The 48,773-nt window shown below is 65.1% G+C and carries 48 protein-coding genes and 1 pseudogene; 19 read left to right on the top strand and 30 right to left on the bottom strand.

Features of this window, described 5'->3' with window-relative positions; all coding sequences use genetic code 11:
- Positions 1-749, top strand: a 749-nt coding sequence (locus tag NFX52_RS10565) for an MFS transporter (RefSeq protein ID WP_252635631.1), incomplete at its 5' end; no start/stop codon positions are given.
- Positions 750-760: 11 nt separating this feature from the next.
- Here the strand turns inward: NFX52_RS10565 and NFX52_RS10560 are convergent.
- The 7 genes from NFX52_RS10560 to NFX52_RS10530 all read right to left on the bottom strand — a co-directional run bounded on the left by NFX52_RS10560 (position 761) and on the right by NFX52_RS10530 (position 10,806).
- Positions 761-2,530, bottom strand: a complete 1,770-nt coding sequence (locus NFX52_RS10560) for an FG-GAP repeat protein (protein WP_055396378.1) — start codon at positions 2,528-2,530, stop codon at positions 761-763.
- Between the two features lie 145 nt (positions 2,531-2,675).
- Positions 2,676-3,416 carry a sulfite exporter TauE/SafE family protein gene (locus NFX52_RS10555; protein WP_207401910.1) on the bottom strand — a complete coding sequence of 247 codons (741 nt, stop codon included), beginning with the start codon at positions 3,414-3,416 and terminating at the stop codon, positions 2,676-2,678.
- A gap of 94 nt (positions 3,417-3,510) precedes the next feature.
- The gene (locus NFX52_RS10550) at positions 3,511-5,298 is read right to left on the bottom strand and encodes an FG-GAP repeat protein (RefSeq protein ID WP_055396382.1); all 1,788 of its coding nucleotides are present in this window, start codon (positions 5,296-5,298) and stop codon (positions 3,511-3,513) included.
- Positions 5,299-5,322: 24 nt separating this feature from the next.
- Positions 5,323-7,155 carry a hypothetical protein gene (locus NFX52_RS10545; protein ID WP_055396384.1) on the bottom strand — a complete coding sequence of 611 codons (1,833 nt, stop codon included), beginning with the start codon at positions 7,153-7,155 and terminating at the stop codon, positions 5,323-5,325.
- Between the two features lie 67 nt (positions 7,156-7,222).
- Positions 7,223-9,172 carry an FG-GAP repeat protein gene (locus NFX52_RS10540; RefSeq protein ID WP_055396386.1) on the bottom strand — a complete coding sequence of 650 codons (1,950 nt, stop codon included), beginning with the start codon at positions 9,170-9,172 and terminating at the stop codon, positions 7,223-7,225.
- A 149-nt stretch (positions 9,173-9,321) separates the two neighbouring features.
- Positions 9,322-9,786: an rRNA maturation RNase YbeY gene (gene ybeY, locus NFX52_RS10535; RefSeq protein ID WP_055396388.1), complete on the bottom strand. Its 465-nt coding sequence runs from the start codon at positions 9,784-9,786 to the stop codon at positions 9,322-9,324.
- A 63-nt stretch (positions 9,787-9,849) separates the two neighbouring features.
- On the bottom strand, positions 9,850-10,806 hold the full coding sequence (locus NFX52_RS10530; RefSeq protein ID WP_055396485.1) for a PhoH family protein: 957 nt from the start codon (positions 10,804-10,806) through the stop codon (positions 9,850-9,852).
- 47 nt (positions 10,807-10,853) lie between these two features.
- On the opposite strand from NFX52_RS10530, the gene ruvA reads away from it, so the two are divergent.
- The 6 genes from ruvA to NFX52_RS10500 all read left to right on the top strand — a co-directional run bounded on the left by ruvA (position 10,854) and on the right by NFX52_RS10500 (position 17,816).
- Positions 10,854-11,429 carry a Holliday junction branch migration protein RuvA gene (gene ruvA / locus NFX52_RS10525; RefSeq protein WP_055396390.1) on the top strand — a complete coding sequence of 192 codons (576 nt, stop codon included), beginning with the start codon at positions 10,854-10,856 and terminating at the stop codon, positions 11,427-11,429.
- Between the two features lie 71 nt (positions 11,430-11,500).
- Complete coding sequence (locus NFX52_RS10520) at positions 11,501-13,435, top strand: trypsin-like peptidase domain-containing protein (protein ID WP_238385535.1); 1,935 nt, start codon at positions 11,501-11,503, stop codon at positions 13,433-13,435.
- A gap of 9 nt (positions 13,436-13,444) precedes the next feature.
- The gene (ruvB, locus tag NFX52_RS10515) at positions 13,445-14,503 is read left to right on the top strand and encodes a Holliday junction branch migration DNA helicase RuvB (RefSeq protein ID WP_055396394.1); all 1,059 of its coding nucleotides are present in this window, start codon (positions 13,445-13,447) and stop codon (positions 14,501-14,503) included.
- A 59-nt stretch (positions 14,504-14,562) separates the two neighbouring features.
- Positions 14,563-15,834, top strand: a complete 1,272-nt coding sequence (locus NFX52_RS10510) for an efflux RND transporter periplasmic adaptor subunit (protein ID WP_238385536.1) — start codon at positions 14,563-14,565, stop codon at positions 15,832-15,834.
- A 6-nt stretch (positions 15,835-15,840) separates the two neighbouring features.
- The gene (locus NFX52_RS10505; RefSeq protein WP_055396396.1) at positions 15,841-17,079 is read left to right on the top strand and encodes an ABC transporter permease; all 1,239 of its coding nucleotides are present in this window, start codon (positions 15,841-15,843) and stop codon (positions 17,077-17,079) included.
- On the top strand, positions 17,079-17,816 hold the full coding sequence (locus NFX52_RS10500; protein ID WP_055396398.1) for an ABC transporter ATP-binding protein: 738 nt from the start codon (positions 17,079-17,081) through the stop codon (positions 17,814-17,816). Before NFX52_RS10505 ends, NFX52_RS10500 begins: the two co-directional genes overlap by 1 nt.
- 106 nt (positions 17,817-17,922) lie before the next feature.
- Here the strand turns inward: NFX52_RS10500 and NFX52_RS10495 are convergent, their stop codons facing one another.
- Positions 17,923-19,767 (bottom strand): lysoplasmalogenase family protein, encoded by a 1,845-nt coding sequence (locus NFX52_RS10495; RefSeq protein WP_055396400.1) that lies wholly within the window; start codon positions 19,765-19,767, stop codon positions 17,923-17,925.
- A gap of 337 nt (positions 19,768-20,104) precedes the next feature.
- On the opposite strand from NFX52_RS10495, the gene NFX52_RS10490 reads away from it, so the two are divergent.
- Positions 20,105-21,490, top strand: a complete 1,386-nt coding sequence (locus NFX52_RS10490) for a phosphatase domain-containing putative toxin (RefSeq protein WP_055396402.1) — start codon at positions 20,105-20,107, stop codon at positions 21,488-21,490.
- A gap of 26 nt (positions 21,491-21,516) precedes the next feature.
- The gene (locus NFX52_RS10485; protein WP_055396404.1) at positions 21,517-21,921 is read left to right on the top strand and encodes a hypothetical protein; all 405 of its coding nucleotides are present in this window, start codon (positions 21,517-21,519) and stop codon (positions 21,919-21,921) included.
- Positions 21,922-21,941: 20 nt separating this feature from the next.
- Here the strand turns inward: NFX52_RS10485 and NFX52_RS10480 are convergent, their stop codons facing one another.
- Genes NFX52_RS10480 through NFX52_RS10455 form a run of 6 tightly spaced genes read right to left on the bottom strand, consistent with a single transcriptional unit; the run spans position 21,942 to position 26,626 of the window.
- A complete protein-coding gene (locus NFX52_RS10480; protein ID WP_207401915.1) occupies positions 21,942-23,108 on the bottom strand; it encodes a DSD1 family PLP-dependent enzyme in 1,167 nt (388 codons plus the stop codon).
- On the bottom strand, positions 23,092-23,733 hold the full coding sequence (locus NFX52_RS10475; RefSeq protein ID WP_055396408.1) for a histidine phosphatase family protein: 642 nt from the start codon (positions 23,731-23,733) through the stop codon (positions 23,092-23,094). The genes NFX52_RS10480 and NFX52_RS10475 overlap by 17 nt, the downstream gene beginning before the upstream one ends.
- A 51-nt stretch (positions 23,734-23,784) precedes the next feature.
- Entirely contained in the window at positions 23,785-24,402 is a 618-nt protein-coding gene (locus tag NFX52_RS10470) for a DUF4136 domain-containing protein (RefSeq protein ID WP_055396410.1), read from the bottom strand.
- A gap of 55 nt (positions 24,403-24,457) precedes the next feature.
- Positions 24,458-25,438 carry a tRNA 2-thiocytidine(32) synthetase TtcA gene (gene ttcA, locus NFX52_RS10465; protein WP_055396412.1) on the bottom strand — a complete coding sequence of 327 codons (981 nt, stop codon included), beginning with the start codon at positions 25,436-25,438 and terminating at the stop codon, positions 24,458-24,460.
- Between the two features lie 4 nt (positions 25,439-25,442).
- Positions 25,443-25,814, bottom strand: a complete 372-nt coding sequence (locus NFX52_RS10460; RefSeq protein ID WP_055396414.1) for a dihydroneopterin aldolase — start codon at positions 25,812-25,814, stop codon at positions 25,443-25,445.
- Between the two features lie 26 nt (positions 25,815-25,840).
- Positions 25,841-26,626 carry an SDR family oxidoreductase gene (locus tag NFX52_RS10455; protein WP_055396416.1) on the bottom strand — a complete coding sequence of 262 codons (786 nt, stop codon included), beginning with the start codon at positions 26,624-26,626 and terminating at the stop codon, positions 25,841-25,843.
- Between the two features lie 15 nt (positions 26,627-26,641).
- On the opposite strand from NFX52_RS10455, the gene NFX52_RS10450 reads away from it, so the two are divergent.
- Positions 26,642-27,760, top strand: coding sequence for a class I SAM-dependent methyltransferase (locus NFX52_RS10450; protein WP_207401911.1), 1,119 nt, complete (start codon positions 26,642-26,644; stop codon positions 27,758-27,760).
- A gap of 21 nt (positions 27,761-27,781) precedes the next feature.
- A complete protein-coding gene (locus NFX52_RS10445; protein ID WP_055396419.1) occupies positions 27,782-27,976 on the top strand; it encodes a DUF2905 domain-containing protein in 195 nt (64 codons plus the stop codon).
- 18 nt (positions 27,977-27,994) lie between these two features.
- On the opposite strand, the gene otsA is transcribed toward NFX52_RS10445, so the two are convergent.
- From otsA to otsB, 3 genes are read right to left on the bottom strand one after another with little or no spacing between them, the layout of a single operon-like run.
- Positions 27,995-29,371 carry an alpha,alpha-trehalose-phosphate synthase (UDP-forming) gene (otsA, locus tag NFX52_RS10440; protein WP_055396421.1) on the bottom strand — a complete coding sequence of 459 codons (1,377 nt, stop codon included), beginning with the start codon at positions 29,369-29,371 and terminating at the stop codon, positions 27,995-27,997.
- A gap of 48 nt (positions 29,372-29,419) precedes the next feature.
- Complete coding sequence (locus tag NFX52_RS10435; RefSeq protein ID WP_252635630.1) at positions 29,420-31,225, bottom strand: glycoside hydrolase family 15 protein; 1,806 nt, start codon at positions 31,223-31,225, stop codon at positions 29,420-29,422.
- The gene (otsB, locus tag NFX52_RS10430; protein WP_055396426.1) at positions 31,222-31,959 is read right to left on the bottom strand and encodes a trehalose-phosphatase; all 738 of its coding nucleotides are present in this window, start codon (positions 31,957-31,959) and stop codon (positions 31,222-31,224) included. Before otsB ends, NFX52_RS10435 begins: the two co-directional genes overlap by 4 nt.
- Before the next feature lie 232 nt (positions 31,960-32,191).
- On the opposite strand from otsB, the gene trxC reads away from it, so the two are divergent.
- Complete coding sequence (trxC, locus tag NFX52_RS10425; protein ID WP_055396427.1) at positions 32,192-32,629, top strand: thioredoxin TrxC; 438 nt, start codon at positions 32,192-32,194, stop codon at positions 32,627-32,629.
- Positions 32,630-32,643: 14 nt separating this feature from the next.
- Here the strand turns inward: trxC and NFX52_RS10420 are convergent, their stop codons facing one another.
- The 4 genes from NFX52_RS10420 to NFX52_RS10405 are packed head-to-tail and all read right to left on the bottom strand — an operon-like array spanning position 32,644 to position 35,038.
- Entirely contained in the window at positions 32,644-33,117 is a 474-nt protein-coding gene (locus NFX52_RS10420) for a DoxX family protein (RefSeq protein ID WP_055396428.1), read from the bottom strand.
- Positions 33,117-33,899, bottom strand: coding sequence for an HvfC/BufC N-terminal domain-containing protein (locus NFX52_RS10415; protein ID WP_055396431.1), 783 nt, complete (start codon positions 33,897-33,899; stop codon positions 33,117-33,119). Before NFX52_RS10415 ends, NFX52_RS10420 begins: the two co-directional genes overlap by 1 nt.
- Positions 33,890-34,741, bottom strand: coding sequence for an MNIO family bufferin maturase (gene bufB, locus NFX52_RS10410; RefSeq protein WP_055396432.1), 852 nt, complete (start codon positions 34,739-34,741; stop codon positions 33,890-33,892). Before bufB ends, NFX52_RS10415 begins: the two co-directional genes overlap by 10 nt.
- 3 nt (positions 34,742-34,744) lie before the next feature.
- On the bottom strand, positions 34,745-35,038 hold the full coding sequence (locus NFX52_RS10405; protein ID WP_055396434.1) for a BufA1 family periplasmic bufferin-type metallophore: 294 nt from the start codon (positions 35,036-35,038) through the stop codon (positions 34,745-34,747).
- Between the two features lie 213 nt (positions 35,039-35,251).
- Here NFX52_RS10405 and NFX52_RS10400 point away from each other — a divergent pair, with 213 nt between their 5' ends.
- Positions 35,252-35,797: a sigma-70 family RNA polymerase sigma factor gene (locus tag NFX52_RS10400; RefSeq protein WP_055396436.1), complete on the top strand. Its 546-nt coding sequence runs from the start codon at positions 35,252-35,254 to the stop codon at positions 35,795-35,797.
- The gene (locus tag NFX52_RS10395) at positions 35,794-36,435 is read left to right on the top strand and encodes an NrsF family protein (RefSeq protein ID WP_252635629.1); all 642 of its coding nucleotides are present in this window, start codon (positions 35,794-35,796) and stop codon (positions 36,433-36,435) included. The genes NFX52_RS10400 and NFX52_RS10395 overlap by 4 nt, the downstream gene beginning before the upstream one ends.
- A 35-nt stretch (positions 36,436-36,470) precedes the next feature.
- Here NFX52_RS10395 and NFX52_RS10390 read toward each other — a convergent pair whose 3' ends face one another.
- Together NFX52_RS10390 and NFX52_RS10385 are read right to left on the bottom strand one after the other, a co-directional pair.
- The gene (locus NFX52_RS10390) at positions 36,471-36,929 is read right to left on the bottom strand and encodes a GNAT family N-acetyltransferase (protein ID WP_055396440.1); all 459 of its coding nucleotides are present in this window, start codon (positions 36,927-36,929) and stop codon (positions 36,471-36,473) included.
- 128 nt (positions 36,930-37,057) lie between these two features.
- Positions 37,058-38,311: a multifunctional CCA addition/repair protein gene (locus tag NFX52_RS10385; protein ID WP_055396442.1), complete on the bottom strand. Its 1,254-nt coding sequence runs from the start codon at positions 38,309-38,311 to the stop codon at positions 37,058-37,060.
- 45 nt (positions 38,312-38,356) lie between these two features.
- On the opposite strand from NFX52_RS10385, the gene NFX52_RS10380 reads away from it, so the two are divergent.
- Positions 38,357-38,812, top strand: a complete 456-nt coding sequence (locus NFX52_RS10380) for a hypothetical protein (RefSeq protein WP_055396444.1) — start codon at positions 38,357-38,359, stop codon at positions 38,810-38,812.
- A 24-nt stretch (positions 38,813-38,836) separates the two neighbouring features.
- Here NFX52_RS10380 and NFX52_RS10375 read toward each other — a convergent pair whose 3' ends face one another.
- From NFX52_RS10375 to NFX52_RS10365, 3 genes are all read right to left on the bottom strand, one after another.
- On the bottom strand, positions 38,837-39,145 hold the full coding sequence (locus tag NFX52_RS10375; RefSeq protein ID WP_055396446.1) for an NIPSNAP family protein: 309 nt from the start codon (positions 39,143-39,145) through the stop codon (positions 38,837-38,839).
- Between the two features lie 8 nt (positions 39,146-39,153).
- Positions 39,154-39,846, bottom strand: coding sequence for a glutathione S-transferase family protein (locus tag NFX52_RS10370; protein ID WP_055396448.1), 693 nt, complete (start codon positions 39,844-39,846; stop codon positions 39,154-39,156).
- A gap of 126 nt (positions 39,847-39,972) precedes the next feature.
- Positions 39,973-40,545, bottom strand: coding sequence for a 5-formyltetrahydrofolate cyclo-ligase (locus tag NFX52_RS10365; protein WP_055396450.1), 573 nt, complete (start codon positions 40,543-40,545; stop codon positions 39,973-39,975).
- 14 nt (positions 40,546-40,559) lie between these two features.
- On the opposite strand from NFX52_RS10365, the gene NFX52_RS10360 reads away from it, so the two are divergent.
- Positions 40,560-42,542: a lytic transglycosylase domain-containing protein gene (locus NFX52_RS10360; protein ID WP_207401912.1), complete on the top strand. Its 1,983-nt coding sequence runs from the start codon at positions 40,560-40,562 to the stop codon at positions 42,540-42,542.
- A 90-nt stretch (positions 42,543-42,632) separates the two neighbouring features.
- Positions 42,633-43,229, top strand: a complete 597-nt coding sequence (locus NFX52_RS10355) for a DUF4124 domain-containing protein (RefSeq protein WP_055396454.1) — start codon at positions 42,633-42,635, stop codon at positions 43,227-43,229.
- A gap of 157 nt (positions 43,230-43,386) precedes the next feature.
- Here NFX52_RS10355 and NFX52_RS10350 read toward each other — a convergent pair whose 3' ends face one another.
- Complete coding sequence (locus NFX52_RS10350; RefSeq protein ID WP_055396456.1) at positions 43,387-44,370, bottom strand: NAD-dependent epimerase/dehydratase family protein; 984 nt, start codon at positions 44,368-44,370, stop codon at positions 43,387-43,389.
- Between the two features lie 96 nt (positions 44,371-44,466).
- On the opposite strand from NFX52_RS10350, the gene NFX52_RS10345 reads away from it, so the two are divergent.
- On the top strand, positions 44,467-45,366 hold the full coding sequence (locus tag NFX52_RS10345) for a LysR family transcriptional regulator (RefSeq protein WP_055396457.1): 900 nt from the start codon (positions 44,467-44,469) through the stop codon (positions 45,364-45,366).
- A gap of 126 nt (positions 45,367-45,492) precedes the next feature.
- Here NFX52_RS10345 and NFX52_RS10340 read toward each other — a convergent pair whose 3' ends face one another.
- Positions 45,493-47,022 (bottom strand): catalase, encoded by a 1,530-nt coding sequence (locus tag NFX52_RS10340; protein WP_055396461.1) that lies wholly within the window; start codon positions 47,020-47,022, stop codon positions 45,493-45,495.
- 103 nt (positions 47,023-47,125) lie between these two features.
- Here NFX52_RS10340 and NFX52_RS10335 point away from each other — a divergent pair.
- Positions 47,126-47,316: pseudogene (locus tag NFX52_RS10335) on the top strand (IS481 family transposase); the annotation flags it as partial.
- 11 nt (positions 47,317-47,327) lie between these two features.
- On the opposite strand, the gene NFX52_RS10330 reads toward NFX52_RS10335, so the two are convergent.
- Positions 47,328-48,260 carry an MBL fold metallo-hydrolase gene (locus NFX52_RS10330; RefSeq protein ID WP_055396463.1) on the bottom strand — a complete coding sequence of 311 codons (933 nt, stop codon included), beginning with the start codon at positions 48,258-48,260 and terminating at the stop codon, positions 47,328-47,330.
- A 125-nt stretch (positions 48,261-48,385) separates the two neighbouring features.
- Positions 48,386-48,773, bottom strand: a 388-nt coding sequence (gene rbsD, locus NFX52_RS10325) for a D-ribose pyranase (protein WP_252635628.1), incomplete at its 5' end; no start/stop codon positions are given.

The following is a 48,773-nucleotide window of genomic DNA, read 5'->3' as shown; positions in this document are numbered from 1 at the left end:
ACGGGGGCTGGCGCGCGGGGTTCGCGGTGCTGGCGGTGTTTTCGCTTCTGTCGTGGCTGCTGATCTTTCTGCGTGTGCACGAGCCCGCACTGGCGCAAGCCGCCCAGGGTCCGCGCGAGTCGTGGGTGCAGGCGGCGGGGCGGTTTGGCAGCTTGCTCAAGGTGCCGCACACCTGGGGCATCCCGATCCTGGGCATGACCTGCTACGCCGCCTTCCTGACCCTGCGCGGCTTGTGGCTGGGGCCCCTGCTGATGGGGCGGTATGGGTTTTCGCTCATCGACAGCGGCAACGTGGCCCTGGTGCTGTCGATGCTCGCGCTGTTCGTGCCCGCCGCGTTTGGCCGCATGGACCCCGGGCCCACACGGCGGCGGCGCTGGATCACCCACTTTTCCCTGCTCATGGGCAGCCTGTTCCTGCTGCTGGCCTTCTGGCATCACGCCACTGCCAACGTGGCGCTGATCTTCCTCATGGGCCTGCTGTCGGGCTACGGCGTGCTGCAGTACGCGGACGTGCGTTCGTCCTACCCCGCTGAAATGACGGGCCGCGCGCTGTCGCTGTACACCATGTCCATGTTCCTGGGCGTGGCGCTGATGCAATCGCTCACGGGGCTGTTGGCCGCGTGGGCGCAGCGCCATGGCCACGAGCCCTACCAGGCGGTCATGGTCAGTATCGCGTGCATGCTGGCAGCGGCCTCGACCGCGTTTCGCTTCTTGCCGCGGTCGCCGTTGCTGGGGCGTGGTGCCGCCTGACTCCGTGGTGCCTACTGGCTCCAGGTGCCGGCGGTGCGGCTGAAGAAGTAAAGCGTAAATGCGGAGGCTTCGCTCCCCACATCCTGCGCCGCAGTGACCACGCTGTTTCCGTCCGCCGACACACCCACCGCCTCTCCGAATCGAATGACGTTGGGCCCGGCTGGGAACATGTGGGCCTGGGCTTGCCATGTGTTCTGGGTTCGTGCATAAACGAAAGCCATGCCCCGCACAGAGCCCACCGCCAGGGTTTCGCCATGGGCGGACAGGGCTGTGCGTCCGCCGAAGTAGCTCATTGGCTCGGTGCCGCCGACGACCGTGTTCACGGTGGCCTTCACATAAGCCTGCTGGCTCCAGCTGCCGCGGTCCTGGCTGAAGACATAGACGGCTCCAAAGGGCGATTGCGCGTTGTCTGATTGATTGCCACCGACGCCGGTGGCGCTGCTGCTCTCGAAGATGGCGCCGACGGCCAGGGTCGAGCCATCGGCCGAAAGGGACACCGACGTACCGAACCCGTCGCCAGCATCCGTGTTGCTGGCCTTGAGGTAAGCCTGCGGCGCCCAGGTGGAGCCGGTGCGGGCATAGGTGTGAACGGCGCCCGCAAAGACCGCCGAGGTGTCGTTCGCATGGCCGTTGACGCCAGTCGACTTGCTGTCGTCGCCGGTGGCGCCCACGGCCAGCAGATTTCCGTCGGCGGACAGGGCCACGTTGGCGCCGAAGTACTGCCCGTCGCAGGGCAGCGTGGCCCAATAAACAAGGTTGCACCAGGTGTTGTTGCGTGTCGGCGTGTTGCTGGCCTTGACATAGGCCTGCTGGCTCCAGTTTCCGCCGGTGCGGGCGAAGATATACACCGCGCCCGCGGCCAGGCTGTCGGTGTTGGCCTGATCGCCGTTGACGCCCCGGGCGTTGCTGGTCTCTCCGGTAGCGCTGACCGCCAGCGTGTTCCCATCGGCGGACAGCGCCAGCTGGGCGCCGAAGGAGGACGAGTGGCAGTAATCCTGGGCTGCGTTGTTGCAGGCTGGCGCACGCACATTGCTCGCCTGCAGTCGGGCCTGCGGCTGCCAGGCCTCGCCCACGGCGCTGCGCACGAAGACGTGGACGGCGCTGTCGTCAACGGCGGGCGTTGCTCGGGGCAAGGTGGTAGTGCTCACCGGGTCGGGCGCTCCGATCACCAGCGTCTTGAGGTCCGCTGAGACGAGCGCCGGGGTGCCAGCGGTGGGATCGAACGGCGCCAGCACGCTGCTGCCCTGGCGGTCAAAGAGGAAGTGCGCGCGCAGCGCGTCCGGTGCGAGCGTGGTGGCCCGGTAAGTGCAGATGGTGCCATCGCACACGCGCAGCCGGTAGGTAGCGTTCACCCGCTGGTGCAGCTGCTTGATTTCAAAGGTGTGCCGTGTGCCGGTGATCGCGGCGCCGGCCTGCGCCTCGGGCAGCGGACCCGGGCCGTCCGGGTCCTCCCAGAGCTCGTAGTGCGTGGCTGGGGCCGAGGGGCTCCAGACGAAGTCGTAGCGCTCCACCCCGTAGCGCAGGCTGAATTCCGCTGTGCCGATGGTGTCGAATGCTCCGTTGGGCGTCCCGGGAACCGGCACGGAGGTAGGTGTAGGGGCCAGCGGCGGTGGTTCGCTGACGTTGTCTCCATTGCCGCCGCCACAGGCGGAAAGAAGCAGCGACAACATCAGGCTGGTGCTTATGCCTGCCGCGCGCCAGCGTGGCGTGGCAAGGCCACCGAGGCTGTGCAGGGCCGCGTTGGCGGTGACGGAACTGAGCAAAGGTGTGATGTTAGACATGAGATCCCCTCAGTGGGCGGATAACTGCCTGGGCGGATGGATGCATCGTTGAAGGGACGGTGCTGCGCAAGCCCATGTTGACGGTCCCGCGCACGCGCCTCGGAAGAGGCAGCAGCACCCACGTTGCCCCGCGGACGTCTGACTTTTACTGCCGCGCAAAAAAAACCAGCGACATCGCCAGGCCGGTGGCCACGACTCCCGAGCGTAACACCGCCGGGGGCAGCTTGCGGGCCACCCGTGCCCCGCCGTAGCCCCCTGCGGTGGCGGCCACCATCATCATCAGCGCCTGCGGCCACAGCACCACGCCGCCAGCGGCGTAGATGGCCACGGCAATGGCGGTGAGCAGGGCCGACACCCAGTTTTTCAGGCCATTCATGGCGTTGAGGTTCGTCTGTCCCAGCAGGCCAAACAACGCCAGCAGCAAGATACCCAGCCCCCCGTTGAAGTAGCCGCCGTACGCGGCCACCGCCAGCACGCCCACGGTGGCCTTGGCGGTCGATGGGTGGCCGCCCGCCAGTGCCTTGCGCAACTGCGGCCCGAAGGCAAACAGCGCCGTGGCCGCGAGCAGCAGCCACGGCACCACGCGGCGGAAGGTGGCGTCGGGCGTGACCAGCAGCAGCGCGGCCCCGGCCGCGCCCCCGATGAGCGAGAGCACCACCAACAGGTGCATCGACAGCCCCGGCGGCGGGGCCGTGTCTTCGCGGAAACCCCATGCGCCGGCCATGTAGCCGGGCAGCAGGGCTGCCGTGCCCGTGGCATTGGCCACCACAGGCGGCACGCCGGTGAAGACGAGGGCGGGCAGGGTCAGAAAGCTGCCGCCCCCGGCGACGGCATTGAGGGCGCCCGCCAGGAAGGCGGCGGTCAGCAGTAAGGTGGTCTCGAACATGGTCACTCCCGTGTCCGATCCTAGCGGCTGCCTAGCGGCCCATTGGGCGGCCTTCGGTTGCAGGTGTTTTGCGCAGCACGGCGCCAGTTAGTGGTCAGTACAGGTAGACCGCTCCGTAGCTGGAGTAGGGCTCCATACCTGGAGTGATGTCGGCACTGCTGTTGTCGGACTGGTCGCCCTGGATGCTGGTGGCTTTGCTGTCTTCGCCGGTGGCGCCCACGGCCAGAGTGCGGCCGTCTCCCGACAACGCCACGCTGCGCCCGAAGCGGTCGCCCTGGTTGGTGTTGCTGGCCTTGAGGTAGGCGCGTTGTGTCCAGGCGGCGCTGCTGCGCTGGTACAGGTGCACGGCGCCGGCGTCGGGCACGGAGGTGTCCGCCCGGTCACCCTGGATACCGGTGGCACCGCTGGCATCGGCCCAGGTGCTCACGGCCAGGGTGTTGCCGTCGTTCGACAGCGCCAGGGTGAGGTACTCGTCCCGGCGGGCGCTCGGCCGCAGCGCGGCCTGCTCGGTCCAGGCGCCTTGGTTGCGCACAAACACCAGGGCGGAATCTGCGGTGCTTACCGCCAGCGTGTTGCCGTCGGCCGCCAGGGCCGTGCTCGGCACGACGAAGCCGCGCATCCGCACGCCCGGCAAGGGAAGGCGCGCCTGCTGCTTCCAGGTGCCCCCGTCGTTGGCAAGCACCAGAAGATCTTCGTCCGGCCAGCTGCGCAGTGCTACCGTGCGGCCGTCCGCAGCCATTGCAATGCTGGAGTCCACGTTCCAGGCGCTACCGAAGCCGGAAGCGTGGGGCGTGCTGACGTAGGCCTGCTGCCGCCAGGCGGCGTCCTGTAGCGAAAACACATACGCGGCCCGCGCAAACACTGTAGGGGACCCAGCGGATAGAGCTTCTTCGGAAGCCCTGGGGGCAATCACAGCCAGTTGCCTGCCGTCAGCCGAGAGGGACACGCCGCTGCCAAAGTGGGCGGAGTTCAGGTAGTAGTAGCCCTGTACATCCAGCCGGTATGTGGTGGCGGCGACGGTGTTGTCGGCCTTTACGTACGCCTGCTGCGCCCAGGTGGTGTCGCCGGTGCGCTGGAACACGTACACCGCCCCGGCACCGGGCGCCTGCGTGTTGTTCTGATCGCCGTTGATGCCGCGGGCGTTGCTGGCTTCGCCAGGGGCGCCCACGGCAAGGGTGTTGCCGTCGGCAGACAGCGAGACACTGGTGCCAAACAGCGCTCGGCCCATCGACGCGGGGTACGGCGCGGGGATGGGAATGGTTCGCGTGTTGCTGGCCTTGAGGTAGGCCTGCTGGCGCCAGCCGCTGGCCGAGCGGGTGAACACATAGACAGCGCCCGCACCGGGGACGGAGTTGTCGGCTTGGGCGCCCTCCACGCCGATCGCCTTGCTGGCCTCTCCGGGCGCGCCCACTGCGAGGGTGCTGCCGTCGGCCGAGAGTGCAACGCTGGCCCCGTATCCCTCCGTTTCGCCACTGTTGCTGGCCTTGAAATAGCCAATGGCCTTGGCCAGGTCGGGCACCAAGGCGGCAGTCCATGCGCCACAGCCGCTCGCGTCGCACGCGCGCACGCGGTAGCTGGCATTTACCCGTTCATGCAGCAGTTGGGATGCAACGCTGTGGGCATAGGAGGTGCTGCCGATCGTGCCACCAATCTGCACCTCGGGCTGAGGGCCTACAGCACCGTCGGGGTCCTCGAACAGTTCGTACCGCGTGGCGTTAGCGCTGGCGTTCCAGCCGAAGCTGTAGGTCTTGACGCCGTAGCCCACGGTGAATCCGGCAGGGACTTCGGGGCCGGAGGCCTCGGAGCCGCCGCATGCGGTCAAAGCAAGCCCCAGCGTCGCGGAGAGCAACAAGGTGCCCAGGGGGCGGAAGATCAAAGGCATTGGTGTTTCTTTCTCTGGGCGCGGTCAGTACAGGTACAGTGCGCCGTCGTACTGGTTGTCGGCCCCTACAGCCAGCGTGTTTCCATCGGCCGACAGGGCCAGGGTACGGCCGAAGGCGAGCGACCTCTTGGTGCTCACGGGTTTCACATAGGCGCGCTGGCCCCAGGTGCTGCCATCGCGGCGGTAGACATAGGCGGCTCCGGCCTGCCAGACGGTGTTGTCGGTCTGGTCGCCGTTGATGCCCGTGGCGCTGCTTGCCTCTTGGGGGGCGCCCACGGCCAGTGTGTTGCCGTCAAACGATAGCGCCAGGGCATTGCCGAACACGTCCCCGGTGTCGGTATTGCTGGCCTTGATATAGGCCTGCTGGCTCCAGCCGCTGCTGCCGCGCGTGTAGACGTAGGCGGCCCCGGCACCTTGTGCAGAGTTGTCACTCTGTACCCCCTGGATGCCTGCGGCCTTGCTGGCTTCGCCCAGCGCGCTCACAGCCAGCGTTGCACCGTTCCCCGAAAGGGCGAGGCGATAACCGAAAAAGTCGCTGGCGTCGGTATTGCTGGCCTTGATGTAGGCCTGCTGGCTCCAGACGCTGCTGCTTCGCGTGAACAGGTACACGGCCCCCGCCCTGTTTGCGGAGCGGTCTGCCTGGTTGCCGTTGACGCCCGTTGCCGCACTGCGCTCGCCCGGTGCACCCACTGCCAGCATGTTTCCGTCGGCCGACAGGGCCAGGCTGGTGCCAAATTGCTGTGCGTTGGCGATGACATTGGTGAACCCCGGGATCGTCACGTATTCGGGCGTCTGCTCGGTGTTGCTTGCCTTTACATACGCCTGCTGGCTCCAGGTGTTCTCAAAACGGCTGAACACGTAAACGGCCCCGGCGGTTGGCATCATGGAATTGGTCTGATCGCCATGGACACCCGTGGCGTTGCTGGATTCACCCACCGCGCTTACGGCCAGCGTGTTCCCATCGGCCGCAAGCGCAACACTCCATCCGAACGATTGGGCCACGCCGGTGTTGCTCGGTTTTACATAGGCCTGCTGAGTCCATTGGTTGGTGCTGCGGGTGAAGACGTACGCTGCTCCAGGGCTGCCCGGCTTGGAGGTGTCCCTCTGGTCGCCATTGATACCCGTGGCACCACCCCTTTCCCAGATGGAGCCCACGGCCAGCGTATTGCCGTCGGCCGACAGAGCCACGCTGAAACCAAACAGCGTATAGGTGGCGGTATTGCTGGCCTTGATGTACGCCTGCTGGATCCAGCTGCCACCGCTGCGCACAAATACCACCACAGCACCGGAGCCGGGCGCGGCGGTATTCGCCGCGTCCCCATTGATACCGGTGGCACTGCTGCGGTCATCCGATGCTCCCACCGCCAGGGTGCTGCCGTCGGCAGAGAGGGCCACGCTGCTGCCCCATCGGGCCGATAGGCCCGTGTGGTTGGGCTCGATCTGGCCAATGGATTTCGTGAGGTCGGGTACCAGCGCGGCGGTAAAGGCACCGCAGCCGCTGGCATCGCAGGCGCGCACGCGGTAGCTGGCATTCACCCGCTCGTGCAGCAACTGGGATGTCAGGCTGTGTGCGTAAGCGGTGTTTGTAAGCGCGCCCCCGATCTGCATCTCTGGCTGGGAGCCCGTTGCGCCATCGGGGTCCTCGAACAGTTCATACCGTGTGGCGTTGGTGCTGGGGTTCCAGCTGAAGTTGTAGGCCTTGACGTCATAGCCCACGGTGAAGCCCGTGGGGGACACAGGGCCTGAGGGCGCAGGATCAGAGGGCTCGGCGCTGCCGGAGCCACCGCAGGCCGTCAAAACCAGCGCCAGGGGCGCAGCGAGCAACAAGGCGCTCAGGCGCCGGGGGATCAATAGCATGGTGGGTTTCCTGGGGGTGATGGTGTGTTGCTGTCCGGCGGAATGGTGCGTGTGGGTCTCTCCCTGGTCAGTACAGGTACACCGCGCCAACGCCCGCCATGCCCCCGGCGGATATGACGGGAGCCCCGCTGTTGTCGGCCTGGTTGCCCTGGATGCCCGTAGCCAGACTGCCTTCGCCCGTTGCACCCGCGGCCATGGTGGTCCCATCTGCAGACAGTGCAATGCTGGCACCGAAGTGGTCCAAGGGGTCGGTGTTGCTGGCCTTCACATACGCCTTCTGCGTCCAGGCGCTGCCGCTGCGCTGAAATATGTATGCAGCGCCTGCGGCCCCGGCCGACAGCTCAGCCTGATTGGCGTTGAAGCCTTTGCCGCTGCCGGCTTCAGACGTCGAAGCCACGGCCAGCGTGTTGCCGTCGGCCGAAAGCGCCAGGCTCGATCCGAACGCGGCATTGACCCCGGCTTTGCTGGGCTTAATGAAGGCCTGCTGACTCCAATTGGAGTTGCTGCGTGTGAACACGTAGGCGGCGCCAGCACCTATCAGAGAGCGCGGACCGGGTGCCTTGTTGATCCCGTCCGTGTCGCTGGATTCCTTGGGTGCACCCACGGCCAGGGTGTTTCCGTCGGCCGACAGGGCAACGCTGTAGCCGAAGGAGTCGAACGCGTCCGCATTGCTGGATTTCACGTAGGCTTGCTGGCTCCATTGACCGTCGCCGTTGTGAACATACACGTAGGCGGCGCCTGAAAATAGGGCACCGGAGCCAGTCTGGGCGCCGTTGATGCCGCTAGAAGCGCCGTGCTCATGTTTGGACCCTACAGCCAGCGTACGCCCGTCTTCCGACAGCGCAAGGGCGCTGCCGAACTGGGTCTGTTCGGCGGTGTTGCTGGCCTTGATGTAGGCCTGCTGGGTCCAGCTGGCGGGGGTGCGGGCGAACACATACACGGCGCCAGCAAATGGCGCGGACGTGTCTTGCTGGTTGCCATTGATCCCTTTGGCATTGCTGGTGTCACCTGGCGCACTCACCGCCAGCACGCGGCCATCGGCGGACAGCGCCACGCTGCTGCCGAACTGGGCGGGGTAGCGCACGCCGAAGACCCCGAGGCCAATCACGATATCGGCCTTGGCCTGCGTATTGCTGGCCTTCACGTAGGCATGCTGGCTCCAGGCGCCGCTGCTTCGCGTGAAAACGTAGGCGGAACCTGCGCCGGGGGTCTGGGCATCCGTTTGGTTGCCATCAACGCCTCTGGCATTGCTGGACTCGTCGGGTGCACCCACGGCCAGCGTGTTGCCATCCGACGAGAGCGAAACGCTGGTGCCAAACCGGGCGGTGGCAAGTGGAATGCTGCCAAACAGGAGGACTTCCCGGTTGTTGCTGGCCTTGATATAGGCCTGCTGGCTCCATCCACCGGAGGACCGCGTGAAGACATACACGGCCCCGGCGGATCGGAGAGAGTCGTCGGCCTGGTCGCCATTGATGCCGGTAGATTTGCTGCCTTCATCAGGCGCCCCGACCGCGAGGGTGCTGCCATCGGCTGACAGCGTAACGCTAGCGCCGTACAAGCCCTTGCCCTGGTCACTGTTGCTGGCCTTGAAGTAGCCGATGGCCTTGGCCAGGTCGGGCACCACGGCGCTGGTGAAGGCGCCGCATCCGCTGGCATTGCAGGCGCGCAATCGGTAGTTGGCGTTCACACGCTCATGCAACAGTTGTGCGGCCAGGCTGTGCGCGTAACTGGTGGGGGCGATGGCTCCACCCACCTGGGCTTCGGGCAAGGGGCTGAGACCATCAGGGTCTTCAAACAATTCGTAGTGTGTGGCGCCAGCCGTGGCGTCCCAGTGGAAAAGGTAGCCCTTGGTGTCGTAGCTGACCGAGAAGCCTGAGGGGGCGGTTGCTTTGTCCAGGGACGCATCGCCACTGCCTCCACCGCAGGCGCTGATCGCCAAAGCAGCAACAACGTACGTTGTACTGAACTGAAAGGTGCGCAGCAGCCTGCGCAGTGCCTTCACATTTGGCAAGTGCATTCTTTCCAACTCCCTGAAAGTTGGAAACTTTTATACCATCTGGTAAAGGAACAGAAGAGGGAACAGAAGAAAATGATACCTTTTGTTTCCGGGGGCGCGTTGGTCTGGGTTCCAAAGACTGGGGCTGAGTGCCCCCCGAAACAGAGGAGCTATGGACCCGTGGCGTAAGGGTCTTCAAACCCCAGCTCGCGCAGGATGTCCGTCTCGTAGGTCTCCATCTCCTGCGCGTCCTCCTCGCTGGTCTCGTGGTCCCAACCCTGCGCATGCAGCGCCCCGTGCACCAGCATGTGGGCGTAGTGCTCTTCCAGGCTCTTGTTTTGCTCCTTCGCTTCGCGCTCGATCACCGGGGCGCACAGCACCAGGTCGGCCGTTACCAAGGGCTCCTGGGTGTAGTCGAAGGTGAGCACGTTGGTGGCGTAGTCCTTCTTGCGGTACTCGCGGTTGAGCTGCTGGCCTTCTTCGGCCCCTACGATGCGTACGGTGATCTCGGCATCGGTGGCCAGCGCGTGGCGAATCCAGCGGGTGACCTTGTGGCGTGGCAGCACGGCGCGGTGCGCGGTCGCGCCTTCAAACTTGCCGAACTGCAGCGACAGAGAGAGTTGGTTTAAAGACATTTTTGCTATTTTTGGCCGTCAGCGCTTGATGGATAAGCGCTGAAAGCTATCAAAATGATAGTGCTAGTCCCGGCTGCGAGAAGCCGGGGCGCGGCGCGGTGCGTCGTAGGCATCGACGATGCGCGCGACCAGCGGGTGGCGCACCACGTCGGCCGTGGTGAAGCGGGTGACGGAGATGCCCTTCACCCGCTTGAGCACCCGCTCTGCATCAATCAGGCCGCTCATGGCCCCCTTGGGCAGGTCGATCTGGCTCACGTCGCCCGTGACCACGGCCTTGGCGCCAAAGCCGATGCGGGTGAGGAACATCTTCATCTGTTCGGGCGTGGTGTTCTGCGCTTCGTCCAGGATCACGAAGGCGTTGTTCAGCGTGCGCCCGCGCATGAAGGCCAGCGGCGCGATTTCCAGCGCATTGCGCTCGAAGGCTTTCATCACCTTGTCGTAGCCCATCAGTTCGTACAGCGCGTCGTACAGCGGGCGCAGGTAGGGGTCCACCTTTTGCGCCAGATCGCCGGGCAGAAAACCCAGGCGCTCGCCCGCCTCGACCGCTGGGCGGGTCAGCACGATGCGCTGCACGGCGCTGCGCTCCAGCGCATCCACGGCGCAGGCCACGGCGAGATAGGTTTTGCCGGTGCCTGCAGGGCCGATGCCAAAGGTGATGTCGTGGCTGGCGATGTTTTCGAGGTACAGGTTCTGTGTGGGCGTGCGGCCGCGCAGGTCGGCCCGGCGGGTGTTGAGCACGATGGCGCCCTCGGGCGCCTCCACCAGGGCGCTGTCTCCGGCCAGCATGAGCTGCAGGTGGTCCTCGGTGATCGGGCGTTCGGCCATCTCGTACAGCGCCTGCAAAAGCTCCATCGCCTGCGTGGCCTTCGCTTTGGGGCCGTCCACCTTGAACTGCTCGTGCCGGTGCGCAATGCTCACCGAGAGGGCCACTTCGATGGTGCGCAGGTGCGCGTCGGCCGGGCCACACAGGTGCGTGAGCCGGGTGTTGTTGTGGGGGGTGAAGGTGTGGCGCAGGATCACGCGGATAATTCCCGTTGGATCGCCGCAGTGCGCGGCAAAGGACATCAATGATAGGCAAATTGACCGGCACCCTGCTGGAGAAGAATCCCCCCGAGGTGCTGTTGGACTGCCATGGCGTGGGCTATGAGGTGAATGTGCCCATGAGCACGTTCTACAACCTGCCCGCCGTGGGCGAGCGGGTGAGCCTGCTGACCCAGTTCATTGTGCGCGAAGACGCGCAGCTGCTGTATGGCTTTGCCACGGCGCCCGAGCGCCAGGCGTTCCGCGAGCTGATCAAGATATCGGGCGTGGGGCCGCGCACTGCGCTGTCCATCCTGAGCGGCATGGGCGTGGCGGATCTGGCCCAGGCCATCACGCTGCAGGAGGCAGGCCGCCTGGTCAAGGTGCCGGGCATTGGCAAGAAGACGGCCGAGCGGCTGCTGCTGGAGCTCAAGGGCAAGCTGGGGGCCGACATGGGCGCTGCCCACGGGCCCGCTGCCAGTGACGCACAGGCCGACATTCTGCAGGCACTGTTGGCTTTGGGCTACAACGACAAAGAGGCTGCGGCGGCCCTCAAGGCCCTGCCACCAGAGGTGGGTGTGAGCGATGGCATCAAACTGGCACTGAAGGCGTTGGCCAGGTAGTGCACTTGCGGGTTTGTTGCGGCAGTTGTTTTCGTGTTCAATGGCGGTTTTGACCGGAGCGAGGGAAAGAAATGAAAAATGGAATGATGTGGCGGATGGGCGTTGCCTGGGGTGCGGCGCTTGCCTTGTTGGCCGGATGCGGCGGAAGCGGTACCGAGGCCAGCGCGCAAAAGGCGGCCTCTGTGCTGATGGTGGATGGCTGGGTGCAGCCCGCCAGCGTGGATCAGGGTGTCTCGAACATCAAATCCCGCAGCGCGCTTGTCACAGCGCCCACGCCTTCCCGGGTGAGCCTGGGAGCCTTGGATGCCTCCAAGACGGCTTCGCTGGGTGGCGGTATCGGCCCACGCCAGGTGGGTACAGCGCGCGATGTGGTTGCCACCCGCGCCGCAGCCCAGACACAGCAGCAGTTGCAGTGGAAGCCCACCGCCACTGGCGGTAAGGTGGCTGCTATCAGTTTTTCGGCCGAAGGTGCGTACGGATTGCGCCTGGGCGTAGTGGTCAAGGCGCTGCCACAAGGCACAGTGCTGCGTGTGTACAGCCAGGCCAACGCCTCCAAGGTGTTCCAGATTTCCGGCCAGGAAGTGCTGCAGCGCATTGAGCGCAATGCGCAGGCGGGCGACACCACCCTGGACGGTCAGACCTGGTGGACGCCCGATACCGGATCGGACGAGGCCACGCTGGAGCTGGAGCTGCCCGTAGGTGCGGATGCCAGCACGGTGGACATCTCGGTGCCGCGCGTGTCGCACATCTTCGAGAACCTGTCGATCCCTACGGAGGCAGAACTCTCCACCAAGATCAATGAATCGGCTTCGTGCCACCTGGATGCCACTTGCTACGATACCTATGCGACCGAGCGCAATGCCGTGGCGCGCATGTTGTTCACGTCCGGTGCCAACACCTATCTGTGCACGGGCACATTGCTCAATGACAGCCGGTCTTCTGGCACGCCGTATTTCTTGACGGCCAACCACTGCATCTCCAAGCAGTCCGAAGCTGCCTCGCTGCAGACCGACTGGTTCTTCCGTTCGCCAACGTGCAACAGCCGCACCCTGTCGAGTGCTACCGTCCAGCGCGTCAACGGCGCATCGCTGCTCTACGCCTCGGGTGCCATGGACATGGCCCTGCTGCAGCTGAACGACACACCTCCTGCAGGGGCCGTCTTTGCCGGTTGGGATGCGGGCACCCAGGCTTTGAGCACACCTGTGGTGGGCCTGCACCATCCCCGGGGCGACCTGCTCAAGGTCAGCCTGGGTACGTTGAACAGCCTGATTTCCTGCACTCCCACCAGTGAAACCCAGTTCCAGTGCAGCGGCACAACGGGCAACTACTACCAGGTGAACTGGACCCAGGGCACCACCGAAGGTGGCAGCAGTGGCTCGGCCTTGTTCAAGGGTGGCACACATGTGATCGGCACGCTCTACGGCGGCGGTTCCAGCTGCACGGCCACCACGGTCCCCGATTACTATGGCCGTTTTGACGTGGCGTTCAACGCAGCGCTCAAGAACTGGCTGTCGTCTGCCACGCCACCCACTGGCCCCACGGGGCGGGTGCCTGTCTATCGCTTCTACAACAGCGCTGGCCTGGAGCATTTCTACACCAGCAATGTTGGCGAGCGGGATCTCCTGATCAAACAGTTTGGATCGAACTTCATCTACGAAGGTCCGATCTTCTACGCTTACCCCGTTGAAGGCTCCAACCAAGACTCCAATCTGTTCCCCGTGTACCGCCTGGTCGATCTGGCGCGGAAGATGCATCTCTACACGGCCAACCCGGCAGAGCGTGATGGTCTGATCCGTGCTTTCCCCACTGTGGCGCTGGAAGGCACCGCATGGTGGGGGCAGGCTGCACCGGGCAATGGTGCTATGCCTGTCTACCGCTACTTCAACCGCAGCACGAACACCTACTTCTACACAACCAGTGCAGCGGAGCGCAACTACATCAACGCCAACCTGAGCCAGCAGTACCTTGAAGAAGGCATTGGCTTTTATGTCTGGGCGGACAAGTAACCGCGCTGCATGACCATCCAGACCGACGACTTCGCCCCCGCCCCCGCAAAACGCGTCATTTCGGCCGTGCCCGCATCGCCCCAGGAGGAGGCGATTGAGCGCGCGCTGCGCCCCAAGCTCCTGCAGGAGTACGTGGGCCAGGCGAAGGCGCGCGAGCAGCTGGAGATCTTCATCGGCGCGGCGAGGAAGCGGGGCGAGGCGTTGGACCATGTGCTGCTGTTTGGCCCGCCCGGTCTGGGCAAGACCACGCTCAGCCACATCATTGCGGCTGAGCTGGGGGTCAACCTGCGCCAGACCAGTGGCCCTGTGCTCGAAAAACCCAAGGACCTGGCGGCGCTGCTGACCAACCTCGAAAAGAACGACGTTCTTTTCATTGACGAGATCCACCGCCTGTCGCCTGTGGTGGAGGAAATTCTCTACCCCGCGCTGGAGGACTACCAGATCGACATCATGATCGGCGAGGGTCCTGCGGCGCGCAGCATCAAGCTCGACCTGCAGCCCTTCACGCTGGTGGGCGCCACCACACGTGCGGGCATGTTGACCAACCCGCTGCGCGACCGCTTTGGCATCGTGGCGCGGCTGGAGTTCTACACAGCCGAAGAGCTGGCGCGCATTGTCAAGCGCAGCGCGGGGCTGCTCAATGCGCCCATGGATGAAGAAGGCGGCTTCGAGATCGCCCGCCGCTCGCGCGGTACGCCGCGCATTGCCAACCGGCTGCTGCGCCGCGTGCGCGACTACGCCGAGGTCAAGGGCGACGGGCGCATCACCAAACCCATTGCCGACAAGGCGCTGGCCATGCTGGATGTGGACCCACAGGGTTTTGACGTGATGGACCGCAAGCTGCTGGAGGCGGTCATCCACCGCTTTGATGGCGGCCCTGTGGGGCTGGACAACATTGCCGCCAGCATCGGGGAAGAGGCGGGCACCATCGAAGACGTGATCGAGCCCTACCTCATCCAGCAAGGCTTTTTGCAGCGTACGCCGCGTGGGCGCATTGCCACGCTGGCGGCGTTCCGACATCTGGGGGTGGCGCCGCCCAAGGCGGCTGGCGGGCTGTTTTCTGAATGACGGAAGGCACAGCGCATGGCAACCAGGGCAGATCTGTGAATAGGCGCTGGTTTGCTGTTGTGTTGGGCGCTATCGTGCTGGTGGTGGCTGCCTTCACCGGGGTGATGGCGCTGCGTGGTCCGCAGGTCGATGCCCTGTTGGTGCAGTCGGCGCCGCTGGTGCGCACGCTGCAGTTTTCGGCGCGCGTGGCCACGTTTTCGCGGGTGGATGTGGGCAGCACCATCACCGGCCGCGTGGCCGAGGTGCGGGTGGCAGAAGGCGCGCAGGTGCGCCAGGGCGACGTGCTGGTGCAGCTGGAGTCCGACGAGCTCGCGGCGGCGCTGGCGCAGGCCGTGGCGGCCGAGCGCCAGGCGCAGTCCCGCTTGGTGGGCCTGCGCAGTAGCGGCCGCAGCGCTGCACAGGCAGCGCGCGCGCAGGCCAATGCCACCCTGCAAGCGGCCAGCGCCAGTCTGGCGCGGGTGCAGCAGCTGGTGGCCCAGGGGTTCTATAGCGCCGCGCAGCTCGATGAGGCGCAGCGCGCCGTCGATGTGGCCCAGGCGCAGCAATTGAGCGCGCAGGCACAGGTCCAGGCCAACGCCGATGCGGGCACTGACGTGGTCCAGGCGCAGGCGCAGCTGGCGCTGGCCCAAGCGGCCACCGTGGCGGCCCAGGCCCGCCTGGCGCAGACCACGCTGGTAGCCCCGGCCGATGCCCGCGTGCTGGTGCGCGACGTCGAGCCCGGGCAGATCGTGCAGCCTGGCAAGGCCTTGCTCAGCCTTGCGCTGGCCGGGCCCACCCAGCTGGTGGCCCAGGTGGACGAACGTTTTCTGGACCAGTTGCTGCCGGGTCAAAAGGCCTCGGTGGTGGCCGATGCCTTTGCGGGCCAGCGTTTTGCAGCACGTGTGCTCACCATCGCACCCTCGGTGGATGCCCAGCGCGGTGCCATCGAGGTGAAGTTTGCGCTGGAGCAGCAGGCCCCCGCCTTTCTGCGCGAGGACATGACCTTATCGGTCGAGGTAGAGACTGCGCGGCGCGAGCGGACCCTGGTACTGCCCCAGGCTGCCCTGCGCGGCCCGGTGGAGGGCGACCAGGCGACGGTGCTGGTGTTGCAGGAGGGGCGCGCCCAGGCCCGCCCCGTGCGGCTGGGGCTGCGCACACTGGACGCGGTCGAGGTGCTGGACGGCCTGGCCGAAGGCGACACCGTGCTGCGGGGCGGCGCCGTGCAGGCGGGCGACCGCGTACGTGCCCGCACGGTGGAGTGGAGTGCGGGCTCCGCCGCAGCCGGTGCAGCCCAAGGTCAAGCGCAAGGTGCTGACGCCGGTGCTGCCCTCACCAACGCCATGGGCCGCTGAGTCGCCATGTGGGTCTGGCCCGGCTTCGAGTTGCGCGTGGCGCTGCGGTTTCTGCGCGAGGGGCGCATGCAGACCGTGCTCATCATCGTGGGCGTGGCGGCAGGTGTGGCAGTCATTGCCTACATCTCGGCGCTGATCAGTGGTCTGCAGTCGAACACCCTGGCCAAAACACTGGGCGCCCAGGCGCACATCACCCTGCGGGCGCCGGACGACCTGGTCATACCGGCAGCCCCTGCCTTGCCTGGGACCGCTGCGCTGACCGAAACCCAACCGCGTGCCCAGCGCCTGCGGTCCGTGGCCAACTGGCAGGCGCTGGTGCCGCTGTTGGAGCGCCTGCCCGAAGTCGCCGGGGTGTCGCCCATGGTGTCCGGTTCGGGCCTGGCGCTGCGCGGCGAGGCATCGCAGGCCATTGCCCTGATGGGCGTGGACCTGGATCGCTATGACCGCGTGGTGGGGCTGCGCTCCAAGGTGGTCAGTGGCACGGCGCGGTTGTCACCGGGCGAGGCCATTGTGGGCCGCGAGCTGGCCTCCGACCTGGGCGTGCGCGTGGGAGACCGCCTCACCGTGCAGACCAGCGGCGCGGGCGGCACGGTGAGTGATTCGGTGCGCGTCACCGCGCTGGTGGACCTGGGGGTGAAAGACCTGAACCGGCGCACCGTGATCGTGCCGCTGCGCGCGGCGCAAAGCCTGCTGGCGCTGCCGGGGGGCGCCAGCCAGCTCGACCTGACCTTGAAGGACGTGTGGGTGGCACAGACCCTGGCGCGTGCGTTGCAAACGCAGTTCCCCTACAAGATCGAGAGCTGGCAAGAGAGTAATGCCCAGCTGGTGTCAGCGCTCAATGCGCAGTCCATCAGCACCTCCATCATCCGGGGCGTGGTGTTGGCGGTGGTGGTGCTGGGCATTGCCAGCGTGCTGGTGGTGTCGGTGGTGCAAAAGGGCCGCGAGATCGGCATCCTGCGCGCCATGGGCGCCACGCGGGGCCAGGTGCTGCGCGTGTTTCTGGTGCAGGGCGCCGTGGTGGGTGCGCTGGGCTCGGTGCTGGGCCTGCTGCTGGCGGTGGGGCTGATCTGGGTGTTCACGCATTTTGTGCGGGGCTCGGATGGCTTGCCGTTGTTTTCGATCGCGCTGCCGCTGGGCATGGCATTGCAGATTGCACTCATTGCTTCGGTGTGTGGTGTGCTGGCGGCGGTGGCGCCTGCGCGGCGGGCAGCGGCGCTGGACCCAGCGCAAGCCATCAGGATGTGATGAACCAACCCGCCGCCCCCGAACTGATCACGCTCGATGCCGTGCGCAAGAGCTACAACCTGGGCCGCCCCAGCGAGGCCGAGGTACTGCACGGCATCGACCTGCAGGTGCGCCGGGGCGAGTTCATCGCGCTGATGGGGCCTTCGGGCTCGGGCAAGAGCACGCTGCTCAACATCCTGGGCTTGCTCGAACGCATGACGACGGGCAGCTATCTGCTGGACGGCGAGGCGGTGCAGGGCCTGGACGATGCGGCCCTGACCCTGCGCCGGCGCAGCACCCTGGGCTTTGTCTTTCAATTCCACCACCTGCTGCCTGCTTTCTCCGCGCTGGAGAACGTGACGCTGCCGGCCCTCATGGCTGAAGGCCGCGTCAGCCCCGCCCACCGCGATCACGCGCGCAGCCTGCTCGACGCCGTGGGCCTGGCCCAGGCCATGGACAAGCGCCCCGCAGAGCTGTCAGGCGGCATGCAGCAGCGCGTGGCCATTGCGCGCGCGCTGGTCATGAACCCGCCGCTGGTGCTGGCCGATGAGCCCACGGGCAACCTGGACACCGCGTCCTCTGCCGAAGTGTTTGCCCTGCTGCGCCGTATCCATGCCGAGCGGGGCACGAGTTTTGTCGTGGTCACGCACGACCCCCGGCTGGCCGCGCGCTGCGACCGGCTGGTGGAGCTGATCGACGGCCGGATTGCCCGCGACGAGGCCATCACTGTGGGCGTGGAGCCTGCGCCCAGTGGGTGAGCTGCAGGCAGGTGATTTGCTATCAAATAAATAGCTATTTGAGCTTGATGCTGAAGCGCTGGCGGCAATTTTGGCTAAAAAACCATCGCACAGAACCCACAGGTGCTCAGGAGGAGCGTGAAGCCGTCCCTGGGGCGATGTTCGGAGCCCTGTCCCTAGCCATATGCGTGCGGCCCTCTTCTCCGGTCACGCCCGTTCGCTGCACTGCGGTGGCAGGCACCGAGGCCTTGCTGGCCAGCCATCCACTGACGATCAGCGCCTGCGCCGCATAGTACGTGGCCAGCACCCAGACCTGCGCCATCGGCAGCGGCATCACAAACCGGTTGGTGGCCAGCAGCGAGTCGCTGAGCATGAAAAACCCGGCGCCGACCGCTACGAGCAGCGACGGCGCATCGCGCAACACCGTCGCCCGGCCGATGGCCTGGGCCGCCATCAGCGCGATCACCAGCACATAGGCCGCCACCGGCGCGCGCAGTGCAGGTGGCAGGCCACCCGCCCACAGAAAGGCGTACATGGCCACGCCAATGCCCAGTGTGGCGGCCAGCGCACCCCGGTGCGGAAACCACGCTTGCCCGCTTTTGAACAGCGCCACATAGAACAGATGCGCCACCAGAAAACTCACCAGGCCCGGGATGAAGAAGCCCTGGAACATGAGGAACACATCCCCGGCCAGCGATCCGGCCAGCGCGGCCGCGAGGAGAAGCAGGGTCTTTGGGTTAAATTGGCCTCTAGCGCTTGGCGAATAAGCACTGGCAGCTACCAAAAAAAGAGCAAAAACCATCGTCAGCGGCTTGAACAGCCAATGCCATTCCATGAACCCCATCGCGCTGGTGGCGGTGGCCAGCGCGCCGCTTTGCAGCATCAGCGCCATCAGCGCGGTGATACGTCCCTGCATCACTGCGCCCAGCGACCATTGCACCGTCAGCAGCACCGCAAACCAGATGGCGTTGCGCGCCAGCGGCGCCGCATCTGCCTGCCAGAGAAAAGCCGCCACGCCCGCCAGCAGCAGCGCGAACTGCACCAGCGCAAACCACTGCGCGGCGCGCGACATCGGCGGGTGGTACAGCTGCATCTGTGCCATGCTGAAGGCGGGCTTGGGAAAGCGCTCTGCCACATCGGCAGGCCGCCAGCCCGGAGGCTTGACCCAGACCTTGAGCTTGTCGAGCCAGCTGCGCGCATGCCAGCTGTCATGTGCCAGCCCTGCGTACACCTGCGCGTTGGCCCAGAGCGGGTCCCAGCTGTTCAGCAGGCCGCGCGTGCCGTACACACACTTCTCCTGGTCGTCTTCGTCCTTGAAGGTGCCAAAGACCCGGTCCCACAGGATCAGGATGCCGCCATAGTTCTTGTCCAGATAAGCGTCGTTCACCGCGTGGTGCACCCGGTGGTTGCTGGGGCTGCAAAACCAGCGGTCAAACCAGCCGAGCTTGCCCACCTGCTCGGTGTGCACCCAGAACTGGTAAAGCAGATCGATGAGCGCCACCACTCCAAACACCAGCGGCGGCACGCCCGCCAGTGCCATGGGCACATAAAAGATCCAGCCCAGCAGCGCGCCCGAGCTGGTCTGGCGCAGCGCGGTGGAGAGGTTGTAATCCTGGCTCTGGTGGTGCACCGCGTGCGCGGCCCACAACACGGCCGATTCATGCCCCATGCGGTGCAGCCAGTAGTAGCACAGGTCGTAGAACACCAGTGCCAGCAGCCAGCCGGGCAGGCTGGTCCAGAATGCATCGTTGCGCCACAGCGCCACGTGCTCGAACAGGGCCGTGTAGATGCCGATGCGCAGCAGCCGGGTGAACACTGCGCTGGTCTGGCTCAGCATGCCCAGACTGATGCTGCTGACGGCATCGGCCAGGCGGTAGGTGTTGCGCTGCCTTCTGTAGCCCACCGCCAGTTCGATGGCGATCAGCAAAAAGAAGACGGGGGTCGCAAGGACAATGATCTGGCTGGGGCTCATTCCGCATTGTCGGTATGCCGGGTCGGGGAGGGATTAGGGAAAGAACGGGTCGAAAGATCGGAGTTTCCACGCCTTGCAGGCGTGGCCGGGTTGGTGTCTGTGCGCCCATGCGCCAGTTGCAAGGTGGCATGGCCGTTAAGCTGGGTGAAAGCTGCGCGTGCCATGATCCTCCCGCGAGCGCAAAAGGCGAGCAAGTTTGATCCTTACCATTCCGTAAAATAGAAGTCTCCGCTGGTCCCTCTCGGGTGGCCCTTTCGTTCTTTCGTCAGTGCAAGCTGACCCGCCCTTCTGTCCGCAGACTTTCGCCGCAGACAGGCGCAACCCCCCAACAAGACACATGAACAGCAGCGCGCATTGCCTGAAGGCAGCGGGCTTTGGCGCAGCTTTTGGCGCCAAGGTGGTCCTGGTAGATATTGACCTGATGCTGCCACGCGGCAGCATCACTGCACTGCTGGGCCCGTCTGGCGCTGGCAAGTCCACCTTGCTGCACGCCCTGGCCGGGCGGTACGCCGACCATCCACGCTTCACCGAATGGGGCAGCGTTGAGTACGAAGGAAGGCCGTTGGGTGAGGGCAATCGTCCGCGCCTGGTGCAGCAAAACGCCAAGCTCATGGCGGCGACCGTGTTCCATGCCTTGGCCGACCCGGTGCGTGAACGCCTGGGCCGCTCGCCCGCCGAGGTGCGGGTCTGGTGCACTGAGCTGGTCCAGCGCATGGGCGTGCCTGAGCTGGCAGCCTTGTTCGACCAGCCCACGCTGGAGCTGCCACCCGTGCTGCAAAGGGCCGTGGCCATCTTGCGCGAAGCCGTGGCCGAGCCAGCGCTCCTGATGGTGGATGAGCCCACGGCCGATCTCTCGGACTATGACGCCTATGTGCTGCTAGAACTGCTGCGTGAAGTGGCCCGCACCAGCACGCTGCTGGTGGTACTGCACAACCAGCGCCATGCCGCCAGCCTGGCCGACCGCATGGCGCTGCTGGCAGGCGGGCGGGTGCAAGAGGCGCGTGGCATGGAGGAATTTCTCTCTTCGCCCGTGTCCGCAGCGGGCCAGCAATTTGTGCGTACCGGCAGCTGCGCCGTGCCAGCGCCCGACGCCGACCCGGCCATGTTGGCAGAGGGCGTGATGCCGCCCCCGGACCTGGGCCATCTGCCCGCCCGCGTGCTCGCCACGCTGCCTGTTCCATCCACTGGTGCGCAGCAGCCCACGAACGGTAACGCGGCTCCTGCCCGCAGCGCGGCTGCGGCTTCCACCGCTGGAGCGCCCCATGGCTTTGCGTGGTTGGAGCCTGGTCGGCTTGCGGGTACCCCGCTGCCCGGGGTGGTGAACGACATGGACCATGACCTGGCAGCGCTCAAGCGCATGGGCATCAGCCGCCTGATCACCCTCACCGAACGCGATCTGCCGCAGGATGCGCTCAAGCGCCATGGCCTGGCCAACCTGCACCTGCCCATCCGTGACCACGAGGCTCCCAGCCTCGGGCAAATCCAGATGCTGCTCAAGCGCATGGAGACGCTCATGGCGCAGGGTGAGGTGCTGGCCGTCCATTGCCTGGCCGGGCGCGGGCGCACTGGCACGGTGTTGACTGCCTGGTGGATTCGCGAAGGGCTGACCGCCCAAGAGGCCCTGCGCCGCGTGCGCCTGCTGGACGCGCACTACGTACAAAGCGCCGAGCAGGAGGAGTTTCTGCAGCGCTATGAGGACGTCATCCTCCAAAAAATTGTGTAAACGACAACAAAAGAAGGAAAACTGCGATGAGTTTTGAAGTAGCACTGAGCAATGCAGCCGCCTCTGTTCCGGAGTGCGTGGCGGCCGGTTACGTGGACGTGGCATCGGGCATGCTGTTGTCCCTGAAAACGGTGGACTCTCACCCACAGCAGGTCATCGACCTGCTCGCCGCTGCCACGGCCGACATGTTCAATGGCCCCAATGTGAGCATGATCGAGCGCATGTTCAAAAAAGCGCGTGGGCTGGAGGACGACGGCTTCCACTATTTTCAGGAAATCATCGTCAACAGCGAGAACCTGATTCACGTCTTCCTGCGTGGCAAGACCAACCCCGAATACGTGGCCGTCTTCGTCTGCCGCAAGACTGCCAACCTGGGCATGGCCTTGACCAAGGCGCGCCTGACGATGCCGACGCTAGAGGCGGCGTTTTAAGCCCGTCCAGCGCGCGTGCTTTAGCTCAGGGCTCCGCGTGCATCCACCCGGATGATGCGCTCCACCGTACCCGTCGCCAAACCGCCGCGCACGCCGATCAAAAAGTCGTGAAGGTTCACCGTCGGGTCGCAATGGCCCGGGATGAGCCACAGCATGTGGCCCAGGCTGGGCAGGCGGGCGTCGGGCGCGTCGGCATACAGCAGGCCGTGTTCATCACCACCGTTGGCGTAGCGCAGGGTGCGGTCGGCGGGCAGCAGGGCTACGGTGGGGAGGCCAGAGTCGATGGCGTGGCTCTTGTGGCCTGCGTCGCACACGGCGTGGGTGTCGCGCACCGAAACCACCTGGGTCTTGACGTACAGCGCGTGTTCAAACGCGGGTTGTGCCGGTTCACGCTCGTTGCGGGCGTAGTCGGCATCCATGAACAAGAACGAGCCCGCCTGCAGCTCGCCAAACACGCCGCTGGCAGCCTCGTGCACCAGGGTGCCGGTGCCTGATCCGGTGACCAGCGGGACGTGCAGCCCGGCGGCTTCGATGAGCTGGCGCGTGTGATCCGCCGCGCGCACCACGGCGGCGATGGTCTCGCGCCGGCCCACGCTGCTGGCCAGGTGCTGCGCGCGGCCATGGTAGGCCTGCAGGCCCGCGAAACGCAGGCGGGGGCTGCGCGACACGGCCAGTGCCAGCGGTACAGCGGCTTCGCCCGGTGGCACGCCGCAGCGGCCCTGGCCTACGTCGATCTCCACCAGCACGTCGATGCCCGCATCGCTGCCGGATTGCGCCATGGCTTCGGCCAGGCGCTCAATGCCGTCGATGTGGTCCACGGCCACGCCCAGGCGCCCGCCGCGTGCCGCCAGCTGGGCGGCCAGCCGCGCCACGCGGTGCAGCTTGGGCATGGCAATGACCTGGTTGGTGATGGTGATGTCATCCACCCCACCGGCCGCCAGCGCCTCGGCCTCGGCCACCTTCTGCACGCACACACCCTGTGCGCCCGCGCGTTGTTGCAGCAGCGCGATTTCGGCACTCTTGTGCAGCTTGGCGTGGGGGCGCCAGCGCACCTGGTGCTTGCGCGCAAAGTCGGCCATGCGCTGGATATTGCGGTCCATGGCGTCCAGGTCCACCACCAGAGCGGGGGTGTCGATCAGGTCCACGCGTTGGCCGACGGTGGATTGCAATTCAGGCGTGGGTTTCATCGCGCAGGACGATTTGGTCAAGGTGTTGGGTGTCTGCCCAGCCGACGAGGGTAAGGCCGTCAGGCGTCCACAGCAGGCGGTTGATGGCGGCGTTCGCGAGTTGCCAGGTGCGCGGCGCCTGGATGTCCTGGCGCGTCGCCAGGCGGTACAACACATCGAGCACGCCGCCGTGCGCCACCATCACCACCTGCTCGCCCATATGCTGCTGCGCCAGGACGGTCACGGTGCGTTCGATGCGCTCGCGCAGCGCGACGAGCGACTCGCCACCTTCGGGTGTGTAGTGCGGATCGCGCTTGCGCCAGCGCAGCGCGTCTTCGGGCAGCTCGGCCTCGATCTCGGCAAACGTGCGGCCCTGAAAGTGGCCAAAACTACGTTCGCGCAGGCCGGTATCGGTCACCAAAGGCGCGCCCGTGGTGCGGGCCACGGCCTGGGCCGTGGCGTGCGCGCGCTGCAGGTCGCTGGTGTAGATGGCGGCAATCGGTTCACCCACCAGTGCCTGGGCGACCTGATCGGCCTGCCACAGCCCCGTGTTGTTGAGCGGAATGTCCAGGTGGCCCTGGATGCGGGTGTCCACGTTCCAGGCGGTTTCACCGTGGCGGATGGCAATGATGCGGGTAGCGTGCATGTCAGTTTTCGATGGCGTTGGATGTAGCTCGCAGCCGCTCAGGGGGATGTTTCATTTTTGCGCCAGGGGCAGGCGCACCTGTCGAGGGCCCTGGGGTGGCTTTGGAAAGCCATCGAGTGCGGCGTCAAACAGCACACCATAGACGGCCGGGTCACTCACCCACACATCTTCGTGCACGGCCGAGGTTTCGTACACCACCGCCTGGGTGTTGGCGTCGCGCATCACGATGCTGACAGCGCGGCGGTGCAGGGGCGTGGGCTCGCCAAAGCGCCACATGCCATGCACGCCCCAGCCTCTGCCATACCAGCCACCCACGCCCCAAGGGCCGGGGCCATACGCACCGTAGGGCCCGTAGGGGCTGAAAGGATCGTTGCGCGGCACCGTGTCAGCCTGCACGCCCAGTTGCACCTGCAGGCGGGGCGCGGCATCGTCGCGTTGCAGGCCGACGCGTGCCAGGGACTGTTCTGCCAGTGCGGCGATGGCGTCAAACGATGGGGTTTGCTGCGAAGGCAGGCGTTCGATGCGGTAGGTGGCAGGTGCAGGCACGGCCGCCAGGGTTGAGAAGCTCTGTACTTGCCCCTCGACCACGCGGGTGGTGCTGCAGCCTGCGAGCAAGGCGGTTGCCAAGCCCAGTACAAGAAGGGGAATCCATCGGCGTTGCGTTGTCATGGTCAGACGCTCCAGAAAAAGAAGTCTCCATGAGAGTGCCCCAGCTTGCCAGGGTTCACGACAGTTGCACCACCTGCACGCCGGGCAGCGTGGGCGAGGGCGCCACAAACTCTTCTTTGTCAAACGCCTTGTCGCCGTCTTCGCTGGCGATGCCCGTGGCCTTGGCGTTCTTGAAGTCGTACAGGCTGCCGTCCAGCAGGTGCGATGGCACCACGTTCTGCAGCGCGTTGAACATGTTCTCCACCCGGCCGGGGAAGCGCTTTTCCCATTCGCGCAGCATCTCGCCCACCTGCTTGCGCTGAAGGTTCTCCTGGCTGCCGCACAGGTTGCACGGGATGATGGGGAAGTTGCGGTGCGCAGCCCAGCGGGCGGTGTCTTTCTCGGCCACGTAGGCCAGCGGGCGGATCACCACATGCTTGCCGTCGTCGCTGACCAGCTTGGGGGGCATGCTCTTCATCTTGCCGCCAAAGAACATGTTGAGCAGCAGCGTCTGCAAAATGTCATCGCGGTGGTGGCCCAGCGCGATCTTGGTGCAGCCCAGCTCGTCGGCCACGCGGTAGAGGATGCCCCGGCGCAGGCGGCTGCACAGGCTGCAGGTGGTCTTGCCCTCGGGGATCAGCTTCTTGACGATGCTGTAGGTGTCTTCGTTTTCGATGTGGAACGGCACGCCGGTGGTGGCCAGGTATTCGGGCAGGATGTGCTCGGGGAATCCAGGCTGCTTCTGGTCGAGGTTGACGGCCACCAGGTCAAAGTGGATGGGCGCGCGGGCCTTGAGCTTGAGCAGGATGTCCAGCAGCGCATAGCTGTCCTTGCCGCCGGACATGCACACCATCACCTTGTCGCCTTCTTCGATCATGTTGAAGTCGACGATGGCCTTGCCCACCTCGCGGCACAGGCGCTTTTCCAGCTTGTGGGTTTCGCGCTCGATCTTCATGCGGGCGGCGCCGCTGGTGGCTTCGGTGCTTTCCTCCGTCCAGCCAGTGGACTGGGCGGAGCCGGTGCTGGATGTGGAGGCTTCGTTCAATACTGCGCTCATAGGGTCACCACTGTCCTGTCTCGACGCGAATGGCCACTTCGCAGTCGTCAAAAATTTCGAGTTTGGCAATCTTCACGCGCACGCCCAGCACGCCGGGCAGCTGCATCAGGCGGTTGGCCAGCTTGCCGATCAGGCTCTCCAGCAGGTTCACATGCTCTGCGGTGCACTCGTCGATGATGATCTGGCGCACGCGGCGATAGTCCAGCACATGGCCGATGTCGTCGTCGCGCGGGGCCAGCGGCTGCACGCCCAGGCTCAGTTCGGCATCGACCTGGATGGGCTGGGGGTCGGTCTTTTCGTGGTCGAGGATGCCCAGGTTGGCGTCAAAGCGCAAACCGGTGAGCGTGAGGATCTGGGTGCCTGCAGCGGTGGTCATGAATAGGTCCTGGAGTGAGCGTGCGCTCACATCAAAGAGAAATCGCGGTCAAACTTCATCAGGTGCTGGCCACCGTCGACAAGCAGCGTCGTGCCGGTCATCGACCGGTTCTCCAACGCGAACTTCACGGTGGCGGCTACATCTTCGGCCGTGGACGAGCGGCCCAGCGGCGACAGCGCATGCAGCTGCGCGAACTTTTCGTCGCTGAGCATGTGGCTCGTCAGCGTGAGGCCGGGCGCCACGCCCACCACACGCACGCGCGGCGCCAGGGCGATGGACAGCATGGTGCCCGCAGCTTCGAGTGCAGCCTTGGAGAGCGTGTAGCTCACAAAATCGGGGTTCTGGTTCCAGAGCTTCTGGTCGAGCAGGTTGACCACGGCGCCTTGTGCATCGGCCTCGCCCTGGGCAACGCGGTCGGCCACATGCTGGTGCAGCGCCTGGGCCAGCAGCACGGGAGCGGCGGTGTTGCTGCGCAGGTGTTTTTCGAGCGCGGCAAAGCCGAAGGTGGCGGCGTTGTCGTGCTCGAACAGCGAGGCGCTGTTCACCACCGCATCCACACGGCCAAAGTGCGCCACCACGCGGGGCAGCAGGCCACGCACGGAGGCCTCGTCCTCAAAATCAGCATCAAAATGGGCGCTAGCGCTTGTCAGTTGTGCGCAAGCAGCTACTGTATCGATAGCGTCCTGCTCCGACGAGCGGTAGTGCACCGCCACCTGCCAGCCGCCTGCCGCCAGGGCCAGCGCAATGCTGCGGCCCAGGCGTTTGGCGGCGCCTGTGACCAGAACGGTGCGTGGATGGGTGGGGGTAGACATGTGGGCTGGGAGACAATGCGGGCCGTGACCCAAAGACCCGACAGTTTAACGACCGCCCTGCACCAGCACATCACCCAGGCCATTGCCGCCGAGGGCGGATGGCTGGGTTTTGACCGCTTCATGGCCTTGGCCCTGTACACGCCCGGCCTGGGCTACTACGCCAACGATTCCACCAAATTCGGCGCCATGCCCGAGTCCGGCAGCGACTTTGTGACCGCGCCCGAGATGACGCCACTGTTCGGCCAGACGCTGGCCGTGCAGGTGGGCGAGGCGCTGGCGCAGACCGAAACCGATGAGGTCTGGGAGTTTGGCGCGGGCTCGGGCGCGCTGGCACTGCAGCTGCTGGATGCCCTGGGCGACCAGGTGCAGCGCTACACCATCGTCGATCTGTCGGGCAGCCTGCGCGCGCGCCAGCAGGCCAAGCTGGTGGCGCACGCCCACAAGCTGCGCTGGGTGGATGCGCTGCCCGAAACGTTCAGCGGCGTGGTGGTGGGCAACGAGGTGCTCGATGCCATGCCCGTGCAACTGCTCGCGCGCCACGGTGGCCAGGCGGATGGCGTGTGGCACGAGCGCGGTGTGGTGGTAGAGGACGACGGCAGCTTTGCCTGGGCCGACCGCCCCACCGACCTGCGCCCACCCGTGGACATCGAAGGGCCCCAGGACTACCTGACCGAGATCCATGCCCAGGGGGAAGGCTTCATCCGCACCCTGGTGGACCGGCTCACGCGCGGCGCGGCCTTTTTGCTGGACTACGGCTTTGGCGAGGCCGAGTACTACCACCCCCAGCGCCACATGGGCACCGTGATGTGCCACCAGGGACACCTAGCCGATGGCGACCCGCTGGTGGCGGTGGGTTTGAAGGACATCACGGCCCACGTCAACTTCACCGCCATGGCGCTGGCCGCGCAGGAGGCGGGCCTGAACGTGCTGGGCTACACCACGCAGGCGCATTTCCTCATCAACTGCGGCTTGCTACCAAAAATGGAGCTGCTACCGCAAGCCCAACGGGCGACAGCGGCCAAATTGATCATGGAGCACGAGATGGGCGAGCTGTTCAAGGTGCTGGCCGTGGGCGCGGGCGAGGCGTGGGAGCCGCTAGGATTCAGCCACGGAGACCGTTCGCACCGACTCTGACCGCCTGCTGCTGCGCTACCCATGTTCCGCTGGCTCCTCGTCATCCTCCTGGCCCTGATGTTCATCAGCTGGCTCACACCGCTGCTGCGCCGCCTGGGCTTTGGGCGCCTGCCGGGGGACTTCCGGTTTCGCTGGCTGGGGCGCGACTGGGATGTGCCGCTGGCGTCCACGCTGCTGCTGAGCTTCGTGGTCAGCCTGATCACCAAGCTGTTGTAACGGGCCGCAGCTGGGCGGCTACCCCGCCGCCTGCAATGCGTCCAGAAACGCCTTGCGCCACCAGTGCACGTCGTGCTCGCGGATGCGCGCCATGAGCTTCTGGTGGCGCGCCTGCCGCTCCACCAGCGGCATCTGCAATGCCTGCTGGATGCTGTCGGCCATGCCTTGGGTGTCGTAGGGGTTCACCAGCAGCGCTTCTTTCAGCTGCTCGGCCGCACCGGCAAAGCGTGACAACACCAGCACGCCCGGGTCGTCCGGGTCTTGCGCCACCACGTACTCCTTGGCCACCAGGTTCATGCCGTCGCGCAGTGGCGTGACCAGCCCCACGGCGGCGGCGCGGCACAGGCCCGGAACCCGCTTGCGGGCCACCATGCGGTGGATGTAGCGCACGGGCATCCAGTCCAGTTCGCCGTAGTCGCCGTTGACAGCGCCACACAGACCTTCCAGCTCCTGGCGCAGGTCGGCATAGGCGTTGACGTCGTCGCGCGTGGGCGAGGCGATCATGATGAGCGTGGCGCTGTCGCGGTTTTCCGGGTAGCGGTCCAGCAGTTCGCGAAAGGCCCGCACACGTTGCGGAATGCCCTTGGAGTAGTCGAGCCGGTCAATGCCCAGCAGCAGGCGCCTGCGTGAATACTCGTCGCGCATGTTCTCGTAGGTTTCCACCGCGTCGGGCGCGTGCGTGAGGCGTGTGAATTCGTCCACGTCGATGCCGATGGGAAAGGACTGCACCACCACGGTGGCTCCAAAGGCGCGCACGCGCTTTTCGTCCACCTCTTCCGCGCTGCCTTCGTTGCGCACATAGCGCGTGAAATGCGACACGTCGGCCTCGCTCTGCAGGCCCACCAGGTCGTAGGCGAACAAAGAGCGCATCAGCCACTCGTGCTGCGGGATGGCCGCCATGATGAGCGGCGGCGGCATGGGAATGTGCAGAAAGAACCCGATGCGCTGCTTGCAGCCCATGGCCCGCAGCTCGGCCGCCAGCGGGATCAGGTGGTAGTCGTGCACCCAGATCACATCGTCGTCGCGCAACAAAGGCAGCAGCTTGCGCGCAAACATCTGGTTCACGCGGCGGTAGCCCGCGATGTAGCTGGCGTTGAAGTCGGCCAGGTCCAGGCGGTAATGGAATACCGGCCAGAGCACGCTGTTGCTGTAGCCGTGGTAGTAGCTGTCGTGGTCTTCGCGGCACAGGTCCACGGTGGCCAGGGTGACGGCACCTGCCTGCCGGGTGTGCAGTTCGCCCTCGCCGGGTGTGCCGTCTTCGACCACGGTGCCGCTCCAGCCGAACCAGAGGCCCCCGGTCTGGTTCAGGGCCTCGCCCAGGGCGACGGCCAGGCCGCCGGCGGCGGGTTTTCGGGGGTCTGCAAGGCGGTTGGAGATAACAACAAGACGGCTCATGGGTTGATCATCGTTGTGGATCGCCCCGGGCCGTTGTCGGACAGTGCCTCAAATCACGCTGTCCCAGGGGGCCGACAGGCGCACGGCGGCGTTGATGACGCCCACCATGGAGTAGGTTTGCGGGAAGTTGCCCCACATTTCCTGGGTCTCGGGGTGTGTGTCTTCGGACAGCAGGCCCAGCGGATTGCGGGCGGCCAGCATGGTCTCGAAGATGGCGCGGGCCTCGGCCTTGCGGCCAATGCGCGCCAGCGCGTCGATGCGCCAGAAGGTGCAGATGTTGAAGGCCGTCTCGGGCTTGCCGAAGTCGTCGGCCGCCTCGTAGCGGCGCATGTAGGGGCCATCGCACAGGCTCTTTTCCATGGCCTCCACGGTGCTCACAAAGCGTGGGTCCTTGGGGTCGATCAGGCCCACCTCGGCCATCAGCAGCACGCTCGCGTCGAGTTCATGGCCGCCAAAACTCTCGGCGAACGCCTGGCGCGCTTCGCACCAGGATTTGTCGAGGATCTCGGCGCGCATGCGGTCGGCATGCTGCTGCCAGTGGCTGGTACGGTCGGCCAGCTGCAGGGTGGCGGCGATCTTGGCCAGCCGGTCGCAGGCTGCCCAGCTCATCAGCGCGGACGAGGTGTGCACCCTGGCGCGCGTGCGCAGCTCCCACATGCCGGCGTCGGGCTGGCCATACACGCGCACCGCGTTCTCGCCCACCTGTTCCAGCCGCGTGAATTCGGCCGGGCCCGCGCGGTGCAGCAGGCGGTGGTCGTGAAAGGCCTGGGCCGCGCCCAGCACGATGTTGCCGTACACATCGTGCTGAAAATGCTCGGCCGCCTGGTTGCCCACGCGCACCGGGCCCATGCCGCGGTAGCCCGCCAGCTGCGGCACAAGGCTCTCGGGCAGTTCTTGCTCCAGGCCAATACCGTACAGCGGCTGGATGTGGCCATCGCCGCCTTCCACCACCACGTTGCTCAGCCAGCGCAGGTAGTCCTCCATGGTGCCCGCTTCGGAGATGCTGTTGAGCGCGCGCACCACAAAAAACGCATCGCGCAGCCAGCAGTAGCGGTAGTCCCAATTGCGGCCGCTGTGGGCGGACTCGGGGATGCTGGTGGTCATGGCGGCCACGATGGCGCCGGTGTCTTCATACAGCGAAAGCTTGAGCGTGATGGCCGCGCGGATCACGGCCTCCTGCCACTCCAGCGGCACGGCCAGAGCGCGGGTCCAGCTGCGCCAGTAGGAGGTGGTCTCCTGCTCAAACAGGCGCGCGGTGTCGGCAATGCCCTCCACCAGCGTCTCGTCCGCCCCCAGCAGAAAGTTGTGTTCGCGTGTGAGCACAAATGCCTGGCCCGACAGCACATGCGACACCGGCGCATCGGTGGACAGGCGCAGCGTCATGCCCTCGCCCACGTAGCGGATGTGGTTGCTGCCGCGTGTGATCTCGGGGGTAGTCTGGCCCCAGTCGTAGCGCACCTTGAGCGCCACACGGATGCGCGGCGCACCCTGGATGGGGCGCACCCGGCGCACCAGCGTCATGGGGCGAAAGTAGCGCGAGCGGCTGTAAAAGCGCGGCGCAAAATCGGTGATCTCGATGCCGTGACCCGCCTTGTCAAACAGCTGCGTGCGCAGGATGGCGGTGTTCGGCTCGTACCACTGGTGGGCCGATGCCAGGTCTTCCAGTTCGATCGCGAAGTGGCTGCCTTCGTCGCCGGGCTGCAGCAGGGCGTTGAACACCGGGTCGCCATCAAAACGGGGCAGGCAGCACCACACCATGCGGGCGTGGTTGTCGATCAGTGCGCTGATGGCGCAGTTGCCGATCATCCCGAGGTTGAGTGAGCCCGCTTGGGGATCGTTGGCTGCCGTGTTCATCGTTCGCGCTCCAAGGTCGTGCGTGCAGAAGACAGCCAGCCGCGCAAGGCGGCGGATGTCATGCAGCGGTGTTGTGCCATGGTCGGCCCTTCGCCCACCTTGATGCCCCAGCCGCCCAGTGCCTGAACTGCGGCAAAGCCAGCCTCATCGGTGACGTCATCTCCCACAAAGACTGGGGTACGCCCGGCAAAGGGGGCCTGTGTCATGAAATCGAGAATGGCCTGGCCTTTGTGGACGCCCCGGGGCTTCACTTCAAAGACACATTTGCCGCGCAGCAGTTCCACACCCTCCACCTGCTGCATGGCGCGCACGAGGGTGTCGTGGCACAACCCTTCCAGGTGGGGGGCCTGGCGGTAGTGCAGGGCCACGCTCGCGCGCTTGGGCTCTACCAGCAACCCCGGATAGTGCGCCGCAAGGTCGTACGCAGCCCGCAGAACGTTCTCCAGGTCTGGCGGCAGAACGGCAGGGTGGGATGTGTCGGTCAGTCGGTATTGGGCACCATGCTCGCTGGCCAGCGGCAGGTGCAGCGGGGCCAGAAATCCGTCGATGTCGGCCTCAGGCCGCCCGGTCACGATGGCCAGCGCGCCGTCCAAGTGGGTGTACAGCGATGACAGCGTGGGGACCAGCCCGGAAGCGATGCGCACCGCCTCGGGGCGCGGCGCCAGCTCGGTGAGCGTGCCGTCAAAGTCCAGAAAAAGCGCATGGGCAGTTGTCAGAAGGGGGAGCAGCTGCATGGGCGAAACCTTATCAGACGCGGTGAAGCTGACCCGGGTGAAAGGGTGTTTCAGCGCTGGTAAACGCGCGCAAGGTGTGCGACGGGGTGCAACATCAAGACCTCAGGACTGCTAGGCCCGCTCTTGAAACGCCCGGCTTGTGCCGCCATGTGTAAGAACCTGTTGCGATCCCCGAAAAGATCTTGAACAGGTTCTAAGAGGCCCGCTTTTTGCTCACACCGATTGCCGCACCATGACCGAAGCCCTGCACATCGTCTGCCCCCATTGCCACACCACGAACCGCGTGCAGCGCGCCGACCTGGGCAACGCGCCCGATTGCGGAAAGTGCCATCAGCGCCTTTTCGCGGGGGCGCCGCTGGAGCTGGATGCCACCAGTTTTGACAAGCATGTGGTGCGCAGCCACATCCCCGTGCTGGTGGACTTCTGGGCGCCCTGGTGCGGGCCTTGCCGCCAGATGGCCCCGGCCTTTGCGCAGGCCGCCCGCGAGCTGGAGCCGCGTGTGCGCCTGGCCAAGCTCAACACCGAAGACCACCAGGCCATCGCGGCGCGCTATGCGATCCGCAGCATTCCGACCATGATTTTGTTTCAGCAGGGGCGCGAAGTGGCGCGCGTTTCGGGCGCGCTGGGGGCTGCGGACATCGTGCGCTGGGTGCGAACAGCGGCAGTTTAAAAAAGACAGGCGCCTCAACGAATTCCGAGTGCCCGGTCCAGTGACACGTTGCCTGCGCCGCGCCCCACCAGGTACAGCATCAGCCCCGCCCATGACAGGTGCGTGGGCCAGGCATCGGGGTACACGAACACCTGGATGACCAGCGTCATGCCCAGCAAGGCCAGGGCCGACAGGCGCGTGAGCAGGCCCAGCACCAGAAGAACAGGGAACAGATGCTCTGCCACGGTGGCCATCTGCGCCGCCAGCTCGGGTGGCAGCAGGGGCAGCTTGTACTCATCGCGGAACAGCGCATAGGCGCTGTCGGAGATGGTGAACCACCCCTCGACTTTGGTGCGCGCTGAAAGCCAGAAGATGCCTGCAATTGCCACGCGGTTGACCATCGCCAGCAGGCTGTGCGGGGTGAGCGAGGTGGCTGCATCGGCCAGGCGCGTCAATAGCTTGCGCTGGCCTTTGGCGGGTGCAGTGGGGAAATGTGTGCTGGTGGTCATCAGGGGCTCCTTGGCCTCGGGGTGAATTGGTGTGAGTCGGTGGGTATCAATGCACCTGCGTCCAGCAGGGTGCCCATCAGGGCCGCAAAGTCTGCGGTGGGCTCGGCCGCAAGGGCTGAAGTGGCGGCGGCCTCCAGCGTCTGGCCTTGGGCGCAGGCGTCCAAAAAGGCCACTCCGGCGCGCGACAGTGGGCGCCACGTCACGGGTGCGTGGGGCCGGGTGAGCAAGGCCCCATCGCCGGTCCAGTCCAGCGGCTCTGTGGGGAGCAGACCTTCGCGGTGGCTCTGCCACAACGCGTAGGCGGGATGCTCGTCGCACCAGGCCCAGCGTGCGGCGGGGTGGGGGCGCAGTTGCACCAGGGGCAATGTATCGGGCGCCTGCTGTGCCAGCCAGTTGCGGTCCACTGCGGTGGCGTCTGCCGCCAGATGGCATTCGGTCCAGCAGCGGTCCAGGCGTGCCACGGCCGGCAGGTAAGGCAGCTCGGCCGCTGGTGCAAAACCGGCCAGAAAGTCAGCGAACTCCGCGCCGTAGTCCATCAGCAGTCCGTCAGCCGGCGGCTGCGTGCGGGCATACACCGCAGCGGCGGCGCGAAACCATTCTTCGCCCACCAGCTGGCACACCGTGGGGTAGCTGGCCTGCAGGGCATCAATGCAGCCCTTGAGCACGGTGTTGCGGTACACGGCAAAGCCGGGCTGGGATTCCAGCGCAGACAGCCACGGTGCGTGCTCGGCATGGCCGAACAACGCGGCAGAGAAGCCGTCCTGGAATGCGCTCAGCTGCATGCTGCCTCCTCGGGCTGCGCCGCTGTGAGCGCGTTGTGGGCCTTGTCGCGCTCGGCCAGCAGTTCGCTGAAGGCGGGTAGATTGTCGTCGCGTTCGATGAGGGTGGGCACGGGACCTGTGCGCGCGATCACCTGCTCGTACAGCGCCCACACCACCGGGGCGATGGACGCGTCGTGGCTGTCGATCAGCAGGGCATCGCCATGCACCGGGTCGGCATGGTGGCCCGCCAGGTGGATTTCGGCCACGGCGTGCAGGGGAAAGGCGTTGAGGTAGGTCAGCGCGTCAAAGCCCAGGTTGTTGGCACTGACGTACACGTTGTTCACGTCCAGCAGCAGGGCGCAGCCAGTCCGCTGCACCAGCTCGGTCAGAAATTCGGTCTCAAGCCAGTCGTGGCCGTCGATGTGCAGGTAGTGCGTGGGGTTCTCGATGGCGATGGGGCGCTGCAGCGCATCCTGCGTTCGGGCGATGTTGTCAGCGATGCGCTGCAGGGCCGCGTGCGTGCGCGGAAACGGCAGCAGGTCGGGCAGGTACTGCCCGCGCCAGGTGGACCATGCCAAGTGCTCCGAGATGATGGCTGGCTCCACCCGCCTTGCAAGGGCTGCCAGTCGCGCCAGGTGTGCCGCGTCGGGCGGTGCATCGGCAGCAAGCGACAGCGATACGCCGTGCAGCGCCACGGGGTGGCGAGCGCGGATGGCCTCCAGCCAGGCCAGGCGGGGGCCACCCTCGGCCAGATAGTTTTCGGGGTGCACCTCCCACCACAGACCCGTGGCGGTGCAGTGCAGCGCCTCGTCATAGTGCTGGGGCTTGAGGCCCAGGCCAGCGGTGAGAGGGCACAGGGCCATCGGTCAGGCCTTGATGGGGGTGAGCGAGCCCATGCCCTTGGGCGTCTTGATGGTGGCGCAGGTGCCTGCGGGCACAAACTTCCAGGCGTTGCCCTGGTAGTCCACCTTGGCGGAGCCCGCACAGGTGGTGCCGGGGCCGGCGGCGCAGTCGTTCTTGCCAGCCATCGAGACGCCGTAGCACTTCTCCATGGCGGGCTTGGCACCTTCCATGGGGGCGGAGGTGGTTTGGGCCATGGCGGCGCCAGAGGTCAGGGCTACAAGGGCAAGGGCGCCGAGGCTGAGGGTGCGAGTGGTCATGGTACGGTTCTCCGAGGGTTGGGTCAGGGTTGAATCCGATCGGGGTGCAGCGAGAGGCCGCGTTGAACTGCCCGATCTGCGTTGTAATTCGCGCAGCGCAACTTGCGGGTTACAGCGCTGTACGAAAAATTTCGGAGCGGCATGGCGAAACATTTTTTTGCGATGCCTGTAACCCAATGGCTCCGGCATACGAATTTCCTGCAGGGAGACACCATGGAGAGTGTGGAAGAACGCCTGCGCGGCTTGTTGATGCAGGGGCTGGATGCCGACGCAGCCGCCTACCAGCGCTTTTTGAAAGAGCTGAGCGCCCACCTGCGCGCCTTTTTGCGCCGCCGCCTCGCGCAGCGGCCCGATGAGGTGGAAGACCTGGTGCAGGAGACGCTGCTGGCGGTGCATAACCAGCGCCACACCTACCGGCCCGAGATGCCGGTGACGGCCTGGGTGCACGCGATTGCGCGCTACAAGCTCATCGACTGGTTGCGCTCGCATGCCGTCAAAGAGGGGCGCAACGACCCGCTGGACGATGCCGACGAGTTGTTTGCCCGCAGCGACAGCGAGGCCGCCGAAGCCCGGCGGGACCTGGGGCAGTTGCTGCGCACGCTGCCCGACAAGCAGCGGCTGCCGATTGAGTATGTGAAATTGGAAGGTTTGTCGGTGGTCGAGACGGCGCGCCTCACGGGGCTGTCGGAATCGGCTGTCAAAGTCGGCGTGCACCGGGGGCTCAAGGCCCTGGCCGCCAAGATCAGGGGAATGGCATGAAAACCGATGAATTGATCCACTTGCTGGCCACCGATGACCGGCTGGTGCAGCGCAACGCGATAGAGCAGCGCTTTGTGGTGGCCGCACTGGCGGGCATTGCCGGCGCCGGGGTGCTGATGCTGGCCCTGTTCGGTCTGCGCCCTGATCTGCTGGCCACCATGGCGCTGCCCATGTTCTGGGGCAAGCTGGTGTTTGCCGCCGCGCTCGCTGCTGCCGGGCTGGCGCTGCTGCGCCGCATGGCCCGCCCTGGCATGGCGCTGGGCCACGCAGCCCTGTGGCTGGCCATGCCGCCGCTGGTGCTGTGGGCCATGGCCTTGTGGGCGTTGTCGCAGGTGTCCGCCGCAGAGCGCATGCCGCTCATCCTGGGCAGCACCTGGCGCACCTGCCCGTTCAATATCGCGGCGCTGTCGGTGCCGGCATTTGTTGCAGGCTTTTGGGCCCTCAAGGGCGCTGCCCCCACGCGCCTGGTGTGGACGGGTGCGGGCGCTGGTTTGCTGGCGGGTGCGCTGGGCGCCTTGGTGTACGCCCTGCATTGCCCCGAAATGGCCACGCCCTTCCTGGCTGTCTGGTATGTGGCGGGCATGGCCATCCCGACTGCGCTGGGGGCGGTGCTGGGGCCGCGCCTGCTGCGTTGGTGAGGGGGCGCGGCAAGTGTGCCAAGCGCCCTGGTGGTTCAGGCGCTGACGCGTTTGTTGTAGGCGCGGAAAACCGTGTCCAGCGTCCAGCCCTGCGATTCGTAGAGGGACTGTGCGGTGGTGTTGGTGTGTGCTGTGGTCAGGTCCATGCGCACCTTTCCATGGGTGCGGGCCGTGGCTTCTGCTGCCATCAGCAAGCTGCGCCCGGCGCCTGTCTTGCGGGCCGCGGGGGCCACGAACAGGTCGTACAGCGTGTAGATAGGTGCGGCCTCCACCGAGCAGAACGTGGGGTAGAGCTGGCAAAAGCCTACCGCCATTTGCGACGCATCCAGCGCCAGCAGGATCACCGACTCTTCACGCTCTAACCGCTCCGCGATGAAGGCCTTCGCTCCGGCCAGGTCTGGTGCCTGCTCGTAGAACTGTCGGTAGGCATCAAACAGCGGCGCGATCGTGTCGGCGTCGGCTGGGGTGGCAAGGCGGATGTGAACAGTGGTCATGGAGACGTTGGGACGGCTGTGGGGCGCGAAACTGCATCAGGTTCTTGCAAGGCTGTACCCCGGATGGAATACAGGCGGACGCGGATTGTAGGAGGGGCTGTCCACGTCTTGGGCGGTCGCGTGCAGGGTCAGGCAACGTCGCTGCGGGGCTGCAGCCACTGCGCCACCGCCTCCACCCGCGCCTGGTGGATCAACGCACCCACCTGCGGCCCAGTCACACCCTTGGCCGCCGCCTGCGCTGCAATGTCGCGCGTGACGACCGATTGGACGGCCGCCAGCACAGCCGCCAGCCGCGGGCGCTGCGGGTAGGCGGATTCTTCAAACCCCAGCCGTCCGCGCGCATCACACTCGCAGGCTAGCAGGATGTCGGCAAAACGTTCGGGCTTGCGGATGGCGTCGCAGCGCTCCAGCAGGCGCACCAGCGCGGCGGCCGACAGATCGGTGCTGCGGTGGATGTGGCCATGTTCGCGCGCCACCACATCGGCCGTCTCGCGGCAGTCCACGGGCACGCGCAGGCGTTCGGCCACGTCTTTCAGCAGCTCCGCACTGCGCTCCTCATGCCCGATGTGGCGCGGCAGCATATCGGCGGCCGTGGTGCCCTTGCCCAGGTCATGCACCAGGCAGGCAAAGCGCACCGTGAGCGGCGCCTCCAGCCGCGCAGCCATGTCCAGCACCATCATCAGGTGCACGCCGGTGTCCACCTCGGGGTGGTACTCGGCCCGCTGGGGCACGCCCCACAGGCGCGCCACCTCGGGCAGTAGCACCTGCAGCGCGCCACACTCGCGCAGCACCTCGAACATGCGGGACGGCTTGTCCTCCATCAGCCCCCGCGCCAGCTCCTGCCATACGCGCTCGGCCACCAGGTGGTCCACCTCGCCGTGTTGCACCATCTCGCGCATCAGCTGCATGGTTTCGGGCGCCACCGTGAAATCAGTAAACCGCGCCGCAAACCGCGCCACGCGCAGGATGCGCACCGGGTCTTCGCGGAAGGCATCGGTCACATGGCGCAGCACCCGTGCCTCGATGTCTCTGGCACCAAAATATGGGTCAAATATGCCGCCAGCGCTTATTCCATAAGCGCTAGTAGCTATTGCATTGATAGTAAGGTCGCGTCGCGAAAGGTCTTCTTCCAGCGTCACATCGGGCGAGCTGTGCACCTCAAAACCCCGATAGCCGCGCCCGCTCTTGCGCTCGGTGCGGGCCAGCGCGTATTCCTCGCGTGTCTCGGGGTGCAAAAACACCGGGAAGTCTCGGCCCACGGGCAGGTAGCCCAGCTTCAACATCTGCTCGGGCGTGGCGCCCACCACCACCCAGTCGTGGTCATTCACCGGCCGGCCCAGCAGCTTGTCGCGGACGGCGCCGCCCACCATGTAGATTTGCATCGGCGTAGTTTAGGCCGGGCCCTCGGCCGTATATTCCAGCCCACCATGTCCCTATCGTCAGACCTCACCATTGCCCAGCTCAACCCCGATGGCAGCGTGCCCGTGCCCACGGCGCCCGACGCAGCGGCCAACGCCGCCGCCGAAGCCCTGCAGCGCGAGGCGCAGTTTGAAGCCCTCAAGGCCAAGGTGGACGACCTGCAAGAGATCCTGGCCAAGCCGCTGAACGAAATCCTGGCCGACCGCGACAAGTTCAAAGAGGCGATGGCCGCGTGGGATGCCTTTGGCGCCATGTGGATGCTGTCGCAGCGCGCCATGAAGCGCGTGGCGCTGGACCTGGCAGCGCAGCAGGGCGTGAGCGACGAAGAGGTGGTGGCGCGTGCGCTGGCCTATGCCAACCAGGTGCTCAACGCGGAAGAGGAAGACCTGGGCGGTACCGTCGCCCCCGCCCAGCTGGCGCACATCGCGCGGCACAAGCCGTTTTTGCGCAAGCAGTTTCGGTAGCGGGGCTCCCTGCGCAGTGCTTGTTCAGCCAAACACCGGCCTGAAAAAACTCCGCTCATAACTCACGATGCACTCGGTTTCCGCGGCATACCGAAACGCCGCCTGGCATTCCGCATCCTGCATCGACTGTTCGCGGTACACCTCGTAGGCCGCGAGGCTGTCAAACGTGAACAGCGCCAGCGCGATGTTGTTGGCGCCCTCACTGGGCATGAAGTAGCCATGGTGCTGCCCGCCGAACTTTTCGACGAGCGGAATCCACAGTTTTCCGTAGTGCTCGAACTCTTTCAGCTTGCGGGTGTTGAGCACGTAGCGCAGATAGATGGTGACGGCCATGGTGCGGCTCAGCCTTCGGTATGCCGCAGGCGGTAGGGCTCTTCAAAGTCCAGAAAATCTTTCTCGGCCAGCGCGTCGTCGATCCAGGCTTTCACCCCCGGCAGGGCGCGCACGCGGTCCACATACGCGCTGATGTGCGGCGGCAGGGGCAGCGCGTAGCTGTGCAGGCGCATGCACACAGGGGCAAAGTAGGCGTCGGCAATGGTGAACTCGCCAAACAGCATCGGCCCGCCGTGCTCTTGCAACAGGGCGCTCCACATCTCCACCAGGCGGTTCACATCGGCGCGCACGCCAGCCTGGTCGCGCCAGATCAGCGCGCCGGTGTCGGCCAGGTTCGCCTCGATGTTCATGGGGCAGTTGCCGCGCAGGGCGGTAAAGCCGCTGTGCATCTCCGCGCAGACGCTGCGGGCGCGTGCGCGGGCCTTGGCGTCTGCGGGCCAGAGGTTTTTGTCGAGGTGGTTTTCGGCCACATATTCGGCAATCGCCAGCGTGTCCCACACCACCAGGTCGCCATCTACCAGCACGGGCACCTTGCCGGTGGGGCTCACGGGGGCCATCACACGCTTGAACTCCGAATCGGCATCAAAACTGTCAAAGCGCACCCGCACTTCTTCAAACACGATGCCCGCCTGCTTGAGCAGCACCCAGGGGCGCATGGACCAGGAGGAGTAATTCTTGTTGCCGATGTAGAGCTTGAGCATGGGGGCACCTGAAAAATGAAGGTCAGCTCGCCATGCTAGCGGCTGCGCGATGCGCCAGCGATGCCAAAAAAGGCCTGAATGATGCGTAGCGCGCATCACCGGGCCCCGAGGAGCCGGTCTGGCCGCTCAGACAGGCCAGACTACCCCGTTGTCGTTCAGGATGGCGTCGAGCGGCAGGTCGAACTCCTCAGGCTCGAAATCATCCAGGTAGCCATGGGTGAAGCCCAAGCCCACGGTGAACGGCTTGGGTTGCAGCGTGGCCAGCGTGCGGTCGTAAAACCCACCGCCATAGCCCAGCCGGTAGCCACCCGGCGCGTAGCCCACGCACGGAACAAACAGCAGTGTGGGCACGATGACCTCGGTGTCCTTGGGCTTGGGGATGCCGTAGGCGTCTTCTTCCATGGGACAGCCGGGGTGCCAGGCGTGGAAGGTCAGCGTTTTGTGCACCTTGTTGACCACCGGCAGGCCGATGCGGCGGCGCTGCGGTTCGTCCAGCAGCTCGCCGTCTTCCTTCCAGCGGTGCAGGGCGGGCAGTGGGTCAAACTCGCCTTTGATGGGCCAATAGGCGCCGATCACAGTGTCGGGCCGGTTCACCAGCCAGATGCGCATCACCTGCTGTAACAGGTCGGATCGCTGTAGGCGATCAGGCAAGTTGAGGCGTTCTTCTATCAACGCGCGCCGAAGGGCTGCTTTGTCCATCAGATAATTCCCCCATGCAATTGTTTCGAATTCTGACACCCCTTGTCGCCAGCGCCCTGCTGGCCACCGCTGTGCCCCTTGTCCAGGCGCAAAACAAGGGTGACGATACCCTGCTGGAGATGCAGCAGGCGTTTCGCAAAGGCGACCGCAACAAGCTCGCACAGCTGCTGCCCTCCGCCCGCGGCCATGCGCTGGAGCCCTGGGCGGCTTATTGGGAGCTGAAAGCCCGCCTCGGCGAGGCCCAACCCGCCGAAATCCAGTCCTTCATGCAACGCTACGCTGGCAGCTACCAGGAAGACCGCATGCGCAACGACTGGCTGCTGCTGCTGGGCCAGCGGCGCAACTGGGCGCAGTTTGCCGAGCAGCACCCCAGCTACCGCATGTCCGACGACCGCGAGGTGCGCTGTTATGCCTTGCTCATCGACCAGATCAAAGGTACGGCACCCGCCACGGTGGGCGACGATGTGCGCAGCAACTGGTATGCCATCCGCGACGCCGACGACGGCTGCACCCATGCGGCAGGTGAACTCTACGGTTACAAAAAACTCACTGCGCTCGACATCTGGCGCAAGGCGCGCCTGGGCGTGGAGGCCAACCGGCAGCGTGTGGTGCGCAATGCGGTCGAGATCGTCTCGCCCGACTCGCTACCACTGCTCAAAGAAGTGCTGGACGCCCCCACCAAGTTCCTGCTGTCGCGCGCTACGGCACGCGGTAACGCCCGCCAGGAGCTGGTGCTGCTGGCCCTGATCAAGCTGGCGGGCGGCGACCCCGACGGCGCCGCGCAGCAGCTCGACAGCAAATGGAGCGTGCACCTGACGCCCGAAGAGCGCAACTGGGCCTGGGGCGTGATCGGCAAGGCCGCTGCGCAAAAGCTCTCGGGCAGCGCTGCGGGCTACTTTGCCAACGTGACCAAAGACAGCGATCTGAACGACGAGTTGCTGGGCTGGAAGGTGCGCGCTGCATTGCGTGCCGGCCAGTGGAAGGCGGTGGGCAAGGCCGTGGACGCCATGAGTGCCGAAGCCCGCCAGGACAGTACCTGGGCGTACTGGAAGGCCCGCTCGCTGCTGGCAGGAAAGCCCAGCGAGACCGACCGCGCCGAGGCCCGCCAGTTGCTGGAGGCCATCGCCAGCACCCGCGGCTTTTACGAGATGCTGGCGCTGGAGGAACTGGGCCAGCGCATCACCACGCCCCCGGCCCCTGCGCCGCTGACGACCGAAGAAAAAGCCGCCGCCCGCGCCAACCCCGGGCTCAACCGTGGCCTGTACGCCATCCTGCTCGGCCTGCGCAGCGAGGGCGTGCGCGAGTGGAACTACACCACCAACCTGCACCAGAGCGGTGGCATGGCCGACCGCGAACTGCTGGCCGCCGCCGATTTTGCGTGCCAGCGCGAGGTGTGGGACCGCTGCATCAACACCAGCGAACGCACCAAGGGGTTCATCGAGACGAGCCAGCGCTTCCCCACCCCCTTCCGCAACGCAGTCGTGGAGCGTGCCAACGGCATCGGCCTAGACCCTGCCTATGTGTACGGCCTGATCCGCCAGGAAAGCCGCTTCATCATGGACGCGCGCTCGCATGTGGGCGCATCGGGCCTGATGCAGGTCATGCCCGCCACTGCGCGCTGGACGGCCAAAAAGATCGGTTTGAACGGCTTCACGGCCGACCAGATCAACGACCGCGACACCAACATCACCATCGGCACGGCCTACCTCAAGCTCGCTCTGGACGACTTTGCGGGCTCCATGCCCATGGCCGCCGCCGCCTACAACGCCGGCCCGGGCCGCCCGCGCAGTTGGCGCAACGGCCCCGTGCTGGACGCCTCCATCTGGGCCGAAAACGTGCCGTTTGCCGAAACGCGCGACTACGTGAAGAAGGTGCTGTCCAACACCACCAACTATGCCGCCATGCTGACCGGCCAGCCTCAGTCGCTCAAGAGCCGACTGGGCACCATCGGCCCGCGCGATGCGGCGGCGCCGGAGGTGAACAAGGATCTGCCTTGATTGTTGAGTGGATGCTATAAATAAAAGAGCTATCAGCGCTTATTGAATAAGCGCTAGAGCCTGTTTTTATCAATAAATGGAGGGGAAGCCATGAGAAAGCTGGGTTGGGTGGCCGTGGCCGCCGCGGTGATGGTTCTGGGCGCTGTCGCCCACGCGCAGCCGGTGTACAAGTGGGTCGATGCCAATGGCAAGACCCACTATGGGTCGCAACCACCCCCTGCCAAGCAGGATGCCGAGCCGATGAAGCTGCAGAGCAACAACGGCACCAGTGGTAGTGCGGGCAGTGTAGGCAGCAAGAGCGGCACGGCGGGCAAGTCTGCGGGTGCCACCCAGTACAACGCAGACGGCACCAAGAAGATTTCCAAAGACGTGGAAGAGTTTGGCGAGGGGCTCAAAAAGTCCCTGGGCACGGTGGATGGCCAACAGGTGGCGCTCAACTGCTCCACCGCTGTGGACAACATCAAATACCAGGCCGACCTGATGCTGGAAGTGGGTCAGAAGAACGTGCGCGACGGCTACATGACCCAAGCCGCTTTCGACAGCACGGCCCCCAAGATCCGCGAAGCCAAGGGCAAATACAGCGTGTCGGACTGCCAGGGCGCGTCGGGCAACAAGAAGTCGTTTTACCAGTGCATGTCCAGCAGTAAGAACCACGTGACGGGCTGCGACAAGCAATTCAAGCATTGATGGGGTGGTCTTGGGTTGCTGGGCAGGTGGCGGAGGGCCGGAGGAACGACCCGCTGCCTGCTTGCGGCCAGAAGCTGTCGTCCGGTAGGTAGCTGTGAAAGGCAGGTCTAGGTTGATCACAGTCAATCAAGCACTGTGAAATTTGCGACAGATGTCGTTAGCCATCACTGTTGACGGTGCTTAACTTGCGCACAGGCGTCGTCTGCAAGCACCCCATACCTTCCAAGGCGGCCTCCACCGCCTCATCCAGCGGCGTATGCGGCTCATGCCCAAGCGTCGAGACCAGCTTGGCGTTGCTCATCTTTACCCGCGTGCTCCACAAATAGCGCATCTGACATAGCTCTCGCAGGGTCGGTACAAAGGGCGCAGCAAGCACGGTAAGCCACCAGGGGAAGGCTCTCACTTTGGGCTTGACTCCTCCGCGCTTGACTACCACGCGGCAGATCGCTTCCGCCAACTGGGTGCCGTCTGCGTCCCAATGACCGGCCGTGTGGAAGGCGGCAAAGGGATCCAACGTGCTACGCAGCTGCAACAGCTCCACCATAGTGCGGGCTACGTCGGGTAGGTAAGACCACTGGTGGCCCATGCCGGGTGCGTTGGGCACACTAATAGACTTAACCGGCTGACCGGGCTTTAGCATGCCCTGCGAGAACCAGCTACTGCCCAGCTTGGGTCCGAAGAAGTCCCCCGCACGCACCAGGAGCACTCTGCAGTTCTGGCTGCTGGCCTGCTTCAGACGCTGCTCCATCTCCACACGTATGCTTCCCTTCCGGGTGATGGGCTGCTGCGGTGAATCCTCATGTAACGTGGGAAAGGAGCTGGGACCGTAGTTGTAGACTGTGCCAGGCAGCACGATAGTAGCTCCGTTAGCATGCGCGGCGGCGATGGTGTTGTCCAGCATGGGCAGTACCAGCTCACCCCAACGACGATAACCGGGTGGGTTGACTGCGTGCACTATGACGGAACAGCCTTCTGCTGCTGCCAGCACGTCCTCGCGGTTCATGGCGTCGCGCCGCTCAATTTGCTGCTCACCGCTTCGGCGCAATGCACGCACTGTCCAGCCAGCATCGCGTAATTGCCGAGCCATTTCGCCACCAATGCCGCCGGTGGCTCCTAGAACCAAGGCCGTGTTGCTTTCCATTCATTACCCCCGGATGTGTTGCGATGGCAAGGAGTTTCTAGCGGGCACTGCTATTAAGCAATTGACCAAGATGTGATAGTCGCCATACATTTTCGTATGACCATCAACAACACCGATATTGGCTGGGAGCTGTATCGCACCTTTTGGGGCGTACTGGAAGAGGGCTCGCTGTCCGGTGCAGCGCGCTCCATGGGAATTGCCCAGCCCACCGTGGGGCGGCATGTCGACGCACTGGAAACAGCATTGGGCGTGACGCTGTTTACCCGTTCGCAAACGGGGCTACTACCCACCGAGGCGGCGCTAGCGCTGCAGCCGTTTGCCCTGACCATGTACAGCGCTGCCGCTGCGCTGAAGCGCGCGGCCGAAAGCCAAGGCTCAGGTATCCAAGGCACAGTGCGAGTTACGGCCAGCGAGGTGATAGGGCAAGAGGTATTACCACCTATCCTGGCGAAACTGCAGGACACACACCCGGACCTGACGGTAGAACTGGTGCTGACCAACAGGGTGCAGGACCTCCTGCAGCGCGAAGCCGACATCGCCGTGCGCATGACACAGCCCAGACAGGAGCAACTAATTGCCCGATGCGTTGGAGTGATGCCACTTGGCTTTCATGCGCACAAACGCTATCTGGACAAGCACGGGACTCCCAGCTCTCTGGCTGATCTGGCTCAGCACGCGCTGATTGGCTTTGATGAAGAGACGCCGTTCGTGCGTGCCGCACGCAAGGCATTCCCAATCTGGAACCGCGAAAACTTTGCGGTGCGTACCGACAACGACATGGCACAGATTGCGCTGATCCGAGCTGGCTGCGGTATTGGCGTGTGCCAAATGCATATAGCGGCGCGCGACCTGAATCTGGTGAACATATTGCCTGGCAGCATTCCGCTGAGCCTGGAGACCTGGCTCACCATGCACGAAGATCTGCGCAATAACCCGAGCTGCAAGGTGACATTTGATGCACTGTTGAAGGGGCTACAAGACTACGTGACTCCCTAGCAAGTCGACATCGATCTGACCAGATGAGGTTGCTTGCCAATGACTGAAGAACCTGACTTAGTTGACGGTGTGAGAAAAGAGCCTTGGCGTCTACCAAGGCTCTTTTTCATACTTCCGGCGCTTTTACTACGCAGGCAGGGCGACCAGTGGGTTTCCGTACATAGGGTCATCCTTTTTTGAGGCCAGTGCCTTTTCAAGGTTGATGCCCAGGGCCTTGGCTACGCCTGCACCGTATGCAGGGTCTGCGGCGTGGCAATTGCGGATGTGACGGAACTTGATGAACTCTGGAGCGTCGCCCATGGCTCTGCCGGTGTTGCCAAAAAGCGCTTCCTTCTGACCGTCGTTCATTAGACGGAACAACTTGCCAGGTTGCTCGAAGTAGTTGTGGTCATCTTTGTCGTAGCTCCAGTGGGCTGCATTGCCGGTGAGCTTGAGCGGCGGCTCCGAGAACTGCGGCTGGCCCTGCCATTGGCCAAAGCTGTTGGGTTCGTAGTGCGGCAAAGCACCATAGTTGCCATCGACCCGCCCCTGACCATCGCGGTGGTTGCTGTGCACTGGGCAGCGAGCCTGATTGACAGGGATCTGGTGGTAATTTACGCCCAGTCGATAGCGCTGAGCATCGGCGTAGTTGAAAAGGCGTGCTTGCAGCATACGGTCCGGACTGACACCGATACCAGGTACCAGATTGCTAGGGGAAAAGGCCACCTGTTCAACGTCGGCGAAAAAGTTCTCGGAGTTTTTGTTCAGCTCGAACTCACCAACTTCGATGAGCGGATAGTCGCCCTTGTACCAGACCTTGGTCAGATCGAACGGATGCAAGGCGTACTTCTCCGCATCAGCCTCTGGCATGACCTGAATAAACATCGTCCACTTGGGATATTCGCCACGTTCGATGGCTTCATACAGATCGCGCTGATGGCTTTCACGATCCTGGGCGACCAATTCGCCGGCCTCTGCATCGGTAAGGTTCTTGATGCCCTGCTGGGTCCGGAAATGCATCTTGACCCAGAAACGCTCGCCGGCCTGGTTCCAGAGGCTGTAGGTGTGCGAGCTGAAACCGTGCATATGACGGTAGCTGGCAGGGATGCCGCGATCGCTCATGACGACAGTGACTTGGTGCAGAGCTTCGGGCAGAAGCGTCCAGTAATCCCAATTGTTGGTGGCGCTGCGCAAGTTTGTGCGAGGGTCGCGTTTGACGGCCTTATTCAGATCAGGGAACTGGCGAGGATCGCGGATGAAGAACACCGGAGTGTTATTGCCCACCATGTCCCAGTTTCCCTCTTCGGTATAGAACTTCAGAGCAAAACCACGGATATCGCGCTCGGCATCGGCCGCACCGCGCTCCCCAGCTACCGTAGTGAAGCGGGCAAACATCTCCGTCTTCTTTCCTACCTCGCTGAAAATCTTAGCGCGGGTGTACTTGGTGATGTCGTGCGTGACCGTGAATGTGCCGAAGGCACCCGATCCCTTGGCGTGCATGCGGCGCTCTGGGATGACCTCGCGCACAAAACCGGCCAGCTTTTCATTCAGCCAGACATCCTGAGCCAATAAGGGGCCGCGAGGACCTGCAGTGAGGCTGTCGCGGTTAGTGACCACGGGGGCGCCGAAGTCAGTAGTCATGTGGGTTACGGGGCACTTTTTGGTGTCGTCGCTCATGAATTTCTCCTAATTGGTTGTGGGGCCATCAACAACTGTAGACTAGGTGTTTGATCGCAAGTTTTGATGGTGCAATCTTTTACCTTGAATAGAAGGAAGCATTATGGGCCAGATTCTGCACGGAAGTGCCACAACGACAAAGGTTGTCCGTCGATCAATACAAAATAGTCAACGCTTTCTGCGCGCCATGAAATCAACCTGAAAACGATAGTGAGGTGGAAGAAACGGACCCCGATCACAGGTCGGCCTATAGGGTCGCATGACTGCTTAGGGCCCAAAGCTGCCCCAGACACTGCTAAGCCCAATCACACGTTGTGCAGGATCTCCCCCTGACGCAGCGCTGCTCCAGACCGCACTAAATCATCGGCCAAGTCCTGCAGCCACGCATCCTCGGGCTGATCGCCGAAATGGGCTTGGCGCAGCATGCCGAAGTAGGGCGTGGCCTGGGCCCAGGTAGTAAGGTCGGCCATGCTGATCTGCTGCCACTCCAGCAGCTTGTATTTCAGCAGCACCTTGGCCGCATACAGCGCATGCTTGCCGGGGTTGCGCACAAAGCCGTCCAGGCGGCGGCGGGCGCCGTCGATGGCACGGGGTGCATCCGCAAACACCGGCCCGTGGCCTGGGATGACGACCTGGGGCGACAGCTTCTCGATCACATCCAGCGTGGCCGCGACCTCGGCAAAAGCGTCATCGCCTTCCAGCTCGGGGAATACGACACCAAAACCGTTTTCCCACAACGCATCGGCCGAGATCAGCACGCGGCCCTGGGGCTCGAACAACACCACCGAATGCGGGTCGTGCCCCGGCGCGGCATGCACCTGCCAGGGCTTGTCGCCCAGCAGCACGCAAGAGCCGGGCATCAGCAGCGTATCGGCCCGAAAGGGCGGGCATTCCTGGCCTGTGGGGGTGTAGCTCAGCGCGTACGCATCCCACTGGCGCACATGGTCGGCCTGGCCGGGCGGGATGGCCGTAAGCACGCCGGGCCAGGCCTTTTGCAGCGCCGCGTTGCCGCCGCAGTGGTCGCTGTGCAGGTGGGTGTTGAGCACGCGATCGAGCCTGCGGCCTGCAAGGGCGCCGCGCACCAGGTCCACGGTCTGCTCGGCATGGCTGCAATAGCCCGTGTCCACGATGGCGGTGTCGTGGTGGCCGATGAAGAGGATGTTGTTGGCCGACAGCCAGCCGCGTTCTAGGACGGTGATTTCGGGGGGCAGGAGATCGTGGGGCGCTGTGGTGGGCATGGGGCAGGAATTCGGGGGCTTCGGTGGCGGGCATCAACGCCGCGCCGTGGGCTGCTGCCCAGCCTACCGCAGGTAGCCCCTGCCCAAAGCCCTCCAAAACCCGCAGGCCAGCGGCCCCGGCTGTATCAGAACGTCACGCCCGCCACCAGGATTACGTTGGCGTACGGGGTGCACTCGCCCGTGCGCACCATCACGCGGGCCTGTTGGGTCAAGCGCTTGAAGTCGTCGTGCGATACGGTCTGGGGCTGCACCGGGAGATGGCACCAGGCGGGCAGTTGGCCTCCATTTCGCTCCACCGCTTCGGTGGCGATCAGGGTTTTTTCGACCTGCATTTCTTCCAGCACCACCCGCAGCACATCGGCCACGGCCGGGATGCCGGGGGTGAGCGCCAGGTCGATGCGGCGCGGGCCGGGCGGGATGGGCAGGCCCACGTCGCCGATCACCAGCATGTCGCCGTGGCCCAGGGTGGCGATGGCGTGGGAGAGTTCGGCGTGCAACAGGGCGGTGCGTTTC

Source organism: Acidovorax facilis, assembly GCF_023913775.1.
Classification (GTDB): domain Bacteria; phylum Pseudomonadota; class Gammaproteobacteria; order Burkholderiales; family Burkholderiaceae_C; genus Acidovorax; species Acidovorax facilis.
This window is presented reverse-complemented; position numbering and strand designations above follow the sequence as displayed.

What these genes read in the sequence shown, in the direction of transcription:
- NFX52_RS10350 (WP_055396456.1), bottom strand. Translation starts at nt 44,370, where the DNA reads ATGGAAAGCAACACGGCCTTGGTTCTAGGAGCCACCGGCGGCATTGGT.
- NFX52_RS10400 (WP_055396436.1), top strand. Translation starts at nt 35,252, where the DNA reads ATGGAGAGTGTGGAAGAACGCCTGCGCGGCTTGTTGATGCAGGGGCTG.
- NFX52_RS10420 (WP_055396428.1), bottom strand. Translation starts at nt 33,117, where the DNA reads ATGACCACCAGCACACATTTCCCCACTGCACCCGCCAAAGGCCAGCGC.
- NFX52_RS10330 (WP_055396463.1), bottom strand. Translation starts at nt 48,260, where the DNA reads ATGCCCACCACAGCGCCCCACGATCTCCTGCCCCCCGAAATCACCGTC.
- NFX52_RS10375 (WP_055396446.1), bottom strand. Translation starts at nt 39,145, where the DNA reads ATGGCCGTCACCATCTATCTGCGCTACGTGCTCAACACCCGCAAGCTG.
- NFX52_RS10450 (WP_207401911.1), top strand. Translation starts at nt 26,642, where the DNA reads ATGCGGGCCGTGACCCAAAGACCCGACAGTTTAACGACCGCCCTGCAC.
- NFX52_RS10505 (WP_055396396.1), top strand. Translation starts at nt 15,841, where the DNA reads ATGTGGGTCTGGCCCGGCTTCGAGTTGCGCGTGGCGCTGCGGTTTCTG.
- ruvB (WP_055396394.1), top strand. Translation starts at nt 13,445, where the DNA reads ATGACCATCCAGACCGACGACTTCGCCCCCGCCCCCGCAAAACGCGTC.
- NFX52_RS10355 (WP_055396454.1), top strand. Translation starts at nt 42,633, where the DNA reads ATGAGAAAGCTGGGTTGGGTGGCCGTGGCCGCCGCGGTGATGGTTCTG.
- ttcA (WP_055396412.1), bottom strand. Translation starts at nt 25,438, where the DNA reads ATGAGCGCAGTATTGAACGAAGCCTCCACATCCAGCACCGGCTCCGCC.
- NFX52_RS10360 (WP_207401912.1), top strand. Translation starts at nt 40,560, where the DNA reads ATGCAATTGTTTCGAATTCTGACACCCCTTGTCGCCAGCGCCCTGCTG.
- NFX52_RS10485 (WP_055396404.1), top strand. Translation starts at nt 21,517, where the DNA reads ATGAGTTTTGAAGTAGCACTGAGCAATGCAGCCGCCTCTGTTCCGGAG.
- NFX52_RS10340 (WP_055396461.1), bottom strand. Translation starts at nt 47,022, where the DNA reads ATGAGCGACGACACCAAAAAGTGCCCCGTAACCCACATGACTACTGAC.
- ruvA (WP_055396390.1), top strand. Translation starts at nt 10,854, where the DNA reads ATGATAGGCAAATTGACCGGCACCCTGCTGGAGAAGAATCCCCCCGAG.
- NFX52_RS10460 (WP_055396414.1), bottom strand. Translation starts at nt 25,814, where the DNA reads ATGACCACCGCTGCAGGCACCCAGATCCTCACGCTCACCGGTTTGCGC.
- ybeY (WP_055396388.1), bottom strand. Translation starts at nt 9,786, where the DNA reads ATGTCTTTAAACCAACTCTCTCTGTCGCTGCAGTTCGGCAAGTTTGAA.
- NFX52_RS10500 (WP_055396398.1), top strand. Translation starts at nt 17,079, where the DNA reads ATGAACCAACCCGCCGCCCCCGAACTGATCACGCTCGATGCCGTGCGC.
- NFX52_RS10345 (WP_055396457.1), top strand. Translation starts at nt 44,467, where the DNA reads ATGACCATCAACAACACCGATATTGGCTGGGAGCTGTATCGCACCTTT.
- NFX52_RS10470 (WP_055396410.1), bottom strand. Translation starts at nt 24,402, where the DNA reads ATGACAACGCAACGCCGATGGATTCCCCTTCTTGTACTGGGCTTGGCA.
- NFX52_RS10475 (WP_055396408.1), bottom strand. Translation starts at nt 23,733, where the DNA reads ATGCACGCTACCCGCATCATTGCCATCCGCCACGGTGAAACCGCCTGG.
- NFX52_RS10495 (WP_055396400.1), bottom strand. Translation starts at nt 19,767, where the DNA reads ATGAGCCCCAGCCAGATCATTGTCCTTGCGACCCCCGTCTTCTTTTTG.
- otsA (WP_055396421.1), bottom strand. Translation starts at nt 29,371, where the DNA reads ATGAGCCGTCTTGTTGTTATCTCCAACCGCCTTGCAGACCCCCGAAAA.
- NFX52_RS10480 (WP_207401915.1), bottom strand. Translation starts at nt 23,108, where the DNA reads ATGAAACCCACGCCTGAATTGCAATCCACCGTCGGCCAACGCGTGGAC.
- NFX52_RS10390 (WP_055396440.1), bottom strand. Translation starts at nt 36,929, where the DNA reads ATGACCACTGTTCACATCCGCCTTGCCACCCCAGCCGACGCCGACACG.
- otsB (WP_055396426.1), bottom strand. Translation starts at nt 31,959, where the DNA reads ATGCAGCTGCTCCCCCTTCTGACAACTGCCCATGCGCTTTTTCTGGAC.
- NFX52_RS10370 (WP_055396448.1), bottom strand. Translation starts at nt 39,846, where the DNA reads ATGCTCAAGCTCTACATCGGCAACAAGAATTACTCCTCCTGGTCCATG.
- trxC (WP_055396427.1), top strand. Translation starts at nt 32,192, where the DNA reads ATGACCGAAGCCCTGCACATCGTCTGCCCCCATTGCCACACCACGAAC.
- NFX52_RS10365 (WP_055396450.1), bottom strand. Translation starts at nt 40,545, where the DNA reads ATGGACAAAGCAGCCCTTCGGCGCGCGTTGATAGAAGAACGCCTCAAC.
- NFX52_RS10520 (WP_238385535.1), top strand. Translation starts at nt 11,501, where the DNA reads ATGAAAAATGGAATGATGTGGCGGATGGGCGTTGCCTGGGGTGCGGCG.
- NFX52_RS10415 (WP_055396431.1), bottom strand. Translation starts at nt 33,899, where the DNA reads ATGCAGCTGAGCGCATTCCAGGACGGCTTCTCTGCCGCGTTGTTCGGC.
- NFX52_RS10385 (WP_055396442.1), bottom strand. Translation starts at nt 38,311, where the DNA reads ATGCAAATCTACATGGTGGGCGGCGCCGTCCGCGACAAGCTGCTGGGC.
- NFX52_RS10380 (WP_055396444.1), top strand. Translation starts at nt 38,357, where the DNA reads ATGTCCCTATCGTCAGACCTCACCATTGCCCAGCTCAACCCCGATGGC.
- NFX52_RS10545 (WP_055396384.1), bottom strand. Translation starts at nt 7,155, where the DNA reads ATGCTATTGATCCCCCGGCGCCTGAGCGCCTTGTTGCTCGCTGCGCCC.
- NFX52_RS10395 (WP_252635629.1), top strand. Translation starts at nt 35,794, where the DNA reads ATGAAAACCGATGAATTGATCCACTTGCTGGCCACCGATGACCGGCTG.
- NFX52_RS10455 (WP_055396416.1), bottom strand. Translation starts at nt 26,626, where the DNA reads ATGTCTACCCCCACCCATCCACGCACCGTTCTGGTCACAGGCGCCGCC.
- NFX52_RS10540 (WP_055396386.1), bottom strand. Translation starts at nt 9,172, where the DNA reads ATGCACTTGCCAAATGTGAAGGCACTGCGCAGGCTGCTGCGCACCTTT.
- NFX52_RS10435 (WP_252635630.1), bottom strand. Translation starts at nt 31,225, where the DNA reads ATGAACACGGCAGCCAACGATCCCCAAGCGGGCTCACTCAACCTCGGG.
- bufB (WP_055396432.1), bottom strand. Translation starts at nt 34,741, where the DNA reads ATGGCCCTGTGCCCTCTCACCGCTGGCCTGGGCCTCAAGCCCCAGCAC.
- NFX52_RS10560 (WP_055396378.1), bottom strand. Translation starts at nt 2,530, where the DNA reads ATGTCTAACATCACACCTTTGCTCAGTTCCGTCACCGCCAACGCGGCC.
- NFX52_RS10555 (WP_207401910.1), bottom strand. Translation starts at nt 3,416, where the DNA reads ATGTTCGAGACCACCTTACTGCTGACCGCCGCCTTCCTGGCGGGCGCC.
- NFX52_RS10490 (WP_055396402.1), top strand. Translation starts at nt 20,105, where the DNA reads ATGAACAGCAGCGCGCATTGCCTGAAGGCAGCGGGCTTTGGCGCAGCT.
- NFX52_RS10405 (WP_055396434.1), bottom strand. Translation starts at nt 35,038, where the DNA reads ATGACCACTCGCACCCTCAGCCTCGGCGCCCTTGCCCTTGTAGCCCTG.
- NFX52_RS10550 (WP_055396382.1), bottom strand. Translation starts at nt 5,298, where the DNA reads ATGCCTTTGATCTTCCGCCCCCTGGGCACCTTGTTGCTCTCCGCGACG.
- NFX52_RS10445 (WP_055396419.1), top strand. Translation starts at nt 27,782, where the DNA reads ATGTTCCGCTGGCTCCTCGTCATCCTCCTGGCCCTGATGTTCATCAGC.